This is a genomic window from Marinomonas posidonica (genome assembly GCF_043643765.1).
GTDB lineage: Bacteria > Pseudomonadota > Gammaproteobacteria > Pseudomonadales > Marinomonadaceae > Marinomonas > Marinomonas posidonica_A.
This window is the reverse complement of the sequence record NZ_JBHZSP010000015.1, coordinates 1-57,671: the sequence shown is the minus strand read 5'-3', so window position 1 is coordinate 57,671 and position 57,671 is coordinate 1. Positions and strand designations below refer to the sequence as shown.

At 43.8% G+C, this 57,671-nt stretch carries 52 protein-coding genes (1 of these 52 running past the window's edge); 32 read left to right on the top strand and 20 right to left on the bottom strand.

Features of this window, described 5'->3' with window-relative positions:
- The 8 genes from ACHUFM_RS16085 to ACHUFM_RS16050 all read left to right on the top strand — a co-directional run.
- Positions 1 to 1,616, top strand: the 3' portion of a protein-coding gene (locus ACHUFM_RS16085; protein ID WP_394183483.1) for a methyl-accepting chemotaxis protein. Its footprint begins 16 nt before the window's first position; 1,616 of the gene's 1,632 nt are visible here — the last part of the coding sequence; the start codon falls outside the window, past its left edge; it ends in the stop codon at positions 1,614 to 1,616.
- A 188-nt stretch (positions 1,617 to 1,804) separates the two neighbouring features.
- The gene (locus ACHUFM_RS16080) at positions 1,805 to 3,694 is read left to right on the top strand and encodes a methyl-accepting chemotaxis protein (RefSeq protein WP_394183481.1); all 1,890 of its coding nucleotides are present in this window, start codon (positions 1,805 to 1,807) and stop codon (positions 3,692 to 3,694) included.
- A gap of 196 nt (positions 3,695 to 3,890) precedes the next feature.
- Complete coding sequence (locus ACHUFM_RS16075) at positions 3,891 to 5,513, top strand: Tad domain-containing protein (protein ID WP_394183479.1); 1,623 nt, start codon at positions 3,891 to 3,893, stop codon at positions 5,511 to 5,513.
- A 39-nt stretch (positions 5,514 to 5,552) separates the two neighbouring features.
- Positions 5,553 to 10,994 (top strand): beta-propeller fold lactonase family protein, encoded by a 5,442-nt coding sequence (locus ACHUFM_RS16070; protein WP_394183477.1) that lies wholly within the window; start codon positions 5,553 to 5,555, stop codon positions 10,992 to 10,994.
- A 48-nt stretch (positions 10,995 to 11,042) separates the two neighbouring features.
- Positions 11,043 to 12,731, top strand: a complete 1,689-nt coding sequence (locus tag ACHUFM_RS16065; protein ID WP_394183475.1) for a TolC family protein — start codon at positions 11,043 to 11,045, stop codon at positions 12,729 to 12,731.
- Complete coding sequence (locus tag ACHUFM_RS16060) at positions 12,731 to 13,489, top strand: efflux RND transporter periplasmic adaptor subunit (protein WP_394183473.1); 759 nt, start codon at positions 12,731 to 12,733, stop codon at positions 13,487 to 13,489. Before ACHUFM_RS16065 ends, ACHUFM_RS16060 begins: the two co-directional genes overlap by 1 nt.
- Positions 13,486 to 14,847 (top strand): efflux RND transporter periplasmic adaptor subunit, encoded by a 1,362-nt coding sequence (locus tag ACHUFM_RS16055; RefSeq protein ID WP_394183472.1) that lies wholly within the window; start codon positions 13,486 to 13,488, stop codon positions 14,845 to 14,847. The genes ACHUFM_RS16060 and ACHUFM_RS16055 overlap by 4 nt, the downstream gene beginning before the upstream one ends.
- A gap of 22 nt (positions 14,848 to 14,869) precedes the next feature.
- Positions 14,870 to 17,023 (top strand): HlyD family efflux transporter periplasmic adaptor subunit, encoded by a 2,154-nt coding sequence (locus ACHUFM_RS16050; RefSeq protein WP_394183470.1) that lies wholly within the window; start codon positions 14,870 to 14,872, stop codon positions 17,021 to 17,023.
- Between the two features lie 23 nt (positions 17,024 to 17,046).
- On the opposite strand, the gene ACHUFM_RS16045 is transcribed toward ACHUFM_RS16050, so the two are convergent.
- Positions 17,047 to 18,423 carry a sensor histidine kinase gene (locus ACHUFM_RS16045; protein ID WP_394183468.1) on the bottom strand — a complete coding sequence of 459 codons (1,377 nt, stop codon included), beginning with the start codon at positions 18,421 to 18,423 and terminating at the stop codon, positions 17,047 to 17,049.
- A 4-nt stretch (positions 18,424 to 18,427) separates the two neighbouring features.
- Positions 18,428 to 19,093: a response regulator transcription factor gene (locus ACHUFM_RS16040; protein WP_394183466.1), complete on the bottom strand. Its 666-nt coding sequence runs from the start codon at positions 19,091 to 19,093 to the stop codon at positions 18,428 to 18,430.
- A 309-nt stretch (positions 19,094 to 19,402) separates the two neighbouring features.
- On the opposite strand from ACHUFM_RS16040, the gene ACHUFM_RS16035 reads away from it, so the two are divergent.
- The 14 genes from ACHUFM_RS16035 (at position 19,403) to ACHUFM_RS15970 (ending at position 30,861) form a co-directional block, all read left to right on the top strand.
- Positions 19,403 to 19,600 carry a Flp family type IVb pilin gene (locus ACHUFM_RS16035; protein WP_394183465.1) on the top strand — a complete coding sequence of 66 codons (198 nt, stop codon included), beginning with the start codon at positions 19,403 to 19,405 and terminating at the stop codon, positions 19,598 to 19,600.
- Positions 19,601 to 19,607: 7 nt separating this feature from the next.
- Positions 19,608 to 20,159, top strand: a complete 552-nt coding sequence (locus ACHUFM_RS16030; protein ID WP_394183463.1) for an A24 family peptidase — start codon at positions 19,608 to 19,610, stop codon at positions 20,157 to 20,159.
- Between the two features lie 15 nt (positions 20,160 to 20,174).
- Positions 20,175 to 21,116, top strand: a complete 942-nt coding sequence (gene cpaB / locus ACHUFM_RS16025; RefSeq protein WP_394183461.1) for a Flp pilus assembly protein CpaB — start codon at positions 20,175 to 20,177, stop codon at positions 21,114 to 21,116.
- Between the two features lie 49 nt (positions 21,117 to 21,165).
- Entirely contained in the window at positions 21,166 to 22,569 is a 1,404-nt protein-coding gene (locus tag ACHUFM_RS16020) for a type II and III secretion system protein family protein (RefSeq protein ID WP_394183459.1), read from the top strand.
- An 18-nt stretch (positions 22,570 to 22,587) separates the two neighbouring features.
- Positions 22,588 to 23,235, top strand: coding sequence for a CpaD family pilus assembly lipoprotein (locus ACHUFM_RS16015; RefSeq protein ID WP_394183457.1), 648 nt, complete (start codon positions 22,588 to 22,590; stop codon positions 23,233 to 23,235).
- 15 nt (positions 23,236 to 23,250) lie between these two features.
- A complete protein-coding gene (locus ACHUFM_RS16010; protein WP_394183455.1) occupies positions 23,251 to 24,489 on the top strand; it encodes a histidine kinase in 1,239 nt (412 codons plus the stop codon).
- Positions 24,490 to 24,491: 2 nt separating this feature from the next.
- Complete coding sequence (locus ACHUFM_RS16005; protein ID WP_394183453.1) at positions 24,492 to 25,859, top strand: CpaF family protein; 1,368 nt, start codon at positions 24,492 to 24,494, stop codon at positions 25,857 to 25,859.
- Positions 25,860 to 26,846, top strand: coding sequence for a type II secretion system F family protein (locus ACHUFM_RS16000; protein ID WP_394183451.1), 987 nt, complete (start codon positions 25,860 to 25,862; stop codon positions 26,844 to 26,846).
- Positions 26,843 to 27,796, top strand: a complete 954-nt coding sequence (locus tag ACHUFM_RS15995; RefSeq protein WP_394183449.1) for a type II secretion system F family protein — start codon at positions 26,843 to 26,845, stop codon at positions 27,794 to 27,796. The genes ACHUFM_RS16000 and ACHUFM_RS15995 overlap by 4 nt, the downstream gene beginning before the upstream one ends.
- 29 nt (positions 27,797 to 27,825) lie before the next feature.
- A complete protein-coding gene (locus ACHUFM_RS15990; RefSeq protein WP_394183447.1) occupies positions 27,826 to 28,686 on the top strand; it encodes a tetratricopeptide repeat protein in 861 nt (286 codons plus the stop codon).
- Positions 28,686 to 29,177 (top strand): pilus assembly protein, encoded by a 492-nt coding sequence (locus ACHUFM_RS15985; RefSeq protein ID WP_394183445.1) that lies wholly within the window; start codon positions 28,686 to 28,688, stop codon positions 29,175 to 29,177. Before ACHUFM_RS15990 ends, ACHUFM_RS15985 begins: the two co-directional genes overlap by 1 nt.
- Positions 29,174 to 29,743 (top strand): TadE/TadG family type IV pilus assembly protein, encoded by a 570-nt coding sequence (locus tag ACHUFM_RS15980; protein WP_394183444.1) that lies wholly within the window; start codon positions 29,174 to 29,176, stop codon positions 29,741 to 29,743. Before ACHUFM_RS15985 ends, ACHUFM_RS15980 begins: the two co-directional genes overlap by 4 nt.
- Before the next feature lie 48 nt (positions 29,744 to 29,791).
- A complete protein-coding gene (locus ACHUFM_RS15975; RefSeq protein ID WP_394183443.1) occupies positions 29,792 to 30,175 on the top strand; it encodes a YbaN family protein in 384 nt (127 codons plus the stop codon).
- An 86-nt stretch (positions 30,176 to 30,261) separates the two neighbouring features.
- Entirely contained in the window at positions 30,262 to 30,861 is a 600-nt protein-coding gene (locus ACHUFM_RS15970; protein WP_394183441.1) for a biliverdin-producing heme oxygenase, read from the top strand.
- 23 nt (positions 30,862 to 30,884) lie between these two features.
- Here ACHUFM_RS15970 and ACHUFM_RS15965 read toward each other — a convergent pair whose 3' ends face one another.
- The 7 genes from ACHUFM_RS15965 to ACHUFM_RS15935 form a co-directional block, all read right to left on the bottom strand.
- Positions 30,885 to 31,355 carry a DoxX family protein gene (locus tag ACHUFM_RS15965; RefSeq protein WP_394183439.1) on the bottom strand — a complete coding sequence of 157 codons (471 nt, stop codon included), beginning with the start codon at positions 31,353 to 31,355 and terminating at the stop codon, positions 30,885 to 30,887.
- 13 nt (positions 31,356 to 31,368) lie between these two features.
- Positions 31,369 to 32,118: a DNA-binding domain-containing protein gene (locus tag ACHUFM_RS15960; RefSeq protein ID WP_394183437.1), complete on the bottom strand. Its 750-nt coding sequence runs from the start codon at positions 32,116 to 32,118 to the stop codon at positions 31,369 to 31,371.
- Positions 32,111 to 33,016, bottom strand: a complete 906-nt coding sequence (gene bufB, locus ACHUFM_RS15955) for an MNIO family bufferin maturase (RefSeq protein ID WP_394183436.1) — start codon at positions 33,014 to 33,016, stop codon at positions 32,111 to 32,113. Before bufB ends, ACHUFM_RS15960 begins: the two co-directional genes overlap by 8 nt.
- A 15-nt stretch (positions 33,017 to 33,031) precedes the next feature.
- Entirely contained in the window at positions 33,032 to 33,307 is a 276-nt protein-coding gene (locus ACHUFM_RS15950) for a BufA1 family periplasmic bufferin-type metallophore (protein WP_113872977.1), read from the bottom strand.
- 99 nt (positions 33,308 to 33,406) lie between these two features.
- Complete coding sequence (locus tag ACHUFM_RS15945) at positions 33,407 to 33,601, bottom strand: zf-HC2 domain-containing protein (RefSeq protein ID WP_063334433.1); 195 nt, start codon at positions 33,599 to 33,601, stop codon at positions 33,407 to 33,409.
- Positions 33,598 to 34,233, bottom strand: coding sequence for an RNA polymerase factor sigma-70 (locus ACHUFM_RS15940; protein ID WP_394183433.1), 636 nt, complete (start codon positions 34,231 to 34,233; stop codon positions 33,598 to 33,600). Before ACHUFM_RS15940 ends, ACHUFM_RS15945 begins: the two co-directional genes overlap by 4 nt.
- A gap of 75 nt (positions 34,234 to 34,308) precedes the next feature.
- Complete coding sequence (locus ACHUFM_RS15935; RefSeq protein WP_394183431.1) at positions 34,309 to 34,857, bottom strand: gamma carbonic anhydrase family protein; 549 nt, start codon at positions 34,855 to 34,857, stop codon at positions 34,309 to 34,311.
- Between the two features lie 188 nt (positions 34,858 to 35,045).
- Here ACHUFM_RS15935 and prlC point away from each other — a divergent pair, with 188 nt between their 5' ends.
- Together prlC and ACHUFM_RS15925 are read left to right on the top strand one after the other, a co-directional pair.
- Positions 35,046 to 37,073, top strand: a complete 2,028-nt coding sequence (gene prlC, locus ACHUFM_RS15930; RefSeq protein ID WP_394183429.1) for an oligopeptidase A — start codon at positions 35,046 to 35,048, stop codon at positions 37,071 to 37,073.
- Between the two features lie 64 nt (positions 37,074 to 37,137).
- Complete coding sequence (locus ACHUFM_RS15925) at positions 37,138 to 37,398, top strand: YheV family putative zinc ribbon protein (RefSeq protein WP_113872972.1); 261 nt, start codon at positions 37,138 to 37,140, stop codon at positions 37,396 to 37,398.
- Between the two features lie 45 nt (positions 37,399 to 37,443).
- On the opposite strand, the gene ACHUFM_RS15920 is transcribed toward ACHUFM_RS15925, so the two are convergent.
- Positions 37,444 to 37,983, bottom strand: coding sequence for a DUF3750 domain-containing protein (locus ACHUFM_RS15920; protein WP_394183428.1), 540 nt, complete (start codon positions 37,981 to 37,983; stop codon positions 37,444 to 37,446).
- 180 nt (positions 37,984 to 38,163) lie between these two features.
- Positions 38,164 to 38,802, bottom strand: a complete 639-nt coding sequence (locus tag ACHUFM_RS15915) for an NAD(P)H-dependent oxidoreductase (RefSeq protein WP_394183426.1) — start codon at positions 38,800 to 38,802, stop codon at positions 38,164 to 38,166.
- A gap of 230 nt (positions 38,803 to 39,032) precedes the next feature.
- Here ACHUFM_RS15915 and sstT point away from each other — a divergent pair, with 230 nt between their 5' ends.
- The 3 genes from sstT (at position 39,033) to ACHUFM_RS15900 (ending at position 42,184) form a co-directional block, all read left to right on the top strand.
- A complete protein-coding gene (gene sstT, locus ACHUFM_RS15910; RefSeq protein ID WP_394183424.1) occupies positions 39,033 to 40,253 on the top strand; it encodes a serine/threonine transporter SstT in 1,221 nt (406 codons plus the stop codon).
- A gap of 108 nt (positions 40,254 to 40,361) precedes the next feature.
- Positions 40,362 to 41,591 (top strand): MFS transporter, encoded by a 1,230-nt coding sequence (locus tag ACHUFM_RS15905; protein ID WP_394183423.1) that lies wholly within the window; start codon positions 40,362 to 40,364, stop codon positions 41,589 to 41,591.
- A gap of 74 nt (positions 41,592 to 41,665) precedes the next feature.
- On the top strand, positions 41,666 to 42,184 hold the full coding sequence (locus ACHUFM_RS15900) for a glycine cleavage system transcriptional repressor (RefSeq protein WP_394183421.1): 519 nt from the start codon (positions 41,666 to 41,668) through the stop codon (positions 42,182 to 42,184).
- Positions 42,185 to 42,194: 10 nt separating this feature from the next.
- On the opposite strand, the gene ACHUFM_RS15895 is transcribed toward ACHUFM_RS15900, so the two are convergent.
- The 3 genes from ACHUFM_RS15895 to ACHUFM_RS15885 are packed head-to-tail and all read right to left on the bottom strand — an operon-like array spanning position 42,195 to position 46,582.
- Entirely contained in the window at positions 42,195 to 43,745 is a 1,551-nt protein-coding gene (locus ACHUFM_RS15895) for a cryptochrome/photolyase family protein (protein ID WP_394183419.1), read from the bottom strand.
- Positions 43,742 to 45,220 carry a cryptochrome/deoxyribodipyrimidine photo-lyase family protein gene (locus tag ACHUFM_RS15890; RefSeq protein ID WP_394183418.1) on the bottom strand — a complete coding sequence of 493 codons (1,479 nt, stop codon included), beginning with the start codon at positions 45,218 to 45,220 and terminating at the stop codon, positions 43,742 to 43,744. The genes ACHUFM_RS15895 and ACHUFM_RS15890 overlap by 4 nt, the downstream gene beginning before the upstream one ends.
- A gap of 48 nt (positions 45,221 to 45,268) precedes the next feature.
- Positions 45,269 to 46,582, bottom strand: coding sequence for a DASH family cryptochrome (locus ACHUFM_RS15885; protein WP_394183416.1), 1,314 nt, complete (start codon positions 46,580 to 46,582; stop codon positions 45,269 to 45,271).
- Positions 46,583 to 46,763: 181 nt separating this feature from the next.
- On the opposite strand from ACHUFM_RS15885, the gene ACHUFM_RS15880 reads away from it, so the two are divergent.
- Entirely contained in the window at positions 46,764 to 47,105 is a 342-nt protein-coding gene (locus tag ACHUFM_RS15880; protein ID WP_113872964.1) for a zinc ribbon domain-containing protein YjdM, read from the top strand.
- A gap of 143 nt (positions 47,106 to 47,248) precedes the next feature.
- Positions 47,249 to 47,563: a helix-turn-helix domain-containing protein gene (locus ACHUFM_RS15875; protein ID WP_394183414.1), complete on the top strand. Its 315-nt coding sequence runs from the start codon at positions 47,249 to 47,251 to the stop codon at positions 47,561 to 47,563.
- Between the two features lie 59 nt (positions 47,564 to 47,622).
- Here ACHUFM_RS15875 and ACHUFM_RS15870 read toward each other — a convergent pair whose 3' ends face one another.
- Positions 47,623 to 48,159, bottom strand: coding sequence for a TetR/AcrR family transcriptional regulator (locus tag ACHUFM_RS15870; RefSeq protein ID WP_394183412.1), 537 nt, complete (start codon positions 48,157 to 48,159; stop codon positions 47,623 to 47,625).
- A 107-nt stretch (positions 48,160 to 48,266) separates the two neighbouring features.
- On the opposite strand from ACHUFM_RS15870, the gene ACHUFM_RS15865 reads away from it, so the two are divergent.
- Positions 48,267 to 48,863 carry a hypothetical protein gene (locus tag ACHUFM_RS15865; protein WP_394183411.1) on the top strand — a complete coding sequence of 199 codons (597 nt, stop codon included), beginning with the start codon at positions 48,267 to 48,269 and terminating at the stop codon, positions 48,861 to 48,863.
- Positions 48,864 to 48,928: 65 nt separating this feature from the next.
- On the opposite strand, the gene ACHUFM_RS15860 is transcribed toward ACHUFM_RS15865, so the two are convergent.
- From ACHUFM_RS15860 to ACHUFM_RS15840, 5 genes are all read right to left on the bottom strand, one after another.
- A complete protein-coding gene (locus tag ACHUFM_RS15860) occupies positions 48,929 to 50,077 on the bottom strand; it encodes a siderophore-interacting protein (protein ID WP_394183409.1) in 1,149 nt (382 codons plus the stop codon).
- A gap of 96 nt (positions 50,078 to 50,173) precedes the next feature.
- Positions 50,174 to 52,216: a TonB-dependent receptor gene (locus ACHUFM_RS15855; RefSeq protein ID WP_394183407.1), complete on the bottom strand. Its 2,043-nt coding sequence runs from the start codon at positions 52,214 to 52,216 to the stop codon at positions 50,174 to 50,176.
- Between the two features lie 27 nt (positions 52,217 to 52,243).
- On the bottom strand, positions 52,244 to 53,506 hold the full coding sequence (locus tag ACHUFM_RS15850) for an MFS transporter (RefSeq protein WP_394183405.1): 1,263 nt from the start codon (positions 53,504 to 53,506) through the stop codon (positions 52,244 to 52,246).
- Positions 53,507 to 53,708: 202 nt separating this feature from the next.
- On the bottom strand, positions 53,709 to 54,593 hold the full coding sequence (locus tag ACHUFM_RS15845) for a helix-turn-helix domain-containing protein (RefSeq protein WP_394183404.1): 885 nt from the start codon (positions 54,591 to 54,593) through the stop codon (positions 53,709 to 53,711).
- 350 nt (positions 54,594 to 54,943) lie between these two features.
- Positions 54,944 to 55,858, bottom strand: coding sequence for a DMT family transporter (locus ACHUFM_RS15840; protein WP_394183402.1), 915 nt, complete (start codon positions 55,856 to 55,858; stop codon positions 54,944 to 54,946).
- A gap of 123 nt (positions 55,859 to 55,981) precedes the next feature.
- Between ACHUFM_RS15840 and ACHUFM_RS15835 the strand changes: the two genes are divergently transcribed.
- On the top strand, positions 55,982 to 56,839 hold the full coding sequence (locus ACHUFM_RS15835) for a LysR substrate-binding domain-containing protein (protein ID WP_063332957.1): 858 nt from the start codon (positions 55,982 to 55,984) through the stop codon (positions 56,837 to 56,839).
- Between the two features lie 163 nt (positions 56,840 to 57,002).
- The gene (locus ACHUFM_RS15830; protein ID WP_394183400.1) at positions 57,003 to 57,563 is read left to right on the top strand and encodes an HdeD family acid-resistance protein; all 561 of its coding nucleotides are present in this window, start codon (positions 57,003 to 57,005) and stop codon (positions 57,561 to 57,563) included.
- Positions 57,564 to 57,671: the final 108 nt, after the last annotated feature.

Sequence of the window (57,671 nt, the reverse complement as noted above, 5' to 3'; positions counted from 1 at the left end):
CGATTAAAGGAAAACTGAGAACCAGTTTTTTGGTATTACTGGCTTTGTTGACGCTGGTTGTACTCTTGTCTGTAACACGTTTTCAAGCCTTGTCTGGCAATATTCGCAGTATTGTAGATGAAAATGCGGCGCTGGTTGAGCTCAGTGGCGAGTTGAACTTGGATGCGGAAAGTTTGGCTAGCCGACTTTTGTTGTTGTTCGTTTTAGAAGAGAGAGACGCACGAGTTGCTATTTATCAAGAGATAGATGCTCGGAATAAAAGTCTTGATAACAACTTAGATATCATGGCTGGGTTGGTTCGAACAGAGCAAGACATGGTATTGATTACAGCGTTGAAAGAGCAAAAGGTCATTTATCAAAACGCTCTACAAGAAACGGTTGAAGCGCTTGAGTTTGGCGAACTGGCGCAAGCAAAAGCTTTGATGTCAGGCAATACTCGTACACAATTACAGACCTTTTTGAATGAGGCCGATACGTTAGCAGAGCGACAACGCAGTGAAATGCAGTCACGACAACAAAGCGTCTTAGCAGACTCAGAGTTGGCGATTTATCTCATGATCGGGTTAGGGCTAGTGGCCTTATTGGTTGGGGGCGTGATGTCGACTCTCATTACTCGCAGTATTGTGAATCCTCTTAACCATATTATTGTCTTCCTCGATAAAGTAGCTCATGGTGACTTGTCGAATGCTTTTACTCAAACGTATTCTGGCGAGCTTGGTCATCTAGTGACCAGTTTGAATCGCATGCGTGCCAGTTTGGCTGATTTGGTGCGTAAAATTGATTCCAGTGCGAAAACCGTGGTGCTGGCGGTGGACGACATTCGCGGTAGTGTTAATGATGTGCAACAGGGATCATCCTCACAAATGGACATGGCTGCTGACATTCAAACCGCGGTGAGTGTCTTGTCTGAAGGGGCAAGTACTATGGTTGAGCATGCCACGGCGTCACGCCGGCAAGCAGAGTCTGCCCATGATTTAGCTAAGCATGGTAAAAGTGTCATTACCCAAGCGTCTACAGACATCACGGATGTGGCTGCCTATATTGAAGAAACCGCTCGCTCGGTCGCCAAATTAAATGAAAGCTCGGCGCAGGTAACCGGGTTTGTGAACAGTATCCGTGATATTGCCGAACAAACTAATTTGTTGGCTTTGAATGCGTCGATTGAAGCCGCTCGTGCAGGCGAGAGTGGCCGCGGTTTTGCGGTGGTGGCGGATGAAGTGCGCAACCTTGCTAATAATACCGCAGAAGTAACCAGTTCAATTGACACCATCATTACGCAAATCAGTTCGTTATCCACTCAAATTTCTACCGAAATGTCTCAGGGACAAGAAAAAATGCGTTTAGGTGTGAGGCAGATAGAAAACGTGGTGACGCCTCTTAGTCAGCTTGAAGTAGACGCAAAAATGGCTAAGCAACGTTTGGAAGGGCTGGCGGAGTTGGTTGCTAAGCAGGCGCAAGAAGCAACTGGCATTGCACAGCATGTGGAGCAAATTGTGAAGGTCTCTACGAGTAATGAGGCAACGTCGAATAAGTTAGGGGCATTAACCGGTGACTTATTCGGTGCGGCGGAACAAACTTATGAGGTGACATCGAGCTTCATCTTAAAAGACAGGTAAGGTTATAAAGTATAAGTTGATTGATCTAGGTTCGAGTTGCTTACAGATTTTTACTTATGCTGATACTGGGTTTCTAGTATAACTTGAGAGGGTGACCATTGTTGTTTGTGACGACAATGGCCTTAAAGAATCTGTCAGTCGTTTGACGTTTCTTTTGTGGATGTTTAAAGCAGAAGGTATCTGGGTCTATGAATAGGTTTCAAAAACAAATTTTTGGCACACTGGGTGCCATTATTGTAGTCATTGTTGGCTTGTTTACAGCCATTAACTATGTGTCTTTTAGGGGCGAATCCGTGACCTTAAATAAGGCCATATTAAAGGCACAGAATCAAACTATTGCCGCCGAGCTTACCGCTCGCATCAAGGGTTATCAAAAAATGTTGACCTCGATCGAACTCAATTATGATGACATCGAGGGTGATCGCCTATCTGACTATGCTTTGTCTCAATTGAATGCACTGACTCGTTCCCAGCAAGATATCACAGACTCTATTGCCATTTTGAACAAAGAAGGTGAGTTGTATGGTGGTCCTGAAGGTAAGAGATTTAACTTCAATGCTAAGGCGCTCAATCGTTCTTTTTATAATGCGATTTTTCGTGAAGGTAAAACTGAATTTGTTTCCAAACCGTTCAAATCACAGTTAACAGGCAACGAAATCGTGGCCATGACGCAAAAAGTAAACGACAGTTTTGCCGTTGTTTCGACGGTATTATTAAGTGCCGTATTAGAACAGTATGCCGAGCGCGATGGTATGTACTTATACACGTCGGATGGGACCTTGTTGGTGTCGCCCAATCCAAATGATATTGGTAAGAACCTGTTTGATTTACGCCCATACTACAAAGATTTAAATAAAGATAACCGCGAACTGAATTACAGCACATTTGTGAAAAGCTTTGGTCATGACGTGTCTTTGACGGGGTTCTGGGGTGAGTTGGATACGGTGGGTTGGCAGTTTGTTGTGTTGGCTGAGGACGATAACATTTACGCGGCAGCCAATAAACAGCTGATCTTTGCGTTGGTGCTAGGGGTAATCAGCATGTTGCTTGCCTTGGGTATTTTGTACGTGGTGATCAATAAACTGGTGCTCAGACCTGTTGGCGGCACACCGGAAGAAATCGCGGAGTTAATTGAAGTGATGGCGAAAGGGGATCTGACTCAGCGTTTTGCTAAGACAGGTAAAGAAACCGGTATTTACCAGTCCTTTGTGGATCTGTCTGAACAACTTTCTCACTTGATAAAAACGTCTCATGGGATTTCAGAAAACGTTGCCGCCGCCTCGTTGCAACTGAATTCAGTGATGGAAGGGACACAATCTAATGCGCAGCAAGAACTTTCTCAAATTGAGCAAATCACTTCATCGTTAAAAGAGCTCAACTCAGCTTCACAAGAAGTCAGCGAAAAAGCCGTTGTTGCGGAAGATGAGGCGAAACGAGCACAAGAAAATGCCGCCAGTGGTAAGCTGACTCTAGACAGAAACATTGAGTTAACGGACCGAATCAACGCATCTTTCTCAGAGACGGCGCAGATTGTTGACGAATTACGTCAATTTGCCATTGAGATCGGAACCGTGACGGAAGTCATTAGCGGTATTTCTGAGCAAACTAATTTGTTGGCACTGAATGCAGCTATTGAAGCGGCACGTGCGGGCGAGCAAGGTCGAGGTTTTGCCGTGGTGGCTGACGAGGTGCGTAATCTGGCCTCGAAAACTCAAGAGTCGACGGTAAATATTCAAGAGATCATCGAAAAGCTGCAGTCGCAATCAGAGCGTGCTAATAACAATATGGGCAGCAATGTCGAGCTGATTCAAGAGTCTGTTAGCTTAGCGACGCAAGTGAAAGAATCGTTTGAGGATATTTCTCATGCGGTACAGTCCATTTCAGACGTGAACACCTTAGTCGCAGCAGCGTCACATGAACAATTAAGTGTGACTGAGGACATTGCTCGTATTACAGATCAGACCTATCAATCTGTGAGCCAAAACATGACCTCCATTAACGAGACTCTGCAAGCTTCTCATGAGTTGTCTGAACTTGCGGAGTCTCAGAAACGATCCCTTTCCTACTTTAAGGTTTAATCAAAAAATAGATTTGAGCTAAGCGAAAATCTTGCTGTTATGAAGCCTCTTTGATCGCCTGATTAGAGAGGCTTTTTTTATACTTGATAAATATTAATGATTATTAATAAAGCCAACCCGCCAATTTGTTGCGAATAGTTATCATCTTCATTAGCATCTCTCCATTCTATTTACTGTCAGTCAATGAAAGCGAAAAATGAAAGTGAAGCCAGTTAAAGTGTCTCTATACCAATCTAGTGCTGTGATCTTTAGGCAGGCTGTATCTCATATCCGTAAACACTCTATTTCTTTGATGAAAAATGAAGTGGGCGCTGCCGCGCCTTTTGCTGTGCTTGCTTTCGTTGGGGCGCTGATGGCGATTTCTTATGCGGTAGACACAACCCGTATGGTCAATAGCTCAGCGCAAATAAAGCGAGCAACGGATGCTGCCGCAATGGCGGTAGGGAATAGCGAACTACTAAATAATAATGAAGGTAAGCTTTCTGAGCTTCAAAAACTCGCCTATGGCTATGTACGAAGTAATCTTGGAATGGATTCCGAGTTAGTTGAACAGATTGCTCAAGGGCAGATAAACGTCACACGAGGTAAGTCGGAAGATGGTGTCACGTATTCCGTTAGCGTCACACTAGACGCCAAATCAGACTTATTGGGTGTGGGAGAGCAGGAGCAGGTAATTTCGTCGACTGCTGAAGTGGTTACTCAGGATACTGAGGTGGCTTTAGTAATACCTAATTCTGCGGGGGCAGCGTCATCCGCTAACTTGTCTGCTTTACGTGAATTAAGTATAGATTTCATGGGTGAGCTAGATGTGGAGGAGGGGAATGTATGGTTTTCACTTGTTCCTTTTATGTCATCCGTTAATGTCTTTGACTCAGAGGATCCTGATCGTATTTTTCGCTGGTCTAAGGAGGGAGCATTAAATCCTCTTGAGCTAAATAGTCTGTTTCGGTCAGGTAGTTTAAGACATCTGGCTGACCCAAGGTCCCCAGATGTTATTACTGATCGCCTTTGTATGTTTCGAGGATTGGGCGAAGAAGAAAATTTTTTCTGGGATGAGTCACCGACGAGTCAGTTTGGAGTGTATTACAGTGCTGGCAGTGCGGTAGGTGCTCCAGCACCTGTAATTCGCTGGAGAGGTCCTAATCCTATCCTTTGGCCTGATACTGGTGGCATAGACTTTCGTGAAATGTGGCCACAGCGAGGTTGCCCCATCGCACCTTTGCTTCCCCTCACAAATGACGTAGATAAGCTTGAAGCTCGTTTTGACCAAATGCAGCCAGTAGATGCAAGTTATAACAACCTTGCAATTGCAATGGGGTGGGCTGGTTCGACCTTAGCGCCGAATATGCGAGGAACGTCTGGATGGGGGGACAGTGAGTTGCCACTAGATTTTGATGAGGGTGTCAAAGCAATTGTTTTGCTGTTTGATGCGGATGATTATTCTGGAGATACGAATGGCTACAACCGCAGAATTGGAGAGAGTAGCGGTAATGGTACAGAGGGACTTTATCAGTTTGCTAAGCGACGTTTTGAGGACTTGTGTCGAGATTTTCAAGCTAAGAACATTAAATTTTTTATGATTGCGGCTTTTCCTTCTGGCGTAGTTGATGGCGTGGTTGGTAATACAACGTCAGATTATTTAGATGGCAGATTTGGGTCTGATGTGATTCCAAGCCTTCAAATTTGTGCTGGAAATGGTGGTGCTTTGTATGCGGTAGAGACGCCTAGTTTTTCCGACGGTCGCAGCCAGATTAAACAATATTTAAAAGATATTGCTGGCAAGATTCGCAGTAACTATTACGTGCGCTTAATCAAATAAAGAGAGTCATAAGTCGGCTCAGTCGAATAGGGGTGTTATATGTTTTTAAAAAGGAAGTCGTCATCTTCGCTGAGCTTGATGCTTGAGCCTCGCTTGATGTTTGATGCGGCAGGGGTTGCTAGTGCTGATGACGCAGTTTCTAGTGCGGAGTCGAACTCTACTGAGGCAAATGAAGCGCCGGAGGTTGCTGCGGAATCAACTTCATTTGAGCTTGTTGCTGATGTCTCTGCAAGTGCTAATGATTTGATTTTTAGTGCAGATGGTAAATTTGCGTATTCTGTTAACGCTGGTAATACCGATGCGTGGGATATTGAAGAATATTCTTCATCTGTGGTTGTTTATAGCGTAGAGGAAGATGGCTCGTTAACGTCTATTGATACCGAATATAACCTTAGTGGAGAGTTTAATTGGGATACGTTTGAATTTGATTCTACCGTCGCGATTGATGGCCTAGCTGGTGCTTCTATTGTACGTCTATCAGAAGATCAAAGCCTCTTATATGTATACGGTGAGACAGACAATAGCATGGTGGTCTTTAGTCGGGACGCAACAACCGGCGAATTGAGCTTGTTGGGCAATACTGATTTTAGTGAGTTTGGTATTGATAATATATCCACTTTTGTGGAAGACGTGACGGCGTCCAATGGTTATTTGTATGTTGCCGGAGCAGATAGTGTGTTTGTTTTGGCGACTCAAGATGATGGTACTTTAAGTTTAGCGCATAGTTACAGTAACGAGACAGATGGTGTTGATGGTCTAACCGGTGCGCGACGTTTATTCGTCAGCGAAGATGGCAACACCATGTTTGTTGGTGGCAATGGGGATGACAGTGTTTTAACGCTATTTTCCATTGAAGAAGATGGTGCACTGACTTATATCAGTTCCGTAGAAGGCATCGCAGACGCTTATTATATTCAATCCATTGCTGTGTCTAGCGATGGTGAAACGGTTTTTGCTTTAAATGAAGATAATGGCACAAGCTTACTGACCATGGTCTTTGATGACGAGGGCGCGCTTGTCTTAAAAGATAGCTATGAAGTGTCTGCTGATGCACGAGATATTCTTGCGACATTAGATGGCACTGGGGTTTTGGTGTTGGGTAACAGTATCGACACCTTCTTACAAGAAGGGTCAACCTTAAAAAAAGTAAGCACATTGGTTGGTGAAAGAGGTATTAAGACCGCTGCATTAAATGCTGATGGTTCTACCTTTATTCTGGTGGAAGATAGAAGTATCAGTACCTTTAAACTCTCTATTCCTTCAGTAAGTTATACCGAAGGCGGTGATGCTTCTGTTGTGCTTCCTAAGGGGGTAGTGAGTGATGCTGAGTTAGGTGCTTTAGAGGACTATAATGGCGCCAGTTATACCTTTGTCCGTCAGTCAGGTGCTTTGCCAGAAGATTCTTTTGGTTTTATCGACGCAAATGGTTTCGAGCTAACACGAACCGGCTCGATTGAACTGAACTACCAGGAAGTTGCGACCTTTTCGGTGGTCGACAATCAGCTGACGGTGACCTTTACATCGTCTGTCTCTCAGCAAGTAGTGACCGATGTTTTGCGCCAAATTACCTATAGCAGCACCAGTAATGATCCTGTTGTTGGAAGTCGTTCTGTTGAGTTTGTTGTGACGCTTGACGACGGCGCTGGAAATGAAAGTACCCTTAATGTGACTATGCCCCTTGAAGTTGTCTTGCTTCCTACCGGTGTTGTCAGTGATTCTGAGTTGGATGCGTTAGACAACTACAATGGTGCTAGCTACACCATCGCTCGGGAATCTGGCGCTTCACCAGAAGATGCTTTTGGTTTTTTAGAGGTCAATGGGTTGACCCTTTCAGATGACAAGATTTTCTTGGATAACAGTGAAATTGCAACCTTTGCATTAGTCAATAATGAGCTTACTGTAACCTTTACTTCTTCCGTTTCTCAGCAAGTCGCGCAAGATGTGCTTCGTCAAATTACCTACTTTAATACCAGCAATGATCCTGCTGCGAATGATGGTTCTCCCGTTTTTGTTATTACTGTGGATGACGGTGATGGAAATCAAAGTAAGACGAATGTCACGGTTGATTTAGTCGGCGTAAATAACCCAGCTACGCTAGAGACAACACCGTTAACGCCAACCTATCACTTAGGTGATGACTATATTCCTCTATTTCAGAATACCTCCATCGATACCATAGAGGCTGATCAGCCCGTCAACCAAATTGTGCTCACGTTCGATAATGCAACCAGTGACGATGTTTTGAAGGTCGGTTCAGCAAAAATTAGTTTTGATTCAATGGGCTTTAAAAATGTTAATGGCTTTCAATATCGTTTAACGCTTTTAGATAGCGGTGAGACAGAGGTTCTTATTTATCTTTCAGCCAGTACCACGGCAGAAGATGCTGCTAGTACTATAGATAGCATAACCTACAAATATAATGGTAGTGAGGTGGGCGGTCAGAAAAATGTAACGCTCACCATTAATGAAAGACTTGCTTCTGGCGACACAGGTGAAAAGTCAACTACCTTCCGTGAGGGAAGTGCCGTTATTACCTTGGCTGCTGCAGAACAAGAGAACGAAGCCCCTAGCGTGGCTAGTAGTGTTGATTCTGTCTCTTATACAGAGAACACTGCTGCTGTTCCTGTATTTACGGGTACGACGATTTCCGATACTCAAATGGACTCCTATAACGGAGGGCTAGGTAACTATCATGGGGCGACTTTGGTGGTCTCTGTGGACAGTGATTCATTCGATCATGTTTTGGAATTTACAGAAGAAAATGGTCTTTCCGTAGTAGGTAATGATTTACTTAAAGATGGTGTAGTGATCGGGAGCTTCCTAAACAAAGACGGTACGTTGACCATTACGTTTACAGAAGACAATGGATCAATTCCGACCACGTCGGATGTGCAAAATGCATTAAGCCAAGTTCAATACCTTAATGAGAGTGATTCCCCTGACGCTAAGGTTGATATAACAGCCACTTTAACAGATCAAGCCGGTTTGTCCGGTGAACTGGTGATGCAAGTAAATGTTGTGCAGGTAAACGATGCACCAACGGTTGCGGAGGACCCTTTACTTTCAGTAGGTGATATTGACCTCATTGACTCGCTGAGTGAAATAGATGGATTAGGTGACATAACATCGTCTACCGTAACGAGTGATGGTAGTACTCTTTATGTCTCTGATAGTACAGGTAATATCGCTGTTTATTTACGAGATGCTGAAACTGGAGAATGGGTCTATCAAGCAACACATGATGCGTTTAAAGATGTCGCTCCTGAAGTATTTGAAGGGCTTCCTACGACGGTGAGTGAAGTGGTCGTTTCATCGGATGGTCAATCGCTTTATGTGCTCTCTGCTAATAGTAAAGGCAGCATTCTGACTGTATTGAGTGTGACTGAGACGAATGAGCTTAGTTTTGCTCAAACTCTCACTAATGGAGATGAAACGGGTTACGCTTTTAGTGAGGTAAAAGAACTGGTTATTTCAGAAGATGGTAAAAACCTTTATTTTCTTAATTCCTCAGCATTAGGAATAATGAACCGAGATAGTACTACCGGAGAGTTAACCTTTGTTGAAACAATGAGTGCTTCATGGAGCGAACCTTATTTGTATCAGCCTAGCAGCATCACCGTAACAAATGATTATGTGTTTGTAGCGGCTACTTTTACTGACAATACGTTAATTGTATTAGAACGAACTGATTCAGGGCTGGATTGGACTGCGTATATCCGTAATGGCTCGACCGATACTTTGGGCAGTAGTGTCTCCATGAGTTCAATAAATCACAGTGTCGTAACTGAAGATGGAAGCACTGTTTATCTGATGAGTAATGAAGGTTTACAGACCTTCTCTTATGACGCTGATAATAAGCAATTGACGTTTGTTAGTGTGCAAGAGCTTGCCGTCGATAATGTTACTGATGTTGCTCTTAATGAGGAAAACGATCAGCTTTATGTGTTGGCATCTGATGGTTCATTGGTACGTTATTTAGTGGGCGAAGATGGTGGACTGATTCTCATAGATACTGTTCAGCAAGCACCTTTGGAAAATGATGGAGCGCTTTCTGTACTCGAAGATGGAAGCGTATTTGTAAAGGATGCCAGCCTTAGTATTTATAAAGTCGAAACCTTAGAAGCCCCTAAATATGATATTGCTAAAGGCCCGGCCATTATTTTCCCAACTATCGATCTATCTGATGCGGAATTGGATGCTCAAGATAACTACAACGGCGTTAGTTTGACAGTAACTCGTATGGATGCGAGCGGAGAAGATCTTTATAGCCTGAACGAAGGCAGCGATTTCACGCTTGAGGGTGAAAGTGTGTCATATCAAGGCGCCGTAGTCGGAAGCTTTACTCAGCAGAGTAATGGTGAATTAACGATTACTATTACAGGCGATCTGACTCAATCTGAAGCGGATGCTTTATTACGAAGCGTTGCTTTTCAAAATGAAAGTTTAGCGGAAGATGGGGTGCTAAATTTCTCAGTGACAATGAATGATGGTGCTGCGATTAGTGAGGTCTTTAATGGTTCAATAGAGGCTCTTGTTAATGGTTCTCCTATCATATCCGGTGGTGTTGTTATTCCTGATATGCCATTGGGAGATGAGTTGCTCTTAACGCTTCCAGAAAACCTAGTAACCAACCCATATGAAGGCGGCGAGTTAATTTTGTCTTTGTCTGGATTGCCTGATGGCTTCTCGTTTGACCCTGAAACTCGGATTCTATCTGGTACAGCGAATAGTGCTGGTGAATGGACGTTAGTGTTAACGGCTACGAATGATCTTGATAACTCGGTGCAGCTAGACATTTCACTCGTTGTATACCAAACGACCTCTGTGGTAGATGTGGCGACGGATCAAGGTGGTTCGGACATCGTCCCGAGTGTCGTGAACGATGTTGTGAATGATGTTACGACTTCAGGAGTTGGTGAACCTGCCTCCGCGATAGAATCCCGCTCTTTTGATATACCGTCCAGAGTTGCTCCGTCACCTGCTTTTAACGTTTTAGATAGCGTACTTGGAGATGCTTCTAGTTTCAGCACTTTACCTGTTGAGCCTTTCGTCAGAGCGTCTATCTCTTTTTCTGCATCCTCAGACAGTGTTCAGTTTTCTTTAGCGGACAGTGTGATGTCATCAGAAGAAAAGCAAATCGTATCAGTTTCACTTGCTAATGGGGCGGCTTTACCAGAAGGGGTGACGCTAGACCCTGACACCCTGGAATTAAGTGTGTCTAAAGACACGTTGAAATCTGGCGAAGCATTGGAATTACAAGTATTGGTAATCGACAAAGACGGTAATCAATCCGTGGTTCCTGTGATATTGGATATTCAACATGACGATTCGGCCGATTTGCAAAGTGATGGATCTGAAAACGAAGGCGCTGCCGACAAGGGTTCTTCTGCTCCCTCGTTAACCCAACAAGTAAAAGAAGCAAGCCAATTGTCTGTATCTGAGAAGAGCCGAATTTTACTTACTGAATTTTCTGCTAACTAAATTTATCTACTTAAAGATGACGTAGAACACAATTATTAAGGTTTTGATGTGAACATAAAACAAACAAAATTTAAGGGAAAAAGCGTAACTCGTTTGGTAACAGGTGGCGCTTTGATTGCCACGTTAGCGGCGTGTTCTGTGACACCGACACCAATTACTCTTGATCAAAAAATGGCGTTAGTGGCATCTGATCGTGATGCTATGTTTAAAAATCAAGAGCCAGTTACGAAACCGATTAGCTTAGAAGAAGCGATGGCTCGTGCGGTTAAATACAACCTTCAAGAGCGTCTTTCTTTGATGGAAAAACTTGCTGAAGAGCATGTGTTAGATCTGAAGAATTTTGATATGTTGCCTCAAGTTGCTGCCAGTGCAGGCTGGACAACTCGTAACAATGAAGCCGCCTCGTCTAGCAAATCGCTTGCTACAGGTACACAATCTTTAGTGTCGTCTACTAGCCAAGATAAATCGTCTAGTACGGCTAACTTGAGTGTGTCTTGGAATATTTTAGACTTTGGTGTTGGCTATTTTGGTTCGAAAGCCCAAGCAAACAACATTCTTGCAGCGGAAGAGCGCAGACGCAGTGTTATTGCCGATATCATACAAAAAGTCCGTAGAGCGTATTGGGATGCAATGACGGCTCAACAATTACAACCTGTGGTGAAAGAAACGCTTAAAGAGGCTTATGCAGCGTTAGAAAATGCCAAAAAAACAGAAAAAGAGCGATTGATTGCACCACTTGAAGCGCTTAAATATCAGAAAAGTTTGTTAGAAATGATCAGTCGATTAGAAACATTAGAAAGTGATCTTTTAGCCTCTAAGTCGACTTTAGCTTCTCTGATGAACTTGCCGCCAGCGACGCGCTACCAGTTAGCAGAAGAAAGAGTATTGCCAACGAACTTGCAGTATTCGTTAGAGGATCTGGAGGCTATGGCGATGGTGAATCGTCCAGAAATTAATGAAGAAGCGTATCGTGCGCGCAATGTTGCTTTAGATACACGTTCAGCTCTTACACGCTTAATGCCTGGAGCTTCATTGTTTGTGGGTACTCACTATAGTAGTAATAGTTATTTAGCAAATAATGATTGGGCTGATGCAGGCGTACAAGTTAGTTGGAACTTATTAAATGTTTTCTCTTATTCCGATATCAAGCGTTTAGGGGAAGCTAAACAGTCTGTAGCGGATTTGCGTCGTCAAGCTTTACGTATGGCTGTGCTTACTCAGGTGAACATTGCATGGCAACAACATGAGCAGGCTAGAAATCAATTTGAACGCATGTCAGAACTCTTAAGAGTGCAAAATGCCATTCTTAAACAAACCTCTGGCGCTTATAAGAATAACGCACAGTCTTTGGTTGAAAGAGTTCGAATGACGACGGAAAGTGTGTTGGTTATGCGCAGTCGTGACTTGAGTTTTGCACAAATGCAGAGTGCTTATGGCTCGGTCTTTCAAGCGACAGGTTTAGATCCATTGCCAGCAAAAGTAGCGAGTCATAGTGTGCAAGATTTGACGGACGCAATTACGTCTCAAAGTCGTCTTTTGGATTCTGGAAAATTACCCGTTTCTGCTGTTGTTCCTTCAAAGAGATCAAACTTAGCTAAAAAGACAGTAATAGCAAGTCAAACAGCGATAACAGGCGTGGTGGCACCCGTTGAGTTGCATTTTGTTCGTGATTCTGAGGGGGGCGGTTCCTTGCAGAGTGTTGAAGTAAACGACTACACCAACTATACGGGGCAATAATGTTTTATCGTTTCCCAATAGCCGCAGCTTTATTATGCAGTGGCTTTATTCTTTCAACAGGACTACATGCTGAGGCTGAACACTATCCAATTCGTGTTCAGCTCAAAGCGAAAGATCAGATGGTATTGTCGAGTCAATTGACAGGGCGAATTAAGCAACTGGATTGGCGTGAAGGTCAAACCTTCAAAAAGGGTCAGGAATTGGTGAATTTTGATTGCGAAATTTATCGAGCCAAGCTGAACTATGCAATAGCCGCCGAAAATACCGCACAGAAAAAACAAGATATTGCTCAACGTCTGGATAACCTTCAATCGATCAGTGTAATGGACGTTAGTCAGGCTGAATCTGCTCTTATTATGGCGAAAGCGGAGCGAAATATAGGCGAAGTCATGGTAAAGCGTTGCGCTATAAATGCACCTTTCTCTGGTCGTATCTCTAAGCGTTTGGTTGAGCAAGGTGAATTCGTCTCAGAAGGCGAGCCACTGTTAGAAATTTATGACAACCATGCTTTTGTCGTTGAATTAATTGTGCCGTCAAACTGGGTACGACGCATTAATATTGGTGATGGTTTCAAAGTTAGGCTAGATGAAACCGAGCAAGAATATGATGCCAAAGTAACACGGCTTGGTGCGGTAATAGACCCTCTTAGTCAGTCGTTCTCCGTATTTGGTCAGATTACTTCAAAGCCGCAGAATCGTTTGCTTCCTGGAATGAGTGGCAGTGCTGTGTTTGCCCATAAAAAAGTGACGGCACCATGAGTAAAACCTCCCCACAAGAGACAAAAAAATCGCCAGATAATTCGGTAGAGCATGCATTACTTGATCTATTGCAGATTGAAGAGAAAGCGCGTTTAGCCAATACCTTAGACGAACTGCAATTTATTGTCTTAAACGAAACTCGCTTGTTATTGGAATATCGTCAAAGTCTATTATGGCGAAGTGATAGCAAGGTGCTTGTTGGTGCGTCTGGATTGGTGGATGTCGACGCGAGCTCGCCTTTTTGTACTTGGGTGAATGCTTTGTGTAAAGGCGTTTTACAGACAGAAAAAGCGGATCGAATACATCGAGTTGATCCCCAGAAAATGGAGCAAGAAGATGCGATTCGCTATGCTGAATACTTCCCTTCTCATCTAATTTGGCTGCCAATCAAAAACACTCATGGGGAGATTGTCGCGGGTCTACTCTTAGCGAAAGAAGAGGAGGTAAACCTAAGAGAAAAAAGGTTACTGACGTTTCTATTGAGTAGTTATGGACATGCTTGGCAGGCATTCAGTCGTAAATCGCGTTTACTACCGAGTAGTCAGAAGCGTGGTCGCTGGTGGTTAGCAGGCATTGCTGTCATGGCATTAATTTCGATGATCCCGGTACGACAATCGGTTGTTGCATCAGCGGATATTGTACCTTCGCAGCCAAATATTGTTCGTGCGCCAATGAACGGTGTCGTAGATAAAATTTTGGTTAAACCGAATGAATTGGTGGCCGCAGATCAAGAAATAGTGCATTTAGATTCCCGTGAGTTACAACAAAGATTAGAAGCCGCTAGACAAACCTATGCCGTCAGTCGAGCGGAGTTGAGGATGGCGCAACAGCAATCTTTTAGAGATGAACGCCGCAAAGCGGCGCTGGCGGTTCTTGAAGGCAAGCAAGCACAGGCTAAGCTAGATGTGGATTATCTACAGCAACAATTAGAACGTACTGTGTTACGAGCGCCTTATGACGGTGTGGCAATCTTCGATAGCCAAGGGGATTGGATTGGTAAGCCTTTGTCTTTGGGTGAATCCATCATGACCATAGCTGATCCGAACGACACGGCTTTAGATATTCGTCTACCACTACAAGATGCTATTGATTTGGAAATCGGCTCCCATGTGCTGTTGTTTTTAAACAGTGATCCGTCCAACCCGATTAAGGCGACATTAGAAAGCATGGCTTATAAGGCAACGCCGACACAAGAAGGTCAATATGCGCTTCGGCTCAAAGCTAAGTTCGAGCAAAAAGATGAGCGGATTCGCCTTGGTAAAAAAGGCTTAGCGAAGCTTTATGGTGAAAACACCACGGTATTTTATTATCTGTTTAGAAAACCGATTTCTGCATTACGTATTTGGCTGACATGGTAATGTCTTCATGAATGTTGGGGCGATGGCTATTCCTCAAGTTAACAGGCCGAATCAGCAGAATGGTGCGCCATTGGGAGAACTTCGTGATGAATTGCGTTTACACGAAGGGCCTGCCGACTTTTCTGGTGCACCTACTTGGACGTTAGAAGATCCGTTAAGTGGACGGTTTTATCGTTTAGGCTGGCTGGAAATGGAAATGCTGGCGCGCTGGCATCTTGATAGTGCGGAAGCCATCCAGGAAGGTATTCAGTCTTCCACTACCTTAGAGGTTGATCAACAAGAAATTCAGAATTTTGCACGGTTTCTGAGTGGACATCGTTTGCTTAACGTTTATGGCGAAAAAGACTTAGCGCGCTTATCTGAAGAAAAATCACAACGTAAAACCAGTCCTTTAAAGTGGCTTCTTAAGAACTACCTCTTTTTACGTGTGCCTATTTGTAGCCCAGATCGTTTTCTAGATCGTACCTTACCTATTGCTAAATTCTTCATCAGCAAATTCTTTATTTGCCTGACCCTTATGGCCGCTGTATTAGGTGGCGTATTGGTGAGTCATCAGTGGGATGCTTTTACTCATACTTTTTTATATTTTTTCTCTTTTGAAGGTATTGTTCTGATGGGTGTCGCTTTGTTTTTAACAAAGCTACTTCATGAGTTGGGGCACGCTTATTCTTGCAAGCTTTTCGGCGGTCGGGTGGCAACCATGGGGGTGGCGTTTCTAGTTTTATGGCCTGTCCTTTATACGGACACCTCTGGCTCATGGCGACTAAAAAGCAAGCATCAACGTATGGCGATTGGCGCAGCGGGTGTACTGGTAGAAATGATAGTCGCCGTTTGGGCTATGTTCATTTGGAGTTTTCTAGCGGATGGCGTTTGGCGCAGTTTAGCCTTCATGTTATCGACCACTTGGGTACTTTCCTTATTGATTAACCTCAGTCCTTTTATGCGCTTTGATGGCTATTTCTTGTTTTCCGACTTCTTGGGAATGCCGAATCTACAACAAAGAGCATTTGCTTATACTCGTTGGCAGCTAAGGGAGTGGCTATTCGGATTCAAGGAAGCGGCGCCAGAATACTTTTCGTCTACTATGCGGAAAATATTGCTGTTTTATTCAGTCGGTACTTGGGTTTATAGGCTGTTTTTGTTTATTGGTATCGCTCTCATGGTTTACCACTTTGCTTTCAAAGTGTTGGGTATCATTTTGTTTACAGTGGAAATGCTGGTGTTTGTGTTACTGCCAGTGTTCAAAGAATTAAAAGAGTGGAGTGCGAGAAGGTCAAACATGTCTCTTAATAGAAACGCGATGTTGAGTATGGGGTTATTGGTTGTTCTTATCTGCTTGGTTTTTATTCCATGGCGAGGCGAGGTGTCTGCTTCGGCGATTCTTAGAGCTGAGCAGCAGTCTTTAATGTTTGTACCTGAAAACGCGCAGTTGGTAGAAATCGCGGTTGAACAAAATACGTCAGTAAAGAAAGGGGAAAGATTGTTTCGCTTTTACTCTCCAGAATTGGAGAAAGAGGCACTTGCACTTCGTCAACAGCTCATTGCGTTAGAAAAACAAAACAAAGTAAGCCAATTTGATAAAGAAGCGTCTTCTAAATTGAGTATGGTAAGAGAAGAATTGGTTTCAGTGCAGTCGCGTTTGCTTGCCTCTTCACTCCGAATCGATGGTTTGACTGTGGTGGCACCGTTCGATGGTTATGTGGCGGATCTATCAGAGCAGTTTGCAGTGGGGAGTTGGCTGTCGTCAGGAGAATGGCTAGCTACTGTGGTTGGTCAGCAAGGCAATCTAGTAGAAGCCTATATTGAGGAAAGGGATTTATCTCGTATAAAAGAAGGAAGTCTTGCTCGATTTATTCCAGAAAATTCAGCGTACTCTGACGTCACGTTACGCCTTAATAAAATAGAAGAAACGGCAGTAAGTAGAATGTCTTCTGCACCAGAATTAGCGTCTGTGTATGGTGGTGAAATCGCTTCTAAAAAGGAGCAAGGTGATATGGCACCGCACCCAGAAAAAGCGATATATCGCGCCTATTTTTCACCAATAGGTGATCAAAATACGCAAACGTCTAGTTTCGTCATACGTGGAAAAGTGGTGGTCGATGGCGAACCGCAGAGTGTGGTGAGTCAGTTATGGCGAAGTGTGTATTCGGTTATTATTCGAGAGATGTCATTTTGATCGTAGTTTTTTTGTGATGAGTTTTAGTTAATTTTATCAGAGCTTAATTTAATGCCAACGGTTAAGCCGGGTGAGGTATTTTTAATCATTAATTCACCGTGATGAAGTGTTACGATGGCATTAATAAGGGTTAACCCTAAGCCGTGACCAAACACGTCTTCTTTGGTGGTTAGTCGTTTAAATCGTTGTGTGACTAAGGTTTGGCTGTCTTCAGGGATGCCTTTGCCTTGATCCGATACACTAATGTAAGTGTCGCCGAGTTGAGATTCTATACTCAGTGTAATGAGATCACTTTCTGGTGCGTATTTGATGGCATTGTCTAATAGATTCGCAATGGCTTGAAATATTAAGATTTTATCAGCATAAAAGAAGTATTTTTTGTTGGCGTTAATTTGAATCTTAATATTATGAGCCTCCGCTAGTGGCGCATAATATTCGTATGCATCATAAAGGATATCATGAGCGTTTATTTTGTCTTTTGTCAGGCTTACTTGGCCCGTTTCAACTTCGGAAAGTCGCATGATGGAACGGAACAAAAGTTGTATTTGTTCCGTTTCTTTAATGGCTAAGTCCAGCTCTTCTAGCTCAGTGCCATCAACCTTTTCTGAAATATTAATTAATCGATGTTGCAAGCGTGTCATTGGTGTTCGTAATTCATGTGCTACATGGCTAGTGATGGTTCGAACTTCTTCCATGAGCTTTTGTGTGCGTCCAAGAACTTGATTGGTTTCTTTGCTTAATCGTCCAAATTCATCTCCATTGTTTTTGTAATTCACCCTAACGTGATGCTTGCCGCTGGCGTAAAGCTCTAAGGTTTTGAGAATATGGTTTACCCTTGAAAGATTATGCAAGCTGAAAGGTAGGCTGATTAGCAAAATAGAGAGTTGGATCGCCAATAACCCTGCACCTGTCATCAGAGGGATGATGCGCGTTTGTTGGATCATCGGACGAACATCATAAGCATTAAAATAGAGTTTTCCGCCAGCTAATGGGAGAAGTAAACCAAGCAGTTCAACATGTTCATTTTTTAAGGTGATGATGGAGGAAGTTTGAAGGTCTTGGTTTATAATATCTTTCAATCCCTGTTCAGAGAACTGGTTGCTATCACCATATAAAATGTGACCAAATTCATCGAAAACGAAGGAATAATGGTCTTTTCGACTATCTTTTGATTGGTTTTTTTTGAGTTTTTCGATCAAAATATGGCTATTGTTTTCTAGCCCATGTAATTCCTGATGCTCTAGGTTTTCAAAAATCATGCCTCGGACATGACTTTTCATGATGTTTTCTAAAATATGATCACAAACTAAAATAGCCGCAGAAGAAATTAACAGACAAATAAAGGCGATGGTTGCCGCCTGTCTGAAACTGCTGCTATGCAATAAGGATTTGATCGACACAAATCTATCCTAGGGCGTAGCCTACTGAACGTATGGTACGAATGATGGGGTTCTTGGAATTGCCATCTAGCTTGTTTCTGAGTTTGGATAAGTGCACATCGAGCACATTGGTTTGAGGGTCAAACTGATAACCCCAAGCCTTTTCTAACAGCATACTTCTGGTGACAGTTTGCCCTGGGTGCTCCGCAAGCACATACAATAATTTGAATTCTTTGTTCGTTAAATCGATGCGTTCGCCAGATCTTGTCACTTCATGAAGTTCAAGGTTGATCATCATGTCTTTGATTTTGATTAGGTTACTCGACGCCACTTTTTTGGTGCGATGGTAAAGCCTTTCTAAACGTAACAGCAATTCTGTAAAGTCAAAGGGCTTTCCTAAGTAGTCGTCTGCACCGGCTTGTAAACCTTCTATTCTGTCTGATATCTGGTCATTAGCTGACAAAATCAATACTGGAGGATGGGGTGCTGATCCGAGAGTGTTTAGCACCTCTATGCCGTCAATTTTAGGAAGAATTCGGTCTAATAGTACAACGTCAAATACTTCACTTTTAATTAATGTTAATGCGTCTTCGCCATTGTCGACAAGTTTACAGCTATGCCCAGACGCATGAAGTTTGCTGCTAATCCAGTGACTAACGGATACATCATCTTCAACAATTAAGACTCGCATAGGGTTTTATCTCTCTTTAATTGATCCTAGATGTTTGACTTTCAGGTAAGCAAAATATACATGGTATTGATAACCATTATCAATACATTAATTTACATAGAATTATATTTCCTCATTATCGGATCTATTTATTTCCCTATTTCTATGTCGCCAATCCTAACAATTGAGCAATAAAGGGCTAGCTTTCTTTCATTAAGCATTCTTAATGGTTCGAGTGTTGAATAGTTAATGAGAATCAATCTTAATACACCCTTGAATAGTATCCGCTCCGTGGATGTTTCTTACAATGCTTTGGGAATTAAGAAAGTTATGAAAGACAATCTAAAACGTTTTTTATCTGACGAACGTGGTGTAACCGCCATTGAATATGGCATTTTAGCCGCAGCAATGGCTGCTGCAATTGGCGTTATTTTTGGTTCTGATGGTGTTTTTGTGACGGCATTGAAAGACCGTTTTTCATCGATTGCTGACCAAATTACCAATACGAATAATCCTGGTTCCGAGTAAAGATCTAATGATGTCAGGTGTTCTTGTCTTTGTTGTTGCTGCTTGGGTGACGGTGACGGATCTTTTTTACCGACGTATACACAATGTCTTAATCATTGCGTTAGTCATCAGTTGGTGCTTATCCGTATTGGCGTCCATATGGTCTGTTGGGCCTTATGGTCACCTGAATAATATAGCGTTATGGCATGAGCTTGGCTTGTCCTTGTTAGGTGCGTGTGGTGTTCTGTTTGTTGGTTTTGGCTTGTTTACTATCGGACAGATGGGGGCTGGCGACGTTAAGTTAATGGCGGTTTTATGCTTGTGGGTTGGGTTTGATAATCAGTTGGTCTTCTTGATTGTGACGGCATTGGTGGGGGGCGTTTTGGCCTTGTTTATGCCGCTTGTATCATTGTTAGAGCTGTATGGCGCTAAGTTGATTACACAAGTATCAGATCGATTTCCACAGCTAAACATTCCAACTCCCCTTGTGTTTTCTTATGAAAACGTTAAAGGCCTTCCTTATGGGTTGGCTATTTCTGGAGGGGCTTGTTTTTCATTGATAAGCCCAATTCCATACTAATTCACGGTTATTGATATGAAAGCTTCATCAGTATTTTTTGTTTCTGCAGCTTTGTTATTTGCTTTGGGTGGTGCGCTTTTAGTTCGCGTATTAATGTCTGCACCACAAGCACCTGCAGTAGTGGAAGAGGCCCCAGTAATAAAAACGGAGTCTATTGTTACACCTATTTATTCTCCTGTGTTAGCCGCTGCGAAAGATTTAAAACCAGGTGACTTTTTAGATGGTTCGGCGGTTCGTTGGATAGAAGCAAAGGAAAAACACTCTTCTCTTATGTATTTCTTAAAAGACGAAGATGAGTTGAGTGTGGTGTTTGGTGCAACGGTTAGAGAATCGGTCAAACAAGGTGAATTACTCGACAGTAATGTTCTAGTGCGAGCTGGTGAACCGGGTTTCCTCGCTTCTGTTCTTAAATCAGGTATGAGAGCGGTCGCGATTCCTACCAGTGCGCTAGCAAGTAATGCCGGTCTCATTACAGCAGGAGACCGTGTTGATGTGATTTTGGGGCTTAAACGAGATCAAGAGTTGAAAGAAGATGATGAATCTACTGGTAGTGTGTTGCCAAAAATTGCATCACAGACTTTATTGACGAATGTTCGAGTTTTAGCGTTGAACAATGTTGCAAGAGGGTCGTTGAGATTAAGAGGTGATGAGGAAGCCTTACAGAAGGATGCTAAGCGAGCATATTACGAAACGGTGACTTTGGAAGTGTCTGCGTTAGCGGCTGAACGCTTGGCTGTAGCACGAGAAATTGGCACGTTGCAGTTGGCTTTGAGAAGTGTTCAAGACGCAACTGATGAAAGTGGTTTGTATGCCATTGCAGGAATGGAAACATCGAATGAATCAGGCGTCACTATGTTGGATCAAGTAACCACTATTTATAGCCGCTTGTATCCAAGTGTGGATTCCAGAACCGTGATGATGTATCGCGGTGATACACCTGCCGAAGCCTCCCAATAGAGCTTCTGACGGTGAGGCCCTTTAGTTTACCCAGTTTGGAAATTATGTAATGAAGTCTATTCGATATTTTACCCTAATGTCTTTATTTAGTGGTGCTTGTCTTCTTTTTAATCAAGTAGTTGCCGCAGCCGATTACATGACAGAAGAGCAAAACGCCCAATTAAATGGTGGTCATGTTCAGGGGTTTCAACAAGTTAAAGTGACTCGCACCGTTGATTTAAATGTTAGTGAAGGCAAATTGCTTACTTTGACAGAAAACGTAGCAAAAATTTTAGTGGCGAATCCAGCGATAGCGAGCTTTCAAGCACCTTCTCTGAACAGTGTATTTGTGTTCGCAAAAAAGCCAGGTAGCACCACGCTATATGCTTTAGATGAAGACGATAAAGTGATTCTTGCCGTTAATCTGAGAGCGGGCTACGACCTAGATAGGCTGGGCAAGTATATTAATGCTGAAGTGCCAGGAGTGAACATCAAACTTGGCCCAACACAAGGAGGGTTAATTGTTAAAGGGTCAGTTAAAACACCACAACAAGCGAAGGCTGTTATTGGCAGTTTGGAGTCTTATCTAGGTATTTCCCCAGCCAGTCAGGGGGCGCAAAGTGGTGGGCAGGGTGGGGCGTCGCTGCGTATTGTGAATCAGATGAAAGTCGAGTTGTCAGCACAAATTAATATTAGTGTCCGTATTGTTGAAGTGTCTCGTAATTTAAGTCGCTCACTCGGTTTTAGCTGGGAGGCTTTATTCGATAACGGGCAGTCCTTTTTCCGTAACGGTAGTAGCTTATTTGATGCGAGTAGTGGTGCTTTTTCGAATGGTCTGGGGATTGATAATGCGATTCTTGGCAGTTCGTCGAGTAATATTGGTGGCGTTTTATCTGCTCTTTCCTCTGACGGTATGGCAAGTATATTAGCTGAGCCAAACTTAACCGCTATGTCTGGCGAAACAGCAGGCTTCGCTGCTGGTGGAGAAGTTCCTATTGTCATTAGAAATAATAACTCTGTTTCAATCGAATACAAGCAATATGGCGTCATCATGAGAATGACCCCAACGCTACTTTCTCAGAATCGTATTAGCTTACATATTTCGCCTGAAGTGAGTGATTTGAGTGATGTTGGCTCAGTGATCTTAGAAGATACCGTTATTCCTGCGTTTAAAGTACGACGGGCTGATACCACAGTGGAATTGGCTAGCGGTCAGAGCTTTGCCCTTGGTGGTATGTTGCGTAGCACTATTAATCAAACCGTGACAGGTATTCCTGGTCTAAGAAGTATTCCTGGATTAGGACGTTTATTTGAATCCGAGGTGAATGAAAAAGAAGAAACCGAGCTGGTGATTATTGCGACGGCTTATGTTGTGGCGCCAACCTCACCAAACGACCTACAAACACCGGGACAGGGTATTAAGTCATTAGATGAAAACCTTCCTGCAATGGCGTCTGCCGGTTACTTATATTAATTATTAGGTGGTTTAGTTATGCGTTTTATCGCTTTTTCTGTGTTGGGGTTAATTCTACTAAGTGGCTGTGACCATACAGTCCATCAGTTAAGGGAAGGTCCTGTTTCATTTGATAGTGATGCCAACCGATCTTATACGGTGAAACCAACGGCATCATCTATATCTTTAATTGTAAAAGATAGTGGAGGCTTAGATAAAGGGTCTTTACGAGGTTTGAACGCTTTACTTAATAATCAAGGTCGTATTTCAAATCAAAAGATACGAATTCAAGCATTAACGGAGAAAGGTGAGTCGTTTACTTTACGCTTAAAGCAGTCACTTATTGAAGCCGGTTTGATTGCCCAAAATGTGACGATACTACCGTATGTTTATCGGGAAAATATTGGCAAATGGGATGTGAAACTGACCTCTGAGGCACTGGTGGTCGTGAAGGCTGATTGCGCTATCGCTGACGATAAAACTTGGACTGTAAATCCTTATGAAGGCGTTGGCGTGTTAGGTTGTGCAAATCGTTCAAATATTGCTCAGATGGTGGTTAACCCAAGGGACTTAATGCGGCCAGGAAGTTTGGATAGTGCTGATGCGGTGACCGCAGTTGGAGCTATGACACGTTATCAAGAAGCAAAGACAATTGAACTGCTTGATATTGATTTTAGTAAAGATTAAACCGGGGAATGCACGATGAGTGATAGCAATCATAAAGAGATCGAAGGGCTGCAACCTCTTGTACTTTTTACAACAGATCAAATTGCTGTAAAAGAGTTTGCAGACAACTTAGTTCGACTTGGTTTTTCAGAAAAACTGGCCCTTTCTGGAGGCGTGGCCAAGGCCATTGATTGGGTGAAAAATCATCCAGTTCCGTCGTTGTTGTTTGTTGATATTGATACGGAATCATCACCACTGGAAGCATTAGCAGACTTGGCGTCTATCTGTGGTCCTGCGTGTAACATTGTCCCATTTGGTACGAAGCAAAATGTCGATCTTTATCGAGCCTTACTTGCCAATGGCATGTTTGATTATTTGGCCAAGCCGATACCGCTGGATATGTTGGCCAGCACGATTCAAGGGTCTGAGAAAGGGGCTCGTGAAGAGTCGCTAACAGGAAGGACCATTGCGGTGACAGGTTCTTCTGGCGGGACTGGGGTGACCTTAGTAAGCGTTGGCTTGGCGAAGCTTTTATCTGAGAAGCGTCATCTGATGACTTCTTTAGTCGACTTCGATCGAAAAAATGGCAATGCGGCTCTGATGCTTGGCCATGAAGGCGATGCTGGGTTAGCTGGCGCATTAAGTGCTGATGTTATTGATACAAGATTGCTGCGCCGTTCTATTGGAAAAACAGATGAGCGTTTGTTTATGGTTGCTCAGCAACCAGACTTCTATGCCCAGAAACTTGAAGAAAGCGTTCAAGTTTTAGAATTGGGTGGCTGTTTGTGCCGTATGTTTAATCAAGTGGTATGGGATCTTCCTGCCGCCAAACCTTATGGTTCTCTTGAGGTTTTATTACATGCACAGACTCGAATTATCGTTACTGATTTTACAGTGACAGATGCTCGTAACACGCTTCGACTGCTGAAAGAATTGGGTGACGAAAGTTCAGGTCAGCGGATTTTATTGGTACATAATGACGCTCGTAATATTGGAAAGCCAGTTATAACGCAAAAAGCATTTGAGGATTTTATTGGTCGTAAGATCGACGTCACTCTTCCAAATGTGGGTGTGAAAATTAACGCTTCTTTGTTGGAAGGTAAAGTCTCTTTTGCTTCTAGTCCAGAGCTAGAAGTGCCTTTGTTAAAGTTGGCGGATTTGGCGTGCGGAAGAACGCCAGATGTCGATCATAAAAAATCATCGAACCTATTTCAGCGCATTATTGATGCTCTAAAGCCGAATAAAAACCCCTCTTTGACGTTTAGGAGGCATTGACGGTGATTATTAAAGCAACGTCTAAAAAAACGCATGTTCAGGCAAAGTCTCATTCTCAATCGAGTGATGCTCAGCCGAAAGAAGATACTGCACGTAAAGTATCTCGCGCTGCGTTTGTTGATAATTCAGATACTTTAAACGCCAAGAATAAGCGATTGATCCGTAATTATTTGTACGAGCAAATCGACCCAGTGAAAGCGGCTTCTTTGAGTCATGATCGTTTGCGCAATCAGATTGATATTATGATTCGTAGCATTTGTGATGAGCACCGTTTACAGCTGTCGCTTGAGGAAGAGGCATCTGTCTGTAAAGACATGTTTCATGAAATGGTGGGCATTGGTCCTATTGAACCTTTGCTTACGGATGATTCTGTTAATGACATATTGGTGAATGGTGCTGGACAGGTTTTTGTTGAGCGTTACGGTAAGTTAGAGCTGTCAAATGTACGCTTTATTGATGAAGAGCATGTTTTAAATATTGCTCAACGTATTGCAGCTGCAGTTGGTCGTCGAATCGATGAGACGCAACCTATGGTCGATGCGCGTTTAGCAGATGGTAGCCGAGTTAATATTATTACTTACCCACTGGCAATTGATGGTACAACGATTTCTATTCGTAAATTTATGCGTCGTAGTATGTCATTAGAAGATTTATCCAGTCGTGGCGCTATGTCCCGTGACATGGTGGATGTATTGCGTCGGGCTATGCAGAGCAAGTTGAACATTATCGTGTCTGGTGGAACAGGGTCTGGTAAAACCACACTTTTAAACGCGTTGTCTCAGAAAATAAGCGACGAAGATCGCATTATCACAATAGAAGATGCTGCCGAACTACAACTTCAACAGATACATGTTGTTCGCCTTGAGACTCGCCCAGTCAGTGCTGAAGGGACAGGCCAAATTGATCAGCGGGATTTGGTTCGTAACGCCTTGCGTATGCGACCTGATCGTATCATCTTGGGTGAGGTTCGTGGTGGTGAAAGTTTCGATATGCTGCAAGCTATGAACACAGGCCATGATGGCTCACTTTGTACTGTCCACTCGAACACTCCCCGTGATGCCATTATGCGTTTGGAAAACATGGTGATGATGGCCAGTATGCAACTGCCTATTGAAGCCATTCGTCGCCAAATTGCCAGCGCAGTTAACTTAATTGTTCAAGTTGAGCGTATGCGTGATGGGTCGCGTCGAATCGTCTCTATTACCGAAGTCTGTGGGATGGAAGATGACGTGATTCAGACTCAAGAATTATTCGCTTTTCGGACTGATGCGGTTGATTCGCAAGGCAAGGTTATTGGCGAGTTTGTTTCTTCTGGTCAGCGCCCTAACTTCTATACTAGTCACGCTCACTTTTTTGAGGAGACTGTATAGATGAGTGACGCGGTTAATTTACTTTCCTTAGTGGTGTTTCTCTCGATTGTCTTTTTCTTTTTGTTTCTAAGAAGTATCAATGGCAAACGTCGTAAAGAAAAAGAAGCTGTTGCTTTTTTGCTTACCTTAAAAAGCCAAGTATTAGGTGATACAGCGATCGTATCAGCAGCATCTGATGATCTTAGTCGTCAAATTGATGAATTACGGCTAGCAAAATTGCCAGTAGTTGGTGGCTTTATTGACCGTTTCTGGGTGAATTTATCGCTGCTTGGCTGGCAAAAAAATTGGTTATCTAGGGGAGGGCTTTTATTGGCACCGTGCCTTTTTCTTGGCTTCACCCTAGGTAAAGACAGTGATTCTCCGGTGGGTCTTAGCTTGTGTCTTGCTGTGTTGTTCTTTGGGCTTTTGGTCTTTTTAATTTATCGCAGTGCGATGACGAAGCATTTAACTGAGTTTCGGCAGAACCTACCTCAGGCTATCGATTCCATTGTGCGTATCGCAAGAGCCGGTGTGCCTGTGACGAATGCCTTTAATTTAGTATCTGATAGTTTACCGGGACCTTTAGCAAAAGAATTTTCGCTTATTGATAGTTGGCTGCAATTGGGTGTTCCTATGCGTCAAGCTATGCAGGACTCAGCGAAGCGTGTGCCGCTGAATGAATACCGTTTCTTTGTGGTGATTTTAATTATTAACCAAGAAACAGGTGGCCGCTTGAGTGATACGTTAGAGCGTTTGTCAACGACATTACGTGAGCGCCAAGAGCTTGCTCTTAAAATTCGGGCTAAGACATCGGAAGTAAGAGCGTCGGCTATGATTGTGGCTACATTGGCGCCTTTGTCACTTGCTTATATGTATTTCAATTCTCCGAAAGACTTTCAATTTCTGTTAAACGATCCAACGGGAAACAGTGTTTTGATGTATGCCTTTGGTAGCGTGGCTCTGGGATTAGGGATTACACACTTTATGATTAGGCGAGTCATTCGATGAATAATGAAATCTTAATCTCGGCACTGATTGCTCTAATGCTGCTTGCTGCTGGCCTTGTTTTCTTAGGCGCGTACTTCCGTACGAAGCCAAAAACGCTTAATGAAATATTGAATAAAACGTCTTCTAAGGATGACAAAGAAACCCTAGACGTAGATGTTATCTTATATGGTAAAGATGCTAATAAAAGTCGGCTTTATACATTTCTAGCACCATTGGAAAAAGTGGGTTTAGAGCTATCTGGTACAGAAAATGACCGTTTCGCAACTCGAAAATTGCTTTCTATGGCAGGGTATCGCCGTAAAGAATCATTAGGGCTCTATACGATTAGCAAGTATTTGTTGGGTGTCATCGGAATTTTGACCTATCTATTTGGCGTTTTGGAGTCTGGTGAACGTATGGGCCTAAATGGCTTAGCTGGTAGTCTGATGATTCTTTTCCTCTGTTCTTTCTTGTCAGAAATATGGGTGAAGATGCGTGCCGCAAGTCGAGGGGGGCGTTTATCCAGTAGCTTACCTGATGCCTTAGATTTGATGGTGATTTGTGCTGAAGCGGGTTTACCTCTTGGCCGAATCTTCAACACGGTTTCTAAAGAGTTAGTGTTTTCTGCCCCTGAACTCGCTGAAGAAATCGGTTATACCTATGCCGAGTTTCAATTACTCAGTGATAGATCAAAAGCCTTATTAAATCTTTCCGAACGCTGCGGAGTGGATAATGTTGAGGCGATGGTGTCTACACTGATTCAAGCGGAACGATACGGAACGCCTTTGTCTCAGGCACTTAGAACCATTTCTGAAGAAAGTCGAAAAAGTCTTATCTTGGATTTAGAAGAGAAAGCTGGAAAGCTTCCAGCGCAACTCAGTGTCCCGCTAATGGCATTTATCCTACCACCAGTTATTGCCATGATGGGAACGCCAGCCATGGTTCGAATTATTCGCTTACTAGGCAGCTAGTCATGCTTGCCTTTTTGGAGTAGAAATACGTGAAAAAAAGTCGTTACCTTGTTTTGTTATCCCTTGTTTTTGTGCTTGTTGGTTGTGCTGGGAAAAACGTTTATCAGGCAGGCAATGCCTCATTTGATGAGGCTTCTCTTGAAGGCAAGGATGCGAATGAAGCATTAAAGCTTGCTCATCTTTTACGAGATAATGGTCGTTTAAACGCAGCTTATGAAGTCTATGCCACCATGGATGGAAAGGGGCAGCTTGAAGGGCCGTTTTTATTGGAATACGCGAGCATTGCAGCCTATGTGATTCCTGGATCTGATGTTATTGGCTTGTATCAAAGAGCGAAAGAAGAGTTGGGAGAAAAGGTAACTGAGTCTCAGCAGCAAGCTATATGTAGTGGGTTAGGTAGAGCGTACCTTGGAACGGTGCAGTTAACGAAAGCTACGGAACAGTTTAATTGTGCATTAGAGGCAAACGCTAGAAGTGTTCCAGCTCTTAATGGATTAGGTGTTATTGCCAGTATGAATGGCAATAAAGATAAAGCTCGCAGTTTGTTTCAACAGGCTCTAGATATCGCGCCGTCCAATGAATTAGTAGTGAACAATTTGTCTTTGTCTTGGATGGCCTCACAAGAGTATCAAAAGGCGATTAGTCTCTTAAAAACGAAACGTAATAGCGAGAATATTTCTACTCGTCTTAATCTGGCATTGGCTTACGTTTTGTATGATAGGGAAGACATGGCGAGGGAGTTGTTAGTGAATTCAATCGCTCGCGACAAAGCTGAAAAAATCCTATCACGCTATGTGTCTGCTAGAACACGTATTCAAAATGGTTCACCTGTAGCGGCTGAGATTTTATCTTTAACCAATACACCGCTTTCATTAAAGGATGACGTTTAATGAAGATGCCATTGCTTGATTTTATAAAGAGAAAAAATGCCGTTGTTTCGATTGAGGTTGCATTAAGCTTTCCTGTTTTACTATTTATTATTATGATGTTTTTCGAACTGGCAAGAATAGCATTGATTGTCTCTATTACTAGTTTTTCATTAGAAAAAGCAATGCAGAACTTTCGATCTGATATAGGTTTTTATTCGATTGGAGAAGAAAGAATAAAGGAAATTGTCACGGAGAATATAGTGTTATATTCTTTTGATTTTTTAGGTGATGAGAACATAGAAGTAGAATTGCAAGCCTTTTCAAATTTGAATGAATTTGCTGGGGAACAAGAAGAAGATAAAGACTCTAAAAAAATTCCCATATTAAATTTCACTATCTTTTTGAAGGAAAAATTTATGACGCCATTACCTTCTATGTTCGGATTAGGTGACTCTTTTCAGCATGAGTATCGATATATATTAGGGGATCTAATTGGAGTCGCAGATTCATGATGGTGCCATTTATCAAACAAGATAGAGGCAGTTCCGCAATTGAAATAGCGTTGTTTTTACCCCTCTTAATTGGAGTGCTACTGATTAGTGCTGACTTGTATAGTATTAATCGTATTCGAGGTCTTTTTGAGCAGTCTTCGCATAATCTTGCCTCAATATTATCCCAACAGTCAAAGCTCAACCAAAAAAGTTTTGATTACTTAATTGACTCAGTTTTGCCAGCTGATGTTCTAGGTGACTATAGCTTAGTGGTATCCAAGGTGAATTTAGATCGTTCGATGGACTGGAGACCTATCTATAGAGGCGAATTAGAGGATATTTGCACGGAAAACTATCAAGGGGGTAAGTATATTGGCGAAATCCCTGAGGAAGATGAAGACGTCAAAAGTCAGTCTTTTGTTGTTGTTCAATTATGTAGAATGACCACTGATTTAACGATGAATAGTGGTTTATTGGGTGATAAATTAGTGGAATCTATCGCAGTAAATCGCATGGTTCATCATTCAGTAGAGCTAGATGAAACGCTTTCCAAGGAAGTGGGTGTTGATGATGAAAAGGAGTATTAATAGTTGGCACAAACATCGTGGTGAAATGTTAGTTAGGATAGTTATGTAATGATTATTAAAAAAGGAAGAAACCTAATTTATCAAATTATAGCCGTCCTAAGTTTGGTTATGGCTTTTGTTGGTATCCTCTTGCCTGGGATTCCGGCTGCTGAATTTATTTTACTTTGTGCTTGGGCTTCTGCTAAAGGCTCTCCAAGAATTAATTCTTTTTTACATTCTAATAAATATACTGGCCAGATTTTATATAATTGGAATAATGGCAAGGTGATCTCAAGGAAAAGTAAATTAATATCAACAGGCAGTATGGTTTTTTGTGCTTCTATTATTATCTATCATGATGTGAATGAATTTTTTTTGATATTTTCTTTGGGTGGGATGCTGATAGGTTTTTTATGGATATGGTCGCGTCCTGAAAAAGTTAAATCAATATGATTTTTTCTTAATAATTCTATTGTTGATGTGCAGGATGCAGATTTATATCATCTGTTTGATGTTTTTTATAATTGAGGTATTTATAAATGGAAACAGTAGAAAATACGAAAGAAGCCATATCTTTTGCTAAGAATTTGAAAGCTTCAACTCGTACAGACCATGATGGCGTTGATAAAATGGTGATGTCTTCAAAACCTTTTGAAAATGAAACTAATTATGCCAAGTTCTTAAAACTTCAGCATATTTTTCATTGTACAGTTGCTCCTCTATATCACCGTAATGAGCTACAAGAACTGTTTCCTGGACTAGCTGACTTACCTCGTTTGTCTGCCGTGGAATTAGATTTGATGGATCTAGGTATGAAACCAGAAGTTGATTCTTCAGTATTGGCGAAAGTAGAAGATATGTACGAAGCAATTGGTTGGTTATATTGCAGCGAAGGCTCTAATATCGGCGCGGCTTTCCTATATAAAGAAACACAAAAGCTTAATTTTGATGCAGATCGTGGCGCAAGACATCTGGCAGCTCATTCGGATGGACGTGCGCCACATTGGCGTAAGTTCGTGGCTCAGCTAGATGCTCTAACTCTAACCGAAAGCCAACAAAGTGCGGCAATTAAAGGTGCGATAGATGCCTTTGATTTTTATAAGAAAGCTCTAAAAATGACAGGACTTTCCGCTAGCTAGTGGGCGATGTAACTTTCAATTGTTTAACTTTTTTCTATAAAGTAATCGAGAGAAAATGCACCTGCTCCACGATTCATTAGCAGCATGGCAATAGCGAGCCAAGTACCATGTGTGGCATAGGCATCTGGATACACAAAGAGTTGAATCACCAAGGTCATCAAAGCCAACCCGAGTGCCGCATAACGGGTTAGGAAGCCGATCAGAACCAACACGGCGAGCACGTGTTCCGCTAGGGTTGCTGTTATCGCCGCAAAGACCGGCGGTAACAATGGCAAAGCGTATTCATGCTCGAATAAGAAATAGGTTGTATCGGTAATCTGCGGCCATCCGAGTTGAAATTGCATGGTGATAAAGTTAATGGCAAAGCCATCTATTTTTGTTTGGGCCGATAACCAGAAGACCGCCGCCAAGGAAAAGCGCGCGATGAATAAAATCAAAGACTCTGGGATGTTTTTAAAGGTCGTTTCAACCATGTTAAATAATCTCGATAGCATAGCGTGGTTTCTCTTAGTCAGTCTTCAGAGCAATATTACGAATGAGCTTCCATTCAATGAGTTTGGCTAGGCTGCCACCAAGGTCAAAATCGTCTGACTCCGGAATGGCGTTTGCTAACGTTATGCCTTCTTGTAAGGCCTTGATAAAACAGGCTTGATCAAATGAGATGATACTAAGCTTAGCGTACAAAAAGCTTTTGTGGAGAAGTATGTACTCACTTTCATTAATGTCGATGAGACTACTTGAGACATCCTGTTGATTCGCAATTATTAAAGAACCAACCGCGAACGGGGCATGCAAAAGCTGACAGTTTGGTGTGAGCTCAAGCAAGAGTTGGCTTGGGTCTTGTGTCTTTTCAAAGGTTGTCGAAATCGATTGGTGATCTAATGTCTCTATCTCGGCTGCATGAGTCAGTTGCAGCAATTGATATTCTAAGCTAGCTACGTCCGGTAAAAAGCCGACACTTTGAGCTGGCTCAAATTGCCTAATAAAATCTGAAAAATTCGCGCCATACTCGCTGATAATCGGCGATGTTGGGGGCTGCTGAAGCAAAAACTCCCGAGCCATGGCGCGAAAAAAAGTCTCACCAACGAGTTTTTGCGTGATGGGGAAAATATCCGCCAAGGCATCTTGCAAAGATACGACGAGATTATTTTGATAGACTCGAAAGCGCACGGCGTTTTCCGCCGATTCACCTTTGAGTTTAGGATGAAGCTGGTTCAAATCCTGCGATAATAAGGCGTGGATAAAATCATTATGCATTCACCAACCCTCCCCGTTTAACCGCTTGTCGAATGCGATCCGCAAATTCTGCTTCGGCGATCAATTCCACCAATTCGGGTAAATTATCGTCTCGCTCGATTAGGGTTGGGCAATCACCGAGTCGTTGTAAGGTATATTGATACAAGGACCAAACGTCTTGGCTAACCGCTTCATCATGACTGTCTATTTTTAAAGCAACGACAGGATTGTCATCCAATGTATGACCAGCCAAATGAATCTGCTTCACGGCTTCTAATGGGAAATTTTCAAGATAATCGATCGCTTTTTTGCCCTGATTAAAACACGATACTTCGACATTATTAATGTCTAGTAATAGACCACAGCCAGTGCGTTTTACCATTTCTCTAATGAAATCCGTTTCGCTGAAGTCGCTGTCAGCAAACGTCAAATAGGTTGACGGGTTTTCTATTAAAATCGGTTGCTTCATTTGAGTCTGAACTTGGTCTATGTGCTGACAAACTCGATCTAAACTGTCTTTATCATAACGAATGGGCAGTAAATCGTTATAAAAGTGTTGGTCATGAGTCGACCAAGCTAGGTGTTCAGAAAAATAAGCCGGTTGAATCTCCTCAACGAGCTGTGCGACTTTGTTTAGATGCTCAATATCGAGGGGATTTTCACCACCAATCGACAAACCAACGCCGTGGATTGTCATGTCGTATTCTTGGCGAATTTGGCGGAGAAAATAGGCAGCAGGGCCACCTTGGCTAAGATAGTTTTCCGCATGAATTTCAAAAAATCCCGTGGCTGGTCGATGCTCTAAAATCGTCTGATAATAGACCGGCTTGAGACTGACGCCAGAGTGAGACGCAAAACAAGAAGTTGAACATGGCTCTTCTTGCTTTGCTTGAGTCTCGTTTAACAAAGAATTGGTCATCTTCAGTCGTGTCGTTTAAAACGCTTTCAATTGACCATGGCCTGTTGGGGAGGTTTTTGATTCCATATCATTACAAGTGCCTGCTGGTACTAGTTTCCAGGCATTTGATTGGTAATCTGTTTTTGAAGTACCTGCACAAGATGTACCTGGACCAGCTGCACAGTCATTCTGACCTGCTAATGCCACGCCGTAGCATTTTTCTTTGCTAGCCGCCTGAGCTGGCATCGCTACAGCAGATAACGCAATGGCAGTACCTAGAGCAACGGATAAAGTAGCAGTTGAATTTTTCATTGTTAGAGCCTCATAGTTTGTTTTTAAAAAGACACATGTCTTTGGGTTACAGTGTTTTGACGTAGACGGCTTTTTATTTCTTACACTCGAAACACAAAATTATTTTTTTTCTTCTGTTTGTTTGCCTTTTGAGTATTGTTTGGCGAGGCTGCGAATGTCTTCCATCTGTCTGCCGAACTGTTTGCAAGATGAGCACATGGCGGTATGAACCCCTAACATGACTTTTTCTTTAGTGTCTAAGGGGCGGTCGAGCTTTTCGGACAAGAGTTGTGTGGCCTCTTTGCAATTCATCATGATCCAGACTCCTTTGCCTGATACCAGTTATCTTCTAAACATTCACGCAAGCGCAAACGGGCACGGTATAAGGTGACATTGAGACTGGAGACACTGATGTCTTCGTTGTGACAAATTTCTGGTGTGGCCATTTCTAAGAATTCGCGCATCATAAAGAATCGACCGTACTTTTCTGGCAAAGCCGTCAGACAAGCATCAAAAACTCGCCAGAAATGTTCGTTTTCCACGCCATGATCAGGGTCATCCCATTTCTGTGGACGCTCACTTTTTTGCCAGTGACCATTCTCTTTGAATAAATGATCCATTAGGGCATCACCGTGTAAATTTGGTCCGTTTTCCAGCTGGCTGGCGACTGTGGTACGTTTTTCCTTCCGTAATAAGTCAATGAGCTTGTTTTTAAGAATGGAAAATACCCAAGTCTTTAATGCGGCCTGACGACCAAATTTGTCGATATTTTGATACGCAGATAACATAGCTTCTTGCACTGCATCCTCTGCTAACTGGGCATCTTGAACCTGTAATGTAGCGAATTTCACCATTTGGCTTCGTAGAGCTTCCATGAACTCCTGATCATAAAACAAGGCCGCATTTGGCGCCTCAGATGCACTTAACGAAGGGTTTGCCTCAATCATTTCAACCTCTTTTCCGTAGCTATTAGACGTGGTTAATTCACATTTCTTACAAGTTTAGCAGATTTATCAAACGCTTTATTTTGCAGCTTGTTTCGCTTCGGCCAAGTATTCGTCTTTTAATTTAACGTAGTTTAGGCCAGCGTATTGAAAGTACTCAATTTCTTTGACCTTAAGAGGACGAATTTGTTTCACCGGTGAGCCCATATACATAAATCCAGACTCCAAGACCTTCCCCGGTGGTACTAGAGAACCTGCGCCAATAATGACTTCATCTTCAATAATGGCGCCATCCAGAATCGTGGTGCCCATGCCAACCAAGACTCGACTGCCAATGGTACAGCCATGCAACATAGCCATATGGCCAACGGTGACGTCATCACCAATGGTCAGCGGGTGACCTTCGGGTTTATAAGTGCTGGCGTGGGTGATATGCAGGCATGAGTTATCCTGAATGCTGGTGCGCTTACCAATACGAATACGGTGCATATCCCCTCGGATGGCCACCAAAGGCCAAATTGAACTGTCATCGCCAATAATCACATCACCAATCACCACGGCGTTGTCATCAACCCAAACTCGCTCACCTAATTGTGGCGTATTGCCACGAAAAGATTTCATCACCATTTGCTCACTCCTACGTACATAAACTGCATAATCAAGGTAACTATTAAGGCAATCGTCTTCTATGCATTGAAAAAAGCAAAAGACTACCTATCTTATTAAGCATTAGTTTTATTTGTACCTTATCGCTGAAGAGAGGATGTGTTCCCTCAGTCGAAGGCCTAATTACATTGTCAAAAGGATACCATGATATGTCTCAATCCGTGTGGGATGCGACGAGTTTGCCGAACTTCTCTGGCGTGGAAGTATCTCGTATAGAAACCGATCTAGACGCGATTTTAGTGCGCAATAAAGAACAAATTGATGCTTGTGTGAAAGCGAACCAAAACCCGAGCTGGGAAAGCCTAGTATTGCCTTTGGATCAGTTGGATGACGATTTGAACAATTTTTGGTCACCGATCAGCCATTTGAATGCGGTGCAAAATACCCCTGAATTGCGAGCGGTCTATAATGCTTGCCTACCTAAATTGACTCAGTACTACACAGAATTGGGTCAAAACAAAGCGCTTTATCAAGCTTATAAATCCTTAGCAGAAAGCCCAGATGCGGTAAATTTATCCGTCGCTCAACAAGAGACGTTAAAACAAGCCGTGCGAGATTTTGAGCTGTCTGGTGTGGGGCTAGAAGGCGAAGCGAAGCAACGCTATGGTGAAATCAGCCAGCGTTTGTCTGAGCTAAGCAGTCAGTTCAGTGAAAACGTATTAGATGCTACGCAAGCTTGGAGTAAGTTGATTACTGACGAAGCAGAGTTAGCCGGGCTACCAGAGTCAGCTTTAGCGCAAGCCAAACAAATGGCACAGGCAAAAGAGCAAGATGGCTGGTTGTTTACCTTGGACTTCCCTTCTTACTTACCTGTGATGAGTTATTCAGACAATGCGGCTTTGCGCGAGGAAATGTACCGAGCCTTTGCCACTCGTGCGTCGGATCAAGCGGATGCAAGCTTCGATAACGCACCATTGATCGATGAGATTCTGGCTTTGCGTCACGAGATGGCGGAAATCTTAGGCTTTGAAAACTACGCAGAATTGTCGGTGGCGACTAAGATGGCAGACAATGGTCAGCAAGTGATCGACTTTTTGGAAGACTTGGCTGAAAAGTCTAAACCTGCTGCAGAGCAAGATTTGGCTAACCTACAAGCCTTTGCTAAAGAAGAGAATGGTGTAGCGACGTTAAACGCTTGGGACATGATGTATTACGCGGAAAAGCTGCGTCAGCATAAGTACAGCATTTCCCAAGAAGCGTTGCGCCCTTACTTCCCAATGAACAAAGTCTTGTCTGGATTGTTTCACGTGGCACAAACTTTATTCGCGGTAGACATTCGTGAAGAGCAAGAATTTGACCGTTATCACCAAGACGTCAAACTTTTTACCATTAGCAAAGAAGGCACAGACATCGCGCGCTTTTACTTAGATCCGTATGCTCGTGAAGGCAAACGCGGTGGCGCTTGGATGGACGCTTGTCGAACTCGTCGCCGTTTGAGCGATGCACGTTTGCAATTACCGGTTGCCTACTTAGTGTGTAACTTTACGCCACCAATCGGTGAACAAGCGGCCTTGTTAACCCATGACGAGGTGACCACCTTGTTCCATGAGTTTGGTCACGGTTTGCATCACATGCTGACCCAAGTCGAAGAATCGGCCGTATCGGGTATTAATGGCGTAGCGTGGGATGCGGTAGAGTTACCTAGTCAGTTTATGGAAAATTGGTGTTATGAACCAGAAGCTCTGGCCTACATTGCTGGTCATCACGAAACTGGTGAACCTTTGCCACAGGATTTGTTAGATAAAATGCTGGCGGCGAAAAATTTCCAATCAGCCATGCAAATGGTACGTCAGTTGGAATTTTCATTGTTTGATTTCAAATTGCACAAAGAATATCAGGCCGGTGTATCGGTTCAGTCAATATTAGATCAAGTTCGTGATGCGGTCGCTGTGGTCATTCCGCCTGAATTTAACCGCTTCCAGAACAGTTTCTCGCATATCTTTGCGGGTGGTTATGCTGCGGGCTACTACAGCTACAAGTGGGCCGAAGTTTTGTCAGCGGATGCGTTTTCGAAATTTGAAGAAGATGGCATTTTTAACCAAGATACGGGCGCGCACTTCCGTGATACCATATTGGCGAATGGTGGTTCGCGACCGGCTGCAGAATTATTTGCCGCTTTCCGTGGTCGTGAACCAAGCACCGATGCTTTGTTAAGACACAGTGGTATCGCCGCATAATCTAAAACAAGGCAGCATTAAGCCGCCCAAGCGTTCACTTCGGTGGCTTTGATGAGGAATCAAAATGACAGTAAAACGCTTTATTGCTGGCGCGGTTTGCCCTCGTTGCAATGAGATGGACAAGATCCGCGCTTGGCGTGATGATGATGCAGAGAAGCAGCACAGAGAATGTGTGGCTTGTGGCTATCAAGATGAGCAGTCGACCAATGTACAGGCGCAAGCCCCTGAATTGGCAACTCGCGTTAATCAACCTCACGCCAGTGCGCCACAAGCGGAAGAAATGGTGATTAATTTCATCCCTAATCCGGGTGACACCAAACACTAATCAGCGAGGCAGTACACAAAAAATGGACTCTAATGAGTCCATTTTTTATGGGGTATTGTCCACATAACCACTGCCGATGGCGCTAAAGGGCAGTTTGAGTCCAAGCTCAGGTACTTGCTGAGCAATCCAAGCAGGAAAAGTATTGCTGTTTGGCCCAGGAAACACCTTGTATTCATTTTTCCAAGGGTAAGCATTCACGGCTTGCGCTATTTGTGGAATAAGCGTTTGAGCTTGTTCACCTTGTATGGATAAGAGTTTTTCTGGTTTGGCGCCAAACCAATAACGGTCCGGTGTCGGCGTTTGGTATTCCGTGAGCGCAGGTAAGCCTCGATTGAGTCGCCAACCGACCACTTCATATACCTTATAACGATCAGCATTTTGTTCTTTGGTGGCAATCCAAGTGTGCACGGCAAACCAACCTCGCCAACTGTATGCATCGGCCGCATAGACTTCTATAACAGCGTCTTTTTGCACTTCTGGAGAAGGCGCAATGCCAGCAGGCTCTCGGCTTGCTGTACGCCAGCCATCACTAGAACAGGCACTGATTAGGCTGGCTAACATCAATAAGCCAAATCGCTTCATCATAATGATCTCCTTAGTATGCGTTTTTTGTTACTGGAAATAGAGTCTTTCATTTGGAAAGAGTTCCGTGGAACCTTATTGATGAGTGCTATTTGTATCAAAAATAAAAACGCCGACTCATTGGTCGGCGTTGCGTAACATTCGCTTCATTATAAAACATTGTTATTACGTATGAAGTAATAATTAGTTCATCTCAGTGATGAAGTCTTGCTTGGCACGACGTACTTTTTTCAAATCTTTAAGCCAATCACCTTCGTCTGCACGGTAACCTAAAGGTAACAAGATCACAGAGCGCAACCCTCGTTCTGTCAGACCAAGAATTTCGTCAACCTTAGCTGGATCGAACCCTTCCATTGGTGTGCTATCAACTCCTTCTTCTGCGGCCGCGATTAAAGCCGTACCTAGGCCAATATAAGCTTGGCGTGCGGCATGTTGATAGTTAGTTTCGGCATCACGAGGCGGGTAAGTGCTCAACAACATTTGGCGGTAATTTTCCCAGCCTTCGTTTTTGAAACCGCGCTCGTCATTAACTAGATCAAACATAGTATTGATACGTTCTTCAGTGTAATTGTCCCATGCAGCGAATACTAGCAAGTGAGAACCGTCGGTAATCTGTGTTTGGTTCCAGGCATGTGGCACAATTTGCTCACGCAACGCTTTATTCGTCACCACAATGACTTCGTAAGGTTGAAGGCCGCTTGAGGTAGCAGTAAGGCGGATGGCTTCCAAAATGCGATTGATTTTTTCTTGTTCAACCGCTTTGCTTGGGTCCATTTTTTTGGTCGCATAGCGCCAGTTCAATTTGTCTAGCAAATCTGACATGAGAAGTCCTTAGTGGAAATATTATTGATTCTATCAATATGGGTCTTCTCTAGAAGGAGTTCAATATGTTCTTTATGGACAAAGTGAGGAAGTCACGAATAGGCTAAAGCAGATGCTGTGGCATTTCTTGCCATTGCTCAATTTTTATGACAAAACGCCCTAAAATGGTTCATTTTATCGTCACGATACAGTAAGGTGCCCACTTCAAAAATTCAGTGGACCTCCCTCAGATGATATTTGATGTATTTTCAACGCTGGCGAAGCGTTTCTTTAGTGGTAATTTGGTACTGCAAATTGCGGTTGGTATAGTGTGTGGAGTGCTGGTTGGGCAGTTTGCTCCCGATCTGGCTCTATCAAGCAAATTGTTGGGTGACTTTTTTGTCAAAGCGCTGAAAGCCATTGCGCCAATTCTGGTGTTTATCTTAGTGATGGCAGCCATTGCGAATCATAAACAGTCGCAACATACTCATATTCGTCCTGTATTGTTTCTCTATGTGTTGGGCACGTTTGTCGCTTCCCTGACTGCGGTCGTGTTCAGCTTTTTGTTCCCAACTCAGTTATTACTTTCTGCATCAGACATGAGCCGAGCGGCACCTCAAGGTTTGGGCGAGGTATTACAAACCTTGGTCTTCAATGTTGTGGACAACCCCATCAATGCGTTAATGCAAGGGAACTATGTGGGGATTCTGGCTTGGGCGATTGGCTTAGGCTTCGGATTACGTAACGCCTCAGACTCAAGTAAACAATTTCTACAGGAAGTCGCCGACAGTGTTACTAAACTGGTTAATGTTATTATCCGCTTAGCGCCATTTGGTATTTTTGGTCTGGTCGCCAATACCATTGCCGAAACGGGCTTTGATGCTTTGTTGGGTTACAGTCATTTATTGACCGTGTTAGTCGGTGCGATGGTATTCATTGCTTTGGTAACCAATCCATTATTGGTGTTTTGGAAACTACGTCGCAACCCTTACCCATTAGTCTTTAAGTGTTTAAAAGAGAGTGGCATAACGGCGTTTTTCACGCGCAGTTCAGCGGCCAACATTCCTGTGAACATGTCTCTTTGTAAGCGTCTTGATCTGGACGAAGACACCTATTCTGTCTCGATTCCTCTTGGTGCCACCATCAACATGGCGGGGGCAGCCATTACGATTACTGTATTGACCTTAGCGGCAGTGAATACCTTGGAGATTTCGGTGGATTTCGGTACGGCATTCTTGCTTAGTATCATTGCCGCGGTTTCTGCATGTGGTGCGTCTGGTGTCGCAGGTGGTTCTCTATTGCTGATTCCGTTAGCTTGTAGCTTATTTAACATTTCAAATGAAGTGGCCATGCAAGTGGTGGCGGTTGGCTTTGTTATTGGTGTATTACAAGATTCGGCGGAAACCGCTTTGAACAGTTCTACCGATGCCTTGTTCACGGCCGCAGCGTGTTTATCTGAAGATAAAGCGTAAATTCTCAGGATGTTGACGAAGGGAGCATGAGCTCCCTTTTTTTGTGCGGTAGGATGTGCTCTGCTTAGTCTTTAATCAATGATGATTTACCCTTCTCAGGAGAGCCAGTTGCCCAATACGTTTCGATCCCTTGCCAATCCTAATTATCGTCTTTGGTTCAGTGGTGCTGTTATTTCCAATATTGGTGGTTGGCTACAGCGCACGGCACAAGATTGGTTGGTGATCTCAGAATTGTCTGATAAAAATGCCGCGGCGGTAGGTTTAGTGGTGTTTCTGCAATTTGCGCCACAAATCTTTTTATTGCCCATCACGGGCTGGACGGCCGATCGAGTGGATCGTCGGAAATTGTTGTTTGTGACGCAATCTCTAATGGCCATACTGGCCCTTATTCTCGGTGTATTGGTGCTTTCTGCACAGGTTGAACTCTGGCAAGTATGTCTGTGTGCGCTTGGCTTAGGTTGCGTCGCGGCATTTGATGCGCCCGCTCGCCATGCCTTTGTTTCTGATATTGTTAGTGAAAAAGAGCTGTCTAATGCGGTTGGGTTAAACGCGGTTTCTTTCAATAGTGCGCGTTTAGTCGGGCCCGCTGTGGCGGGAATGTTGATCGCTTTGGTGGGCAGTGGTTGGGTTTTCATGATCAATGTGGTGTCATTTTTACCCTTGTTAACGGCCTTGTATTTATTGAGGCATCGCTTACCAAAAGTTGAGGCTGAACACGCACCTTCAGGCCCAGATTTAGCCAAATTTTTAGATGGTTTTCGATACATTTGGCATCATCGAGAAATGACGGTGATCTGCATTATGTCGTTTTTAATCTGTTGTTTTGGGATGAACTTTCCCGTGTACTTATCGTCTATGACGGTGCATGTGTTTGAAGGTCAGGCTGACCAATATGGTTTTCTTGTGTCCATGATGGCGATCGGGTCCATTACAGGAGCAATCATTACAGCGAGTCGTAAATCTTCCCCCTCGTTTCATTTTATGATGTATGTGGCAGGATTTTATGCTGTGAGTTGCTTTGCCGTTGCGTTGAGTCCAAGCTTTTGGTTGTTTGCCATTATGTTGATTGCACTGGGGTTAGGTACTCAATTATTTACCACTTCTACCGCCTCCTACATGCAGTTGGCGACGGAAAAAGCGTATCGCGGTCGTGTCATGGCGGTGGTGTTGGCCATTGCCATTGGCGGGACGGCGTTAGGCGCTCCTATTGTTGGCTTTATCGCCGATCATTACGGTGCAAGAGCGTCGATTTTATTATGTGGTTTTTCAGGTACCTTAGCGGCTCTGTTAGGTTTTTGGTTTTTTCATCGTCAACAAGGTACTAAACACATTGAATGATGGCGAATCAAGGACTTTCGCCTATGCTAAGGAAAGCCTTATATTTAATTGATTTATTATCAGCGGAGACGAATATGTCGCAACATCTTGTATTGAGTTTTATTGGAGAAGATAAGCCGGGTATCGTTGAGTGTTTGTCTGATGTGATTGCCCGTCATCAAGGTAATTGGTTGGAAAGTCGTATGGCTCATCTGGCGGACAAATTTGCTGGTATTTTAACGGTCTCGGTTCCTCCTGCTGAACAACAAGGGCTAATCGAAGCCTTGCAAGGTTTGGTCAGTTTAGGGCTTCATGTGACGGTTGAAACCGCCGTTGCCAAAGCGGCAGAAGGCTCGACATTATCCTTGTCTGTTGTCGGCAATGACCGAGCAGGCATTGTTAAAGAAGTATCGCAAGTGTTGCATTCTTTGATGGTGAATGTGAAGGAGCTGACCACAAGCTGTGAACCTGCTCCGATGAGTTCGGAAATGTTGTTTAAGACCGATATGGTATTGTCTGTGCCAGCGAACTTACCGTTAACAGAGCTAGAAGCGGCATTAGAGAATATCAGCAGTGACTTAATGGTGGAGTTGTCGGTTAATCAGTTCGGCTAGCCTAGGTTTATTACAGCGAATCAATATGTTGCAAACACCAATCAGCCCTGTCTAATATGGCTTGGCGCTGATCGGCTGTTTGCTTATCCCAATTGCCATATATCATGCCAATGCGTGGGTTCTTACTCAGCCAGTCTCGATGTTTGACCATAAAACGCCAATATAAGCTGTTCAGTGGACAAGCTTGTTCGCCTGTTTTTTCTTTCACCTTGTAATGGCAGGACGAGCAATAATCACTCATTTTATTTATGTAGCTGCCACTTGCTGCGTAAGGTTTAGAGGCAATCCAACCGCCGTCGGCAAATTGACTCATGCCACGAGTGTTCGGTAACTCCACCCATTCAATGGCATCGATGTAAATGCCCAAATACCAATCGTCTACTTGCTGGGGCTCAATGCCTGTGAGAAGACAAAAATTGCCTGTCACCATGAGGCGTTGAATGTGATGTGCATAAGCAAAATCGAGGGATTGATGAATGGCGTGCGATAAACAATTCATCTTCGTCTCCCCAGTCCAAAAATACTCAGGTAAGTCTCGCTGAGCGTCGAGGGCATTTTGTTGGCGATAGTCCGGCATGTTTATCCAGTACATGCCGCGTACATACTCGCGCCAACCAAGGATCTGTCTAACAAAGCCTTCAATTTGCGCTAAGTCTATTTGAGGGTCTTGGCGAAATTTGGCGACAGCGGCTTGTATGACGGCCTTTGGGCTAATTAATTTACTGTTGAGTGCAAAGGATAAGCGTGAATGATACAGGCTCCAAGCGTGTTCAGATTGGTCTGTCATGGCGTCTTGAAAGCGACCAAAACAGACTAACAGGTGTTGGCAAAAGTAATCCAGTAATTGATGGGCTTCACGACGGGTTACTGGCCAGGTAAGGTGTGAGCCAATTTGTCCAAAACAAGGCACTTGGTGCTGGTGGAGGCGCGCAACAATCTCATCTACAGGGTGCTGAAAACACAATGGCTGTGGTATATGGGCTAAGTCCTGCTTTTTCAGTTTGTTGCGATTGTTCGCGTCATAATTCCATTTGCCGCCTTCTGGTTGACCTTCTGGGGTCATTAAAACATCAAAGCGCTTACGCATTTTGCGATAGAAGTGTTCCATGCGCACACTGTGCTTAGCTTTGAAATGAGTTGAAATTTCTGCAAAAGGCAGCAAAAAATGCTCACTATCAAACCATTCAATGTTAAGAGTCGTGGTGCTTTGAAAGCTTTCTAACTGACTGAGTAAGCGGTATTCATCCGGTCTTTGGAGTTGAATGGTCTGTGCACCTATTTTGTCTGCTTGCTGTGTCAGCAAGTCGCTTAGGCTGAGCCCTTTTGTATCGTCCAAAGTGAGATGGCAGACCTTATGTCCTGCTTGCTGCAAGGCATTCGCAAAACCCTGCATGGCCAAAAAGAAGGCGGTGATCTTTTGGATGTGGTGTTTCACATAATGGGTTTCAGAGTGCAATTCGGCAATCAGATACAACACACCAGAATCGGTTTGTTTAAACCAAGTGTGGTTGGCATTGAGCTGATCGCCCAATATCAAACGAAGGGTGTGAAATTGGCTCATGAAGACCTCTTGTTTTGAGTTTTGCTCTTGGTTTTACTATTAGGCGAACGAACATGAGTGGCTAATATTCGTTGTTTTTCTATGCGCACTTCTGGCAACTTTCGAAACCCCCAAAGGCGATCGCGAGCGGATTTGGCTGCCTCTTCTAAATTGAGTATAGGTTGCGGATAGTCGCTGCCAAGTTGGCAGTCATAGAGGGTTTCCTCCATTGAGGACATTTGCCATGGGGTGTGGATCAGTGGTGCAGGCACCTGACTCAATTCAGGTACCCAGCGACGAATAAAGTCGCCCTCTGGATCTTGCTCCTGTGACTGTTTCACCGGGTTATAAATGCGAATGGTATTGGTCCCTGTCACCGAGGCCTGCATCTGAAACTGTGGATAATGAATGCCGGGTTCAAAGTCGAGGAATAGTCTCGCTAATGGCTTCACGCCCATTCGCCAATCCAGATTCATGTGGTGACAAAGAAAGCTCACCAGCATGGCACGCATACGAAAGTTGATGTATCCAGTCGTGTGCAATGCGCGCATACAAGCATCGATCATTGGATAGCCAGTATTGCCAAGATACCAGCGTTCAAAATCGCCCCCGACCTGCTCGTCTTGGCGATAAGGAAAAACCTGATAAGCCTGATTCACGGGTTGAAATTCCATGCGGCATTCGCTTTCAAACTTTTGCATAAAATGGCAATGCCAATGCAGTCGTGAACTCAAGGCAATCAAGGTGCGTCGCCAGCCTTTGGTGTGCCAGCGAGTTAATAGATCTTGATAGATTTCACGCAGACTGATGTTACCCCATGCCAAATAGGGTGAAAGTCGCGTACAAGCTGAGCGACTGGTTAGTGGGCTGGATAAGGAGCAATAATAATATTGCCCTCGTTTTTCATAGAAGCTGGCGAGGGTTTGCCAGGCAAGAGTGCTGCCACCGGTTTGCATGCCCTTTTGGCTAGTTTGCCAAGTATCCGGAACCGTTACCTTGGGTGTGTCTATCGGATACCAGTTGGCCTGTTCCAGTGCCGTTTCTGCAATGGGTTGTCGCATGATTTGTTGCCAAGCCTTGTCCCAAGCTTCTCGGTTTTTTAAACCTCGAATCACGGCGCCAGTGGGGAACTCATGCCAGCTTATTTGCGCCTCTTGGCACCATTTTTTTACGGCAATATCCCGTTCAAAAGTCCGTCCTAAGCCAATCTCTTCACTGCTGTATAACGCCTGAAAGGAGGTTGTTTGGTGAAGGCTTGTTAAGGCTGCTAACGCTTCTTGATAATCAATGTAGAGCTTGGCTTGGTGAGGTGTTAGCTGAGTTTGCATGTCCATTAAGGACTGCCATACAAAGCGCCAGTGGCGTTCATCATAGTGTTCGTCAGCGACCAAACTTGGTTCAAACACATAAAACAAAATGATTGGACGCTGGCTGTTGATGGCCTGTTGTAAAGGCTCGTGGTCGGTTAAGCGTAGATCACGTTTAAACCACACCACGACCGGAGCTTGAGTTGTGTCCTGTGAAGCTGCTTGAGTCATGAATGGTTAAGAGGTTGGGTACAGAGGCCAGTCTGCCGCATCAACAGAATCCAACTGGTGGTCAAAGTGATCACCTTGCCATTGACGGATGAATGCACCGTCAGGATCGTATTGGGCGGTTTGTTTGTCGAGATTAAATCGACGGCCTCCGCGAGGGTCAGCACCAACCCCCGCAATGTATTGCCAGTTTCCCCAGTTTGAACCCACATCATAATCAATGAGTTGTTGCTCAAAATAGGCCGCCCCATAACGCCAGTCCACACCCAATTCGTAAATCAAACAACTGGCAACCAATTGACGACCGCGATTGCTCATGAAACCGGTTTGATTGAGTTGCTTCATACAGGCATTGACGATGGGGTAAGGTGTGTTGCCTTGGCACCATTTGCGGAAGCGTTCGGGATAATAAGACAGCTTAGGAGCCTGTTTGGCAACGCCATGAGGCATGAACAAATGTTTGCCGTGGCAAGCAGCATACCAATGGAAATATTCGCGCCACAAAAGCTCAAAGTAAATCCAGTAGGTCGATTCGTTGGCGCCACGGTCTGCTTCGTATTGGCGTAATGACGCCAAGATTTGCCTTGGCGAAAGGCTACCTTGTGCTAACCAAACAGAAAATTTAGTCGAGTTTTCCCAACCAGATAAGGCGTTACGGACTTCTTTATAATGTTTGGGCAAGTCTGTGGTGAAATAGTCGGTTAATTGCTGCTTTGCTGCATCTTCACCGCCAATAAAAGGCCCTTGTGATGATTCATCTTGCGCTTGCCAAGGCGCGATTTGAGCCAAAGAGAAAGCCACCGCCGTGGGCAATTCTTGTACTTTTGGCATCGGCTCAGCAATGTCCATGGATTCAACGATACGGCGAAATTTAGAAAAGGTGGACGGTAGATCCGCAACGCTAAAAGGAAACTGCCAAGGCTCAAACAGAGTTTGGCCATGATCAATATGAAATTGCACATCAGAGAAAGTTTTTGCTAGCTGGCGTAAGCTGGCTTGTTCATTCCAGCCGCCATGATGATTCAAAAAAACATGAGAGATGGGCAGTTCGTTCAGTATTAGGGTCAGACTGTTGATGGGGTCCAGTTGGCTAACATAGAGAATTTGCCCCAAAGCTTCTAGTTCCTTGGCAAGATTGTCCAAGCCTTGTAATAAAAAGCGACGACGTTGGGTGGACATGCCTTGGGTTGCATAGCGTGTTGGGCGTTTGTATTCAGGCGCATCACAATACACACACACCAATTGATCCACTTCTTGTGCCGCTCGCCATAACATTTTTTGGTCAGTGTAACGCAAGTCATTGCCGAACCATACCAATCCCATTTTCATCCCATACCCTCACCTAACGTGTAATTTCGATACGCAGAGAGAGGTTGTTTGGATTGCTTTTTAAGGAGTAGAAGGACATAAAAAAAGGAATTTTTACTGACAAATAAAAACCTTAGTAAAAATGGGGGTATAATGCAGCGAAATTTATTATGTCAAATGTAAGGTCTTAACAAGTATGAGTTTGCCAAATTGCCCTAAATGTAATTCCGAGTATGTTTATGAAGATCAGGCCATGTTGATCTGTCCTGAATGTGCCCATGAATGGAACCCAAATGAAGTGGAAGTGGACGAAGATGCTTTGATCATCAAAGATGCTTCCGGTAAGCAGTTGCAAGAAGGCGACAAGGTAACCCTGGCAAAAGATCTGAAAGTGAAAGGGTCATCACAGGTGCTTAAGATTGGTACTAAAGCGACCATCAAACGCTTAGTCGATGGCGATCATGATATTGATTGTAAAGTGGATGGTGCGGGTGACATGATGTTGAAATCTCAGTTTGTGAAAAAAGCGTCAGCCTAATTACTTTAGGCAGCAAACTTATTTTTAAAATGGGCATAATAATGCTCATTTTTTATTTCTGAAGAATAAAGTGAGCAATTATTTTCCCATTTGTTCAGAGTGGACTATATTTTGAGCATAAAATTGCGCATTGGGGGCTTGATGTGAAATCGACTTTAACAGACGAACAGAAACAGAATTTGCTCATTGATCTGCTTAGGCAACACATGCTGGGAGAGCTGAGCCAAGGGCAGCTACTGAAGTACCTCCGCAAACAATTTTTGGGGATCTCGCAAGGTGAATTTGCGGAGACAGTTGGCGTGAGCCGTCGTACTTTAACGGATATAGAGTCAGACAAGGGGAGTCCAGCGCAAGCTATTATCAATAAGGTTTTTGAGCCCTTTGGGGTTCAAGCTAGCTTGGCACCGATCGAACCTCATGTGGCTTGCTATTTATTGGTTGGCAAAACCGAACGCTAGCGTGTTCATAAATGCTTGTCTTTGGGGCGATATTGCTGAACAAGGCACCGCAATAAGCTTTACTCGACCAAGGGACGTAACCAGCTTTTGATTATCTGCCATGATGTTTCATTCCCGTTCAGTACTCTTCCGAGTAGGCTACCAAGCAAAATAACGTAAGCTTGTCTGGCGTTTGTTTCCCCTACGTATCCTGCCACGAGATCCAGATATTTTTTTTCCACTAGTTTCATGTGTTGGTTGTGCTGAATTTGCTCTGCTGTCATTCCTCTGGTGAAATCCATTACCAAATTAAGCTCCCCTCTAAAGCGCTCATCAATGTGCTGTATTACCTCAAGTAGGGCGTCAAGTCGCGCTTCATGGTTGGCGTTTGATGGGCAGGGAGAAAACGCCATGTCTTCTGATGTGATGTACTCAATGCACGCGGTGAAAAGAGACTCTTTACTGGCAAAGTAATGATACAGAGCACTTTTCGAAACCCCGAGTTCTTTTGCGAGTTGCCGCATGCCAAGTTGTGAGTAGCCATGTGCTAAGAAAACATGGCAAGCTTTCGAAACAATAAGCTGTCGGTGTGCTTGATGATCAATGATCTTTGGCATAAAAACCTCTTTATTCGTCCATTCGGACTATAAAATAATGGCAAAGCATTAAGCAAGCTGCTATTTTTATAGTCCACTTGGTCTATGAAATGAAAGGAGACAATATCATGCGTATTAATTGGAATTATCCGCCAATCAGGCGTGGCTTGGCTGGCTCGATAGATCGATTTATTGGACCTGGTGCGACATCAGCGGAAGTGCTTTTGCAAACTCTATTATCTGTGGTGGCAGCGTGTGTTGCTGTCGTGTATGCCATGCTAAAAATGCCTGAATGGGATGGTCTGCAATTGTTTATATGTGGCTTGTTGGCGTTAGACATATCTGGCGGGATTATCACCAACGCCACCTCGACCGCAAAACGCTGGTATCACCGAACGGGTCAATCAATCCATCATCATATGAAATTTATCTTGTTGCATTTTCTACAGCTGTTTTTAGTGGCGTATTTTTTTCTGTCGTTTGATTGGGTTTGGTTCATGATCGCGGGGGTTTATCTAGTGGTGTCGGCCTTGATTATTTTAATGACGAGTTTGTATTTGCAGAGGCCTGTTGCCATGGCGTTATACAGTGTTGCGTTTTTGATGTCGCTGTATGGTTTGGCTCAGCCAGAAGGAATGGAATGGTTTTTACCACTCTTTTATTGCAAGCTGTTGGTTAGCCATTTACCGCATGAAGAGCCATATCGACCTAATAGCGAACTGTGATCATGGCATGGGTTTTATCCGACAGGGCAAAGGATGTGTTTAAATTCGTCCTGTCGGTTTCTAGATCATCGTTTCACGTTTAAGCGCCAATAAGCTTTGGTGTGATTGTTCTTTCCCGTCACGTTTCGTTCGTTGCGTAAAAAATGACGAACTTGTTTGGCTGAATCGGATTCAAAAGCCGCCCAAACAGCATCAATGTTAGTGACGTTATCCAGAGCGGCTAACACCTTTTCCCCTTGTTGTTGAGGAGCGCAAACAAGGCGTTCTATGTGAGCACCATCAGGCAAGTCCGTGACCTTAAAATACGCTTGTTCCGTTGCTTTCTCGCTGAGTAGGATGATGTAAGGTGTGATGGGGTTCTGCCACTGCTCTAAAATGCCGGCAAGTGCTGGGTAGGCTGTTTCGTCAGCGACGAGTAATGCTTGCCCTTGATGCAAATGTGGGTGTTTGTCTTTTGCTTCTGAACGACTGGAAATAATATCACCTTTGCTAAGGCTTTTTACCCACTGACTGCCGGCCGTGTTGCCATGGGTGAAAACATCAACATGCGCTTGATCAATAAAGTCAGACCCTTCTGATTGCCAAGCGTTACGCAGGGTGTAAAGACGTACGTCCTTATTAGCGCTCATTAGGAGTTTTTGACGATGCTTAGTGGAGAGATGTTTCATTAGCCAGATAAAGGCTCGGTCAAATAGATTTTTTTGCCAAGATTTTTTACCTTGAGATGAGGCCACTAACTCAGGTTGCTTCTGCAAACTTTTTAACACAAAAGCAAAGGCGTGGCCTGGATAGTAATCTGGTAAAGGCGTTGAAGATTTCAGCGTTAATCGAGTGATGTTTGGCGTGACCTTTTGTGTATTGATGACTTCAAAAAAGCGTTTCCCCGTACCGCTAAAATCACGGCCTTGTTTTACAATCGCAGCATAGGCAAGGTATAAAATTTTATCTTCCAGACTACCGTTGATGACAAACGGCGCAAAAATGTCCTGCTGACTCTCTGACGTGCTGTCTTCTGATGGCTTTGCTTCTAAGGTGTTAGCTTGAATCAAAACCCCTTCTTCAAAGAGATCCACAATCTTAGCTGACACTATCTTTAATGAGCGGCTTACATGGCTTTCGGCGATGGCCAATACTTCTTCACTGTGATCTTGATTAACGTGTTCAAGGATGTCGAGTTTGTGATCTAGGTCTTGGATGGGGGAACGTGATTCCATGTTACCTCTGGTGAGCTGGTGGCGAATACTTTAAATAACCATAGGGGCAAGCAAGCCCCTATGGTGAGTTATGTTGTTGTGATTAATGGTTGGGGACTATAAACGGTACAGAGCACTGATACCAATGGTACGAGTTTGCCCAACGGTCGCGATGGTCCCTTCACGGTAATACACTACGTCTTCGTCTGTAAGGTTTTTAACATAGCCTGTTATGGTCAAATCCCCTAAAAGATATTGAGCACGAGCATCAAGAAGAGTGTGATTGCCTGCTTCATTGGCTTCACTGTTATCAAGAGTAGAGTAATACTGGCTAACATAATTTGCATCAGCACCGAATGACCAATGGTCACCTAGGTATTGTGTGAAACCTAATCCAATGTTGGTTTCTGGTGCACCGGATAACTGATTGCCTTCATTGCTATCATTTTTATCGATCTCGGAGCGCAATAAACCAACGGAGCCACGTAATTCAAAGTTGTTCGTCAACCAAGTGCTGGTTTCCAGTTCGAAGCCATAAGTATGGGCCGCATCAACATTGACGACGGTAAAACCACTTGCGGCTTGATAGTCCGTGTAGTCATTATAGAAAAGGTTAGCGTTTAATCGAGTGCCGTTGGCAAAGAGGCTCTTACTGCTGATCTCGAAGGCTGTCACGGCTTCACTGTCGAATTCATAAGCTTCATTTGTTGATGTATTAATACCAGTACCAGAAGGGCTATAGCCTTTGCGAATGCTTGCCCCAAGCGTGGTGGTGTCTGAAATGGCATGAGTAAGGCCGATCTTAGGCAGGTAGTGAGTTTGGTCTAGGTCTTGGTTTACATCGCTGCGTCCAAAGAAAGAGCCTATTTTATCAACGTCTTCACGCTCGATGCGTAATCCTAGGCTGGCTTGGGTTAGGTTGGATAAGGCATACATGGTTTCGCCATAGGCTGCGGTGGTATTCGTCGTGTAACTGGTATCAATGTTCAAGGCACCTTGTGTAGCATCAATCACAGAATCTTTGCTAGAAGCATAAAGCCCTAACACACCGGACCAGTCAGATTGCTGATCGTTAAAGATCAGTCGGTTTTCTAATGAGCTAGTATCTTGTTGAATGTCATATGTGTTAGTGGCGGTTGCAACGGAATAGCCATCGGCGTATAAATCTGAATTGCTATGACTGATGTGCAGTGAGTTGGTTAGGCCGCTACGGATTTGGTAATCCACATCCAGTGCAATGGATTGGTCCGTTGAATCTTGTTGGCGAGAAATGGTTCCGCTGTCCAAGGTAAGCGTTTGGCTATCAATGCCTTCTTCTGTATTACTGGCGAAGCGGATGTGTTCACCGTCGTTTTTATGATGGTTGACGGTCAATTTTGCGGAGAGCTCTGGGATACTAGCTGGTTGCCAGAGGAGTTTGCCTCGAATATTAAGGCTCTCTGATTCGCTTAAGTTCGGCGTGTCGTCATAGCCATTGGTATCATAGTTCAGCCAGCCTTCCCCTTTGGTCTCATCGATGGCGATACGATACGCCAATTCATCTTCAATGAGGGCGCCAGAAGACATGGCCGCCACATTGTATTTTAGGTTGCCATTTTTGTAGCTTTCTACACCCGCTTGGACCGCCGCTTCACTTTCAAAGGTTGGATCATTGGTATTGATAACAAGAGCGCCTGCTATTGCGCTAGCCCCTTGTGTTGTGGATTGTGGTCCACGTAACACTTCCACTTGTTGAGCATCCCATAAACCGATAGGCGAAAAATTGTACCCCGACCAGTCTTGAGGCGTACCGTCAACCACGGTGGCCACTCGAGCACGAGAGCCAGTGATCAACGCCAGACCACCGGTCGCAGCGCCACCACCAGAAATACCTCGAACGTTAATGTTACCAAAGGAGCCAGGAATGACGTTGGGTGCTTGTGTCGCGATGTCTTTAGCTTGTTTTGTTTCGCCTGTTTCAAGGTCAGCAGACGTCATTACCGTGACGGCGGTGATGGTATCTTTTAAGTCCTTATCCATCTTTTCACCTGTGATGACGATGGTGTCGAGATCCACTTCAGCCGCGAAGGTAGGCTGAATCATCATGGCGCTAATAACCGATACGGCGATCAAGGTGAGCTTGTAAGGGCTGTGAAGAGACATTTGTATCTTATTCGACATTGAATGTTTTCCTTTTATGAAATATGGCTAACGAGTGGTATGACTGTATGGCGAAGAAGCCTGCATGAGACTGTCTTTTAGTAGTGGGCGAATAATACAGGCGACGAGTAGTGTGATGACCGCTCCGCCAGCCACAACACCGCTGTATTGCAGTGGCTTTGCTAGAGCCAGACTGGCTGCGGAATAAGCGAAGCCAAGTAGAGATGCCACGCTAAACTGAAGCGTGAAGAAGGTGGCTTTTCTTAACGTGAGTGCGGCTTTGTCCATCATGATGGTGGAAGACACCACCAGCATCGCTGGAAAACTAATGAAATGTAAGGTAATGGCAGCATAAACCATGACTTTACTGGTGGCGCCTAATGTTAGACACAGCACAAATATCAGAGAAGTGAATTGTATAAACGTCACCGTCACCAGGGCATTTAAGCGGCCAATTTTATTAATCAGTGGTGTCGCAAGCAGCGCTGAAAAGAGACCTATGATAGAACCGTAAATTTTCATTACGAAGCCAATCTCATCGAGTGGCCAGCCTAGATCGACAAGAAGCGGGTTGAGTAGTGCGAATCCACAGGTTGAGCCAATTGGGTACAAGCTCAATAGTAGAAACCAACGTTTGTGTTTTAGAATGAACGCTTTAATGTCTTTAAGAAGGTGTTGGCCGCTTTCGTTTTGTTGTGCTGGTTCAGCCGCTTGGTCTGGCTCTTTAAAGAACAGCATTTGCACAAGGGATAGGGCGGTCAATCCAGCCAACAACCATAAAGATCCTTGCCACTCTAGCCAAGGGTAAAGCATGAGAATCACACCACCACCAATGATGTTACCGAGTAGGTTCCCTGAAAACTGCACACTGTTAGCGAACTTACGGGTGTCAGCATCAAATAATTTGCAAGAGAGTCCATCAATCGACACGTCTTGTATGCTCATGAAGAAAACATAACAAGCCAATACCAGCAATATCCCACTAAATTGGGTTTCGAAGTCTAACGCGCCCGCTAATACAAGCAATAATGCCATGGATCCTTGCGCGAGTATGAGCCAACTTCTGTATCTACCTTGTAGATTTACTAAACATATATATCGTAAGTTTACGTGAAATTTGTCAATTATTGGGGCATAGAAAACTTTACCTGCAAGCGGCAATACGGCGAGGTTTAAGAGCGCCAATTGATCCAGTTCAGCGCCCTGCTGGCGCAAGATCGCAACGGCCGCAGAAAGGATAAAGGCGACGCCTATATATTGCGTCACATAAGTGCTGGCTAACATGAACCAAGGGTAATGGCTGCTTTTCATGAACGAATCCTAATGGTCATCTTATGCAAATCATTAAGGCGCAAGAGTGCGACATAGGTGGCGTTTGCATAAGGGATTAACAGTCGAAGTAAACTTCTGAGGGAAAGAGACAAGCCAACTAAGACGTTTTAGAAAGTCTATCGAGGAAAAGGAAAGCATTCTTTCGAAAGCAGACATGTCACTTTTGAAAACGGAAAAAAGCTTAGGCTGAATGTCGTATGCACAGCGCTTGGCGATATTCACTTGGAGTAACACCCACTTCGCTTTTAAACAAGGTGGCAAAGTGTGCTTGGCTTTTGAAGCCGACATCGTGAGCAATGTCGGTGATGGGTTGGCTGCTAGCGAGTCGTTTTTGAGCCGTTTCGATACGGGTTTTACGTAACCAGTCGCGAAAGCTCATGCCCAGTAGTTGTTTGATGTCTTGCTTGACATAAGTACGATTACTGCCTGCGAGGCGTGCCACAGCGGACAATGGCCAGTCTAATTGTAAGTTCATCTGTATGTGGTTTAAAGCATGATTTAATTGGTCGATACGTGTGTTCTGGGTGGCTTGGTTTTTTAGACGATGTTGATGAAGAAACAAGGCCAGCACTTCTTGTGCTTTGGCTTTAATAAACAGTTCTCGTTCAAATCCTTGTAACTCGCAATTCCAAACCACTTCGCAACATTGCAGTATGTCCACTGGAATCGGACCAGCTTCTGCTAAACGTACCTGAGGAACATTGTGCGGCACATTGGTTGTTAATTCAGGCAGGATGCTTCTTTTCCCTAGGTGCTCCAGGGACAAATGGATGGAAAAGGTTTGCCAGTTACTGTCGCTTGGAAAGTTCATATAGGAAGGGCATGATTCGTCCACTAACGCTACCATGTAGTTATGACTGTAGTCTTTTTGTCTGTCCATGCCTTTGTTTAATGTTTGGCACTGGCACTTACCAATCATAGAAATATACAGGCCAGGTTGGTGAACATTCACAATGGAAGTCTCTTCATCAAAATGGTGGTTAACCGTCCGTACCCAACTTGATGGATCGAAATCTAAATTAAATTGTTCAAACGTCGCAATTTGCTCAACAGAATGAAAAGACACGATGTTTCTCCTACAAAAAGTCGTGTTAGCGAGACTAACAACAGATAATGTTTATACTATTAATAATCATTATCAATTGCGAAGGTTATTTTCAATAATCTTTTGTTCTGGTTAAGAGGGCGGGTGGTACGCGCTGTGGTTGCGTTTTTTTTAGGAGTTAAACGCTAGATTAGGTTTCTTTCTAGGTGAAAACGAAGTCGGTGTTGATTGCATTATGGCGGGACACACGGAAACGGAATCGTTGCTAGGCTTTATCTAGTCAATAGTCATGAGATTATAGGGGATGTTGGTATCCCCTTTCCGTTTTTATTACAGGTTGGCAATCTCCCTTCCTGCACCTTTGAAATGCATTAAACAATATATTTACGGCTAAATTTACGGCGTAGCATATGGATTGGAGCATTCCCAATTAAGGTGCCTAGCAAAATACATGTCAAAGCAATGCTTAGTCCTATGGTCCAATTTTCTCCAAATAAGGGGACCGCTAAGGCACTAGCAAATACGGGTACTAATGCCATCAGACTGCCCATTCTGGTGGCGCCGATTAAGTGCACTGCTCGACCATAACACACCATTTGCACCGTCGTTGCCATCACTCCTTGATAAAATGCCTGTAGGCCAATCATTTCCCAGGACGCTTGAGTGATCTGGTGTGGTAGAAAGAAACCATAAATTGGGGTGAATAAACAAGTTGTCACCGCAATAATGCCGAGTGTCGCTTGCCATGGCGCAAATTTCCATCGGCGTAATAACACGGTAAAAATGCCCCAGAATACGCACGCAAGGATAAAGCTCACATCGCCAATCCAATAAGGGGCTCCGGTCATTAGGGTTTCTGATATGAGTGCGACAATGCCTAGGCTGCTGAGTAATATGCCAAACCAAGCGGCATTCCCATGGCGTTCATTTGCCAGAAAGTACGCAAATACGGCAATCATGATAGGCATTAGGCCAGGCAGTAATAATGCCGCATGGGTGGCGGGCGCATGGTCAAAACCATTGAATACAGACAACGCGTACGCGAGTCCACCAATGCTGCCTAATGCCAACATACGCCATTGAAAAATAGTATGACGATGTTGCCAAATGAAAGGGGAAAATAAGATAAATGCGGTACCGAACCGAACCATCATCATATCGGGTAATGCCAGTGCCGCCAGTGAACCCGCCTTCGAAACCAAGATAAAGCCCGTCCAAATTGCGACCGCGGTGAGTGCATAGCCAATGCCTGCAATCGATAAAGGGGGCGTGCGTGTGTTGCTCATGTGGATGCCTTATTTTGTTTATCTTTTAATCAGTCTAGACTATGTTATTGTTCATTAATAATGAATAATAAAGAAAATAACATTCACTTTAAGTGAATGGGATCTAATGAAAAGAGGTGTCGTGTGGAGATTTCAGATCTAATTGTGTTCAAAGCGGTGGTGGAGCATAAAGGGGTCACTCGTGCTGCTGAGGCACTGCATCGTGTGCCGTCTAACGTCACGGCACGGCTGAAAAAATTGGAAGCGGAACTGAATGTGGGGTTATTCTTACGTGAACACAATCGTCTTTCTGTGACCTCTGCCGGTCTTAGATTGTTGGACTACACAGATAAAATACTACAGTTGCAAAAGCAAGCGATTGCCGAATTGACGCACCAAGAACCATCAGGGCTATTTCGTTTAGGCTCTATGGAAAGCAGTGCGGCGTCGCGTTTGCCGAGCTTATTAACGGATTACCACACGACTTACCCACAAGTTCAGATTGAGTTAATGACGGCTGCGTCCATGCCATTGGTCGAAAAAGTGTTGGATGGTGAGTTGGATCTTGCCATGGTGTCTGACCCTCCCGATGATCCGAGATTAATCTGCCATCCTTGCTATGAAGAAGAGTTGGTTTTAATCATGCCTGAGGCTTGGTCAGTCGTCGAAGAATTGCCCAATGTATTAACCATGGTGGGTTACAACAAGGGGTGCTCCTATCGTCATCGCTTGGAAAAATGGTTGAAACGACAAGCTCGTACTTGTGAGCGGGTAATTGAAATCCCCAGTCATTACACAATGCTTGGTTGTGTGATTGCAGGTATGGGCATTGGTATGGTGCCTAAGTCTTTACTCGCATTGCATAAAACGGATGGTTTAGCCTATCGTCATGTGGATGAAGATATTGCTAAAGCCACGACCTATTTAGTCGCACGTAAAGATAACCCTACCAGTGCCATTAGTGCCTTTGTTGTGCTGGCAACGAGCCAGAAAAAATCGTAACAAGGTGGTGTGTTAAAGGAAAACGATGAAAGCAGGTCTAAATTGATTCATAAAGTTTCAACTATTCCTGCATGGCCTCACATGGTCATTATCTAGGTGACTTGTTAGACTGAATTTTAGTCAACTTAATTCATTGATGTCTAAACGGAAGAAGGAATTTGTCATGTCAGTCGATTTTTATTCGCCAAGTGAACTGCTTAAGCAAGCGATTCAAAAACATCAAACCATGCTGAAAATCATCGCAGGTGTTTTTATAGTATTGGGCTTTTATGCTTTGCTCGCGCCAACGACGTTTGCCTTAGGCATTGAAAAAATCCTAGGCTGGACATTGTTTATTGCCGCCGTGGCCAGCTTTGCTCATGCTTTTTTTATGCGTCAATGGCGCGGTTTTACCTATGATGTGGTGAGTGGACTCATCTTTGCTCTCATCGCCTTTATTCTGTTAACCAACCCTCTAAGCGGTGTGATCAGTTTAGGTTTAATCATGGCAATCATTTTTGGTGTGGATGGCGCGATTAAACTCATTCGCCTCTTCACAGGGAAGCTAACCGGCAGCTATCGCACCATGGTTGCGGTGTCGGCGATCTTATCTCTCGCCATAGCCTTACTTATGCTGTGGGATTTACCGAAAGCCGCCCCTATTTTTTTAAGCGTCATCGTCGGTGTTAATCTGATCATCAACGGTTTTGGTCTATTGGCATTAGTGAGAGCGTATCGCCATTAATTAGTATTCATAAAAAAAGGGCGACACAGTCAATGAACTGACCCCCAATAGTTGGACATTCCAATTACTGGGGGTCTTTTTATGTCCAAATATCACAGAGAATTTAAA

Bases quoted from the DNA above. Each gene is read 5' to 3' on its own strand.
- ACHUFM_RS15980 (WP_394183444.1), top strand. From the start codon at position 29,174: ATGATGGTGCCATTTATCAAACAAGATAGAGGCAGTTCCGCAATTGAA.
- ACHUFM_RS15915 (WP_394183426.1), bottom strand. From the start codon at position 38,802: ATGTCAGATTTGCTAGACAAATTGAACTGGCGCTATGCGACCAAAAAA.
- ACHUFM_RS16000 (WP_394183451.1), top strand. From the start codon at position 25,860: ATGAGTGACGCGGTTAATTTACTTTCCTTAGTGGTGTTTCTCTCGATT.
- ACHUFM_RS15850 (WP_394183405.1), bottom strand. From the start codon at position 53,506: ATGAAAAGCAGCCATTACCCTTGGTTCATGTTAGCCAGCACTTATGTG.
- ACHUFM_RS15965 (WP_394183439.1), bottom strand. From the start codon at position 31,355: ATGCTATCGAGATTATTTAACATGGTTGAAACGACCTTTAAAAACATC.
- ACHUFM_RS16010 (WP_394183455.1), top strand. From the start codon at position 23,251: ATGAGTGATAGCAATCATAAAGAGATCGAAGGGCTGCAACCTCTTGTA.
- ACHUFM_RS16070 (WP_394183477.1), top strand. From the start codon at position 5,553: ATGTTTTTAAAAAGGAAGTCGTCATCTTCGCTGAGCTTGATGCTTGAG.
- ACHUFM_RS15855 (WP_394183407.1), bottom strand. From the start codon at position 52,216: ATGTCGAATAAGATACAAATGTCTCTTCACAGCCCTTACAAGCTCACC.
- ACHUFM_RS15840 (WP_394183402.1), bottom strand. From the start codon at position 55,858: ATGAGCAACACACGCACGCCCCCTTTATCGATTGCAGGCATTGGCTAT.
- ACHUFM_RS15970 (WP_394183441.1), top strand. From the start codon at position 30,262: ATGGAAACAGTAGAAAATACGAAAGAAGCCATATCTTTTGCTAAGAAT.
- ACHUFM_RS15920 (WP_394183428.1), bottom strand. From the start codon at position 37,983: ATGATGAAGCGATTTGGCTTATTGATGTTAGCCAGCCTAATCAGTGCC.
- prlC (WP_394183429.1), top strand. From the start codon at position 35,046: ATGTCTCAATCCGTGTGGGATGCGACGAGTTTGCCGAACTTCTCTGGC.
- ACHUFM_RS16060 (WP_394183473.1), top strand. From the start codon at position 12,731: ATGTTTTATCGTTTCCCAATAGCCGCAGCTTTATTATGCAGTGGCTTT.
- ACHUFM_RS16015 (WP_394183457.1), top strand. From the start codon at position 22,588: ATGCGTTTTATCGCTTTTTCTGTGTTGGGGTTAATTCTACTAAGTGGC.
- ACHUFM_RS16030 (WP_394183463.1), top strand. From the start codon at position 19,608: ATGATGTCAGGTGTTCTTGTCTTTGTTGTTGCTGCTTGGGTGACGGTG.
- ACHUFM_RS16050 (WP_394183470.1), top strand. From the start codon at position 14,870: ATGGCTATTCCTCAAGTTAACAGGCCGAATCAGCAGAATGGTGCGCCA.
- ACHUFM_RS16075 (WP_394183479.1), top strand. From the start codon at position 3,891: ATGAAAGTGAAGCCAGTTAAAGTGTCTCTATACCAATCTAGTGCTGTG.
- ACHUFM_RS15995 (WP_394183449.1), top strand. From the start codon at position 26,843: ATGAATAATGAAATCTTAATCTCGGCACTGATTGCTCTAATGCTGCTT.
- sstT (WP_394183424.1), top strand. From the start codon at position 39,033: ATGATATTTGATGTATTTTCAACGCTGGCGAAGCGTTTCTTTAGTGGT.
- ACHUFM_RS15975 (WP_394183443.1), top strand. From the start codon at position 29,792: ATGATTATTAAAAAAGGAAGAAACCTAATTTATCAAATTATAGCCGTC.
- ACHUFM_RS15895 (WP_394183419.1), bottom strand. From the start codon at position 43,745: ATGAGCCAATTTCACACCCTTCGTTTGATATTGGGCGATCAGCTCAAT.
- ACHUFM_RS15870 (WP_394183412.1), bottom strand. From the start codon at position 48,159: ATGCCAAAGATCATTGATCATCAAGCACACCGACAGCTTATTGTTTCG.
- ACHUFM_RS15830 (WP_394183400.1), top strand. From the start codon at position 57,003: ATGTCAGTCGATTTTTATTCGCCAAGTGAACTGCTTAAGCAAGCGATT.
- ACHUFM_RS15900 (WP_394183421.1), top strand. From the start codon at position 41,666: ATGTCGCAACATCTTGTATTGAGTTTTATTGGAGAAGATAAGCCGGGT.
- ACHUFM_RS15950 (WP_113872977.1), bottom strand. From the start codon at position 33,307: ATGAAAAATTCAACTGCTACTTTATCCGTTGCTCTAGGTACTGCCATT.
- ACHUFM_RS16080 (WP_394183481.1), top strand. From the start codon at position 1,805: ATGAATAGGTTTCAAAAACAAATTTTTGGCACACTGGGTGCCATTATT.
- ACHUFM_RS15885 (WP_394183416.1), bottom strand. From the start codon at position 46,582: ATGGGATTGGTATGGTTCGGCAATGACTTGCGTTACACTGACCAAAAA.
- ACHUFM_RS15960 (WP_394183437.1), bottom strand. From the start codon at position 32,118: ATGCATAATGATTTTATCCACGCCTTATTATCGCAGGATTTGAACCAG.
- ACHUFM_RS15935 (WP_394183431.1), bottom strand. From the start codon at position 34,857: ATGGTGATGAAATCTTTTCGTGGCAATACGCCACAATTAGGTGAGCGA.
- ACHUFM_RS15985 (WP_394183445.1), top strand. From the start codon at position 28,686: ATGAAGATGCCATTGCTTGATTTTATAAAGAGAAAAAATGCCGTTGTT.
- ACHUFM_RS15860 (WP_394183409.1), bottom strand. From the start codon at position 50,077: ATGGAATCACGTTCCCCCATCCAAGACCTAGATCACAAACTCGACATC.
- ACHUFM_RS15945 (WP_063334433.1), bottom strand. From the start codon at position 33,601: ATGATGAATTGCAAAGAGGCCACACAACTCTTGTCCGAAAAGCTCGAC.
- ACHUFM_RS15865 (WP_394183411.1), top strand. From the start codon at position 48,267: ATGCGTATTAATTGGAATTATCCGCCAATCAGGCGTGGCTTGGCTGGC.
- ACHUFM_RS16040 (WP_394183466.1), bottom strand. From the start codon at position 19,093: ATGCGAGTCTTAATTGTTGAAGATGATGTATCCGTTAGTCACTGGATT.
- bufB (WP_394183436.1), bottom strand. From the start codon at position 33,016: ATGACCAATTCTTTGTTAAACGAGACTCAAGCAAAGCAAGAAGAGCCA.
- ACHUFM_RS16055 (WP_394183472.1), top strand. From the start codon at position 13,486: ATGAGTAAAACCTCCCCACAAGAGACAAAAAAATCGCCAGATAATTCG.
- ACHUFM_RS15880 (WP_113872964.1), top strand. From the start codon at position 46,764: ATGAGTTTGCCAAATTGCCCTAAATGTAATTCCGAGTATGTTTATGAA.
- cpaB (WP_394183461.1), top strand. From the start codon at position 20,175: ATGAAAGCTTCATCAGTATTTTTTGTTTCTGCAGCTTTGTTATTTGCT.
- ACHUFM_RS16035 (WP_394183465.1), top strand. From the start codon at position 19,403: ATGAAAGACAATCTAAAACGTTTTTTATCTGACGAACGTGGTGTAACC.
- ACHUFM_RS15925 (WP_113872972.1), top strand. From the start codon at position 37,138: ATGACAGTAAAACGCTTTATTGCTGGCGCGGTTTGCCCTCGTTGCAAT.
- ACHUFM_RS16020 (WP_394183459.1), top strand. From the start codon at position 21,166: ATGAAGTCTATTCGATATTTTACCCTAATGTCTTTATTTAGTGGTGCT.
- ACHUFM_RS15940 (WP_394183433.1), bottom strand. From the start codon at position 34,233: ATGATTGAGGCAAACCCTTCGTTAAGTGCATCTGAGGCGCCAAATGCG.